Genomic DNA, 55,642 nt, shown 5'->3' with positions numbered 1-55,642 from the left:
TCTGGAAGGACACCCATGACTGACACCGAAACCCTGGAGACCATCCGCTACACCGCCGACGTGATCTGTGTCCGAGACGGCCACGTCCTGATGATCGAGCGAGGCTGGCCACCCCACCAGGGCAAGCTCGCCCTGCCCGGCGGACACGTCGACCCCGGTGAGACCTCCCGGTCCGCCGCCGCACGCGAGCTGCTGGAGGAGACCGGTGTCCAGGTCGACGCCGCCGCGCTGACCCTGGTCGGCGTCTACGACGCACCCGACCGCGACCCTCGCGGCCGGTACGTCACCGCCGCCTACATGGTCACCGTCCCCGAGGAGACCACCGCCCGCGCTGGAGACGACGCTGCCGCCGTCCACTGGGTGCCCCTCAACGACCCGGACATCGCCCTCGCGTTCGACCACAGCCAGATCGTTACCGACGCCCTCGAACAGCTCGCCGCCAACACGATCCTCCAGCCCGCCATCCGCCACAGCGCCTGACCCAGAAGGGAGCACCATCCATGAGCATCACGATCCGGAACACGTACGGCACGCCGCACAACGTCAGCGACACCAACCCGACCCACGTCACCAGCTGCGACCGCTACCGGCTTCCGCTCGTCGGCACCATCCTCCCCGGCAGTGCGGGATACGAGGACATGGTCGAGATGCTGAAGGACGACGGCCACGACACCCGCCCCGACGGCTACGGGCTGATCTTCCTGGAGTCCGAGGAGTTCAGCGCGACGTACTTCGGCTCGATCGAGCAGATCGAGCAGTACAAGCGGGACAACGCCGACGGGACCGCGACCTTCGACCCGCAGCAGGGCGTCATGTACGCGCAGTGGCCCCACGGCAAGGGATGGGACGAGTTCCTGCCCCGCGTCTTCTGGAACGTCGCCGCGCGCGGGGCGATCGCGGACGGCGTCGGCCTCGTCACCGCCTTCGCGCACACCGAGGTCCCCGGGGCCGAGGTCATCGTGTACGAGTTCGAGGGCAAGTGGCTCGCCGACAAGCCGCCGGTCCAGATGGTCACGTACCACTGCACGGCCTGCCACCAGGACACGTTCTACGACGGCGGGCACGTGCATGAGAACACCGGCCCCCAGAGCCGCCGTTGGGCCGCCCGCCAGGCCCGCCAGCACATCCTCAGCGCCCACCGGCACGGCGTCGGCAACCAGAACAGCGCCTGCCGGCCCAACGACGGCGAGATGCTGCGCGTCGTGAACGAGGTCGCCCGGCAGATGCACGGCACTACGGGCAACGTCCTGCCGGACACCGAAGACGCGTACTGCGCGACCAAGGGGCCGTGCTCGCTCATCCGCGAACTCCGCGCCGGCGTCCGCCCGCCCGTCTACCGCGCCTGAACAACCCCCCCCCACACACAGCCTGACCACGAAAGGACCCGATCCCCGTGACCACCACCCCGGCCAACGGCAACGAGCCGCACCGCCCCCACGCGGACGGCCCCCTCGCGCCCACCGCGCCGGGGACCACCCCCACCGAACAGCAGCCCCTCACCAAGGCACAGAAAATCCTCACCGGGATCGTCGTCGGAGCCGTCCTCGTCATCGCCACCCTCGGCTTCATCGGCTCCTACGCCGCCGTCACCGACCTCGCCAAGGCCAAGCACTTCGGGAAGTTCGCCCACGCGTTCCCCATCGCCGTCGACGCCGGCATCATCGCGTTCCTCGCCCTCGACCTCCTCCTCACCTGGCGCCGCATCCCCTACCCCCTCCTCCGCTACACCGCCTGGGGCCTGACCGCCGCCACCATCGCCTTCAACGCCGTCGTCTCCTGGCCCGACCCGGTCGGCACCGGCATGCACGGCGTCATCCCGATCCTGTTCGTCATCGCCGTCGAAGCCGCCCGGCACGCCATCGGCCGCATCGCCGAGATCGTCGCGGACAAGCACATCGAGGGCCCCAACCCCTCCCGCTGGCTCCTCAACCCCGTCGGCACGTTCGTGCTGTGGCGCCGTCAGCGGCTCTGGGGGATCCGCAAGTGGGACACCGTCCTCAACCTGGAGCGGGAGCGCCGGATCTACATCGGCAAGCTCCGCAAGGAGCACGGCCGGTGGGCCTGGCGCCGCAAGGCCACCGCGGACCAGGTGCTGGTGCTCTCCCTCGCCAAGGACGGCATGAGCGTCACCGACGCCATCGCCCTGCCCGCCCGCGAAGAGGAGAAGCGCCGCCAAGAAGAGGACCGGATCGCCCGCGAGAAGCAGGACGCCGCCGACAAGCGGCACCGCGAGCAGGAGGAGTACGACGAGCAGAAGCGGCGCGAGGCCGACGAGTACAAGCGCGAGCAGCAGCGCCTCGAGGACGAACGGCGCCGCGAGCAGGAGGACGAGCGCCTGGACCGTGAGCGGAAGGCCCGCGAGCAGCAGCAGGCCCAGGAGGAAGCCGACCGTCAGCGCGAGCTCGCCCAGGCCGAACACCGCGCCCAGCTCGAGGAGATCGCCCGCCAGCAGCGCGCGGCCGCCGACGAAGACGAGCGCCGCCAGCGGCAGGAGCAGCTGGAGCACGCCCGGCGGGTCGCCGCCGAGCAGGAGCGCGCCGCCGAAGCCGCCCGCCGCGTTCGTCAGAACGAGGAGGCAGCCGCCCGGGCCGCCGCGGAGAAGGAAGCTGCCAGCCGCCGCGCCGCCGAGATCGTCCAGCGCGCTGCCAGTGCCACCCCGGCACCTGCCAGTCGACCTGCCAGTGCCAGCCGCACGGTTGCCAGCCAGCCTGCCAACGCTGCTACCACCCCAGCTGCCAACGCCCCGGCCGGATCTGCCAGCGCTACCAGCACTGCCAGTGCCAACGAGGCTGCCACCAGCCCGCAGGCTGCCAATGCCAACGCCAGCCAGAGCACTGCCACCAGCACTGCCAACGGTGCCAGCGGCGTCGACATCAGCGAGGTCGTCGACGTCTACCAGCTGCTGAAGGAGAAGGACGGTAAGGCCCCCAGCGACGCCACGCTCGGCCAGGCCCTCGGCGTCTCCCGCTCCCGCGCCCAGCAGCTGCGCACCCTGGCCGTCGAGGCCGGCCACGCCGAGCTGGCAAAGCCGATGCGGCTCGCCTCGTGACTGGCACTGGCAGCTGGCAGGCCGCTGGCACCCCCGACCCCTACCCCCGACTGGCATTGGCAGAGGAAGACGGAATGGCCCTGACCGACTGGCACAAGCAGGAGCCCCGGCTGGCAGACCCGGCCGGGGTGCCAGCCCGTGTCCGTCCGCTGGCAGTTCCCCCCGTTCTGCCAGTGCCTGCCAGCCCGCAGGCGCCGAGCTGGCACCACCGGCTGCTACCTAAGTCCGTACGGGAGGCGATGGCAGGTCTGGGCTGGTGGCAGAACCCGGTCCCGCAGAAGCCGTCCCAGCACCTGGAGCAGACCCTCGCCGTCATCCGCCGGTACGGATGGTGCCAGTCCCTCGACTTCAGCCCCACCGGCCGTGTCTGCATCCGCGGCGCCCAAGGCGTCCTCGAGAAGACCGGCCACGTCACCCCCACGAGCCGCGAACGAGCCGTGGCGTACATGCAGCAGATCCTCACCGAAGACGGCGTCCACATGCAGTTCTTCGCCTTCAACGACCTCCCCGACCAGGACCTCCCCACCATCGAAAACCTGCTGGTCAAAGCCGCCTACCGCGCCCGAGCGAACGGAGAATGAAATGAACGACCACAACCACGACAACGAACACCTGGAATTCCTCGAAGGGCAATTCGCCAACCCCTACGGAACCCCGGTGCAGCCGGTAAAGCCCGGCCTCACCAAGCGCGGAAAGGTCGCCACTGCGATCGGCGTCACCGTCATCGCGTGCGGCACCCTAATCGGCTACCAGTCGTATTCCTCCAGCGCCGCCGAGAACGAGGCCAAGGCGCGGGAATTCGCCTACAAGCAGAAGGTCCTGGATCTCGAAACGATGCGGGAGATGAACCGTGCCGCCGAGGCCCAGAAGGAGCAGCAGACCAGCGACGACAAGGCGTTCCAGACGTCCGTCGGCAAGTGCATCAAGGGCAAGGAGGGGCTGGTCGGGAAGGGCTTCGGCAGCCCCTCCTACAAGGACGTCGTGGACCTGTGCCGGACCCAGTACGCGTCCCTGAACTCCGGCACCGGCACGGACATGGAGGCCGCCGGCTCGTCCACCAGCACCAGCGGCACCGGTGGCGGCGGGGGCATCAACGAAGGCGTCCTGATCGGTGGCGGCGCCCTCGCCCTGGTCCTCGCCGTCGCGGCCAGGAGGAACACGAGGAGTAGCCAAGCGTAAGTACCTCCCACGTACCTCCCAGCCGCAAAGAACACACACCGACGCCCCCCATACGCCCGCCCGTGAGGATCTTCTTCGGGCGGGCGGTACCTGGGAGGTACTGACAGAGAGTGAGGAATCTGATGTCGGCCGACACCGCCCCCGCGGCTGTCCCGGACCCCAACCAGCCGCCCACGGCCGCCCCGAACAGCGCCCACACCGGCGCCCAGGACGGCCCCCAGGCGGGCCTGTTCGCGTCCATGGCGGCCCCGGTCCAGCCCGCCCGATCGGCCGCGTTCACCCTCAACCCCACCACCGCCCAGACCGGCACCGGGGCTGAGGACGCGGCCGTCAACGGTGCCTCCAGCGACGCCTTCCAAGGCGACCACACCCCCGACAACACCAGCGGGAAGAACACCGTCGGCACCCGGCAGCAGCAGAGCGTCGTACGGACCTGGCTTTTGGCCGCCGCGAAGCGCTGGGAAAAGGGTGCGGACGCCCGCAACAAGGCGCTGGATTTGAAGAAAGCGCGAGCGCAGGCCGTTCAGGTCAAGGAATCCCGGCAGGTCACGGTGAACCGGTCCGGCGGATTCCTGGGAAATTCCCCCTCAGGTAAGGGATCTGGGGGTTCCGGTGGGGGCGGAAAGTCCCTGAACAGCAAGTCCGGATCGGGTGGCGGGTCGAAGGGGCCGAAGAGTTCCAGCGGTTCCCGCAACAACTCCGCCGACGGCTCCGGCCGCGGTACGGGTTCCGGTGGGGGAGCGGGCCGCGGTCCTTCTTCCTCCGGTGGCGGCCGCGGCGGGCACGGCCCCGGCTCGAACCGGTCCAGCGGCGGAAAGGACCACAGCAGCAGCCCGTCGAAGTCGTCCAAGGACCACGGCGGTGGTTCCGGTAAGAACTCCAAGGCCGACAGCGGCAAGAGCAGCTCGGGCGGTTCCAAGGACTCCAGCAGCGGCTCGGGGGCCTCCTCGGGCAGCGGCAAGCCCGGGGGCGGAAAGTCCAGCGGCGGGTCGTCCGGCACGTCCGGTTCGTCCGGCGCGAAGGGCTCGGCCGATGGTACGGGCAAGAACAACACCGGCCCCTCCTCCAACTCCGGCGCCAGCACGGGCAAGGAGCCGGGCAGCAAGAGCAGCGGCAGCAGCGACCAGGCCAGCCCGAAGGGCACGAGCTCAACGGGATCCGGGAACAGCGCCACCGGCAGCAAGGGCAGCCCCACCAGCACGGGCGCTGGCTGCCTCGTCACCCCGGAAGAAGCCAAGCAACTCCGCAAGAACAAGAACGCCAAGGACAGCAAGGCCGACAAGCCCAAGGACACGGACGACACCAGCCAGCCCAAGAAGACCGACCCGGCCGCCAGGCAGCCGGGCTCCGACGGCGTGCCCGTCTCGACACAGGAATCCCGGGAGGCCGGCTACCGGGACGGCGTCCGCGCCGGAACCGCCGTCGCCCACGTCCAGGCCTACAAGGACGGCGTCAAGGACGGCTACCGCGACCGCAAGGAGATCGCCGACCAGGAGAAAGCCCGCCTGGACAAGGCCCACGCCGACCACAAGCAGCAACAGCCCACCCCCAGCCCGGTCATCCCACCCAAGCCGAACCACCCCCCGAAGCCCACCAACCCGCCCACCATCCCGGACCCGCGCACCGAGGACTCCAAGAACCAGCCCAGCAACACCGAACAAACCCCCTCCCGCGACAAGCCGGCCGCAGCCCGGACAGGCACCGAGCCGAAGCAGGACCGCACCCCCACCCCGAAGGGCCAGCCCATGCCCCAGGCCAGCAGCGCCGACCACCAGCCGACAGCGCCCGGGAAGCGCACGACCTCCAACGCCACGCCGATCCAGGTCAAGAACGTCGGCGCCAGCTACGTCGAACTCGGCGCAGGAGCCGACCGTGAACGCATCAGCCAGGGCGAAGTCCGCACCCTCAAGGCGTTCGAACGCCGCTTCGCCGCCAAGGCCGACACCATGGTCCGCGCCATCGAAGCCGCACGCGCGATGAAGGCCCAGGCCGAGGACCAGATCAAGCGCGTCATCTGGTGGGTGGAGCAGGCCAAGACCGTCGAAGGCGGCGATGACCTCGTCAGCGCGCTGACCAAGCTCGAAGAAGCCGCGCAGGTACAGGTCGGCACCGCCGAGGAGATCATGCGCCGCGCCGCCCGCTCCGCCGACGCCTGCCAGGCACTCCTCGCCAACGTCGAAACCCGCTACGGCTCCATCTACAAGGCCGTCGTCGACTCCAAGAACACCGCCCCCGCTGTCGTGTCCTACTACCGGGAGATGGCCAATGCCTGAGATCACCTACCGGCAGCTCCAGAAAGCTGTCGTCGACCTCGCCAAGGACACCGCCCGGAACGCCGAAGCGATCCAGGCCGCCGGACAGCAGATCGACGAAGAGGCCCGCGACACCGCACGCGTCGCCGAGCAGATCGGCGCCATGAACGTCGACACCCCGACCATCGCGGAGACGAGGGAAGTCTCCAAGATCATGGAAGGGCTGTCCCAGGCCGTCATCCAGCACTGCGCCGCCGCCCGCAACACCTCAGCGGCCGCGGAAGCCGCCTACGACGCCAACCGGACCAGTCACGACGGCATCAACGAGGCATTCGCCCGCTCCCCGGTCGGAGCCGCCATCTACAACATCAACCGTGACTGGCTGCGCCAGGAATAGCCCCCGCGCCCAGGGGCCGGGACCAGCCCACCGTCACACGGTCCCGGCCCCGCCCGCACCCCTCCCACCCACACGCCCGACCCGCCTGAGGAGACACCCCATGACCAGCCCCACCACCACGACGACCGGCCGGCCCGCCTCCACCGAACGCACCGTCGCCCTCGCCACGACCGCCGCGCCCATCGTCACCGGGCTCGTCGCGCCCCTCCTCGACGGCAGCGCCGTCGCGCTCGCGGGCATCGGCTACGGCGCCGCAGGCACCTTCCTCGCCCTGAACTACATGGGCCGCATCCCCAAAGCCGTCCTCAACCAGCTGCCCGCCGACGACATCCTCCGAGCCCACAAGACCCCCCTGTTCGGCAGCACCCTGACCACCGGCATGGCCCTCCTCATGGGCACCGTCCAAGGCCCCAAAGGCGCCGACGCCCTCATGGCCGGCCTCCTCGACATCGCCAACCAGCCGATCCCCGGCATCGTCTCCCTTGGCTGGTGGGCGGCCGTCGGCCTCGTCCCCTACAAACTCCGCAAGGTCCTCGCCCGCCAGCGCAAGCCCAAGACCCCAACCTCCAACGCGGTCCAGCAAGCCGCCCGGGTCCCAGAGACCGCAGCCGAACAGATCGCCTACCGCTGGTACGAAGTCATCTCCAACCCGGACACCGGAACCCACAAGGGACAGCACCTCGAAGTACGCACCCTGTCCAACCTCCGCTGGCAGGGCACCATCACCGCCCCCATCGGCCAGTCCGTCACCGTCACCAAGGACACCGTCTCCTCCGCCTACCGGAAGAAGCCCGCCTGGATCGACTTCACCCCCGGCGCCCACGCCGGGGAAGTCCACATCACCGTCAACCAGGCCGCCCCACCCGACCTCGACCCCGCCACCCTGTCCGGAGCGTGGAAGAAGTACGCCGCCCGCACCGGCGGCGTCATGGCCGGCAGCCGCCTCGAAGACGTCCAGACCGACCCCAATACCGGAGGCGAAGTCGCCTACGTCGTCGCCGGAGAAGACCTCGACAAACTGCCCCTGCCCGACCGGGCCAGCCTCGCCGGCGCCCTGCGCACCAACACCCTGCTGTGCTCCTACAACCCCGTCCCAGGCAACCCCCGCCTCGGAGAGATCCGCCTGATGAAGCACAACCCGCTCCAGGACGGCGTGCCCTTCCCCGGCACACACGCCCTCAAAATCAGCGATGGAGGCTACGTTGAGATCGGTCGGCACGTCTCCGGCTTCCCCGCCCGCGTTCAGTTCACCGACCCCATCCTGGGCGCCAAGCACCTCTTCATCGCAGGCGTCACCGGCTCCGGCAAAGGCGGACTCGTCCAGATCATCGCCCTCGCCGACCACGTCAACGGCCACGCCATCATCTACGGCGACCCCAAAGGCTCATCCAACCCCGACGTCGAAACCATGGCCTGCTTCTCCGGCCTGGTCGACGACGTCATCGGCTCCCTCCGCGTCGCCTACGCCCTCATGAACTGGCGCATGGAGGAATCCGCCCGCCTGAAGATGAAGAACTTCGAGGCCACCCCCGAACGCCCGTGGGTCCGAGTCATCCTCGACGAGGCACACGTCCCCCTGTCAGAGATGGTCGAGCACAAGAAGGAAGCGGGGATCATTGTCGAGGCCCTGGCGGCCAAGGCCCGATCACAGGGCATCATCCTCACGATCGTCAACCAGGCCGTGAACGCCGAGAAGGTCGGCGGCTCCACCGCGCTGCGCATGAACGTCATCCAGGGCGGATCGCTCGTCATGCTCCGCTCCGACTCCGGGCAACAGCACCTCGTCACCACCGGATTCGAAGGCGTCGATCCCGGCGAAATCCCCGCCTCCTGGGACGTCGACCGGCCCCTCGTCTACGACGAGAAGGTGGCACTCAAGGACCCCAAGTCGACGTTCGGTCTCGGCTACACCCTTGGACCCGGCGGCGCCGCGGAGATGATGCGCACCTTCATCCTCGAGTCCGCCGCCGAATACATCGACCCCGCCCGCATCGCGCACCCGGCCGACTGGCCCGACTGGGACAACCGGCACGACATTGCCGCCACCTCGATCCTCGGAGACGACGACGGTGAAGGCGAAGGCGGAAGCGCCGGGATGCTGTTCGGCAGCCTGGACCTCGGCCCGAAGAAGCCCGCCACCGCCGAAGACAAGATCCTCAAGGTCCTCAACGACTTCGCCGACCCCGCGGGCATCGACGTCAACTACGTCCACAAGGACACCATCGGCAGCGTCGCCGGCCTCGAAGAAGCGACCCTGAAGAACACCCTCGGCAAGCTCGTGAAGGCCGGAAGGATCCACCGGCAGGCCAAGGATGACTCAGGCAAAGACGTCCGCGGCTACTACGCCCCCGGCCCCGAACCCACCCCCAGCGAAGACAGCGAGTAGGCCGCCGGGGGAAGCCACCTCAGACAAACCGTGATTCGTACGGCAGCATCAGAACTGCACGGCCCGGTGACAGGTGGTTTGAACAATCTGATCTCCTTGTTCCAGGTCCCCGCCAGAACAAGGAGCATCCGGGCCGTGCACGCAAACCGCTCGGACCGATCTCCCCCGGATGGACCGAGCACCGCGGCCTCACTCCGGCTACATCCCCCCCCGGCCGGAGTGGGGCCGCACCCCTGTTCAGCCGTAGTACTGATCCGTGTACGTCGGGCCGGTCGGCTCGTCCTCGCAACCCTCATCCCGGTCCGGCGTCCCGTGCTGGATCACGAGCGAGTAGCCCTGGGGTAACCCGCACCCCTTGCCCGCCCACTGATTCGCCAACAACGTCCACCCGATCAGGACAACCAGAACGGCCACGATCTTCTGCGTACGGGTAGGACGCCAACCCCGCTTCTCCGACTCACTCATGCCGCGCATCGTCCCCGCCAAGCCTGGCCGGGGGAACCCAAACCGCAACATCGACGATCATCTGTCACAAGGCGGGGGACGGATAATCACACACGAGCGGAGCCCCCACCGCCATGCGCCCATCAGCAGCCCTACAAGCAGAACTCGAAGAACGCCGCGCCGCCCTCATCAGACTGCGCCGCATCAAAGTCCCCTACGACGACCCGCGCATCCTCAACCTCGGCTACGGATCCCCCTCCTCCGCCCGCAAGGACTTCTACCGCGCGGTGAAGGAACGCAAGGACGCCACCCAGGCCGAAGTCGACGCCTACCGCGAGGAACAGAACGAGGTCATCGAAGCCCTCCTCGAGACGTTCCTGCCCCTGGCCGTGAACGAGAGGGACCTCAAAGCCGCAGACGTTGTCCTCAAAGCCCTCGACCAGCAGGCCGGCCTCAACGGCTGGAAGGCCGCCGTCAAGGCAGAACTGTCCGGCCCGGGCGGCACCCCCATGCAGCTCCAGCACACCACCCTGGCCAAGATGTACGACCTGATCCGCACCGCCGGAGACGCCGACGACGAAGACGACGACCTCGACGACGAGACGGACGGCGCGTACGACGAGGACTCCGATGACGACAGCGACCCTGCCCAGCCCTGACGGCCTCGACGACGCAGAACAGGACGTCGTACGCCGCGCCGAGGAATTCCTGCGCGCCTACCGGCGCCTGCCCCGCGCCGAACGCCGCAGCATCGCCCGACGGGCCACCCCCGAACAGCGCGCCGCCCTGGTCACCATCGAACGCGACATGGCGCTCAAGCGGTCCCCGGGCTCCATGTCGGCGATCCTCACCGACGGCAAGGAGAAGCAGGCCCGCCACCTCGACCTCATCGACCGCGTGTTCCGGGACATCGCCCGCGGCCACTCCCGCAAGGTCCTCATCACCATGCCCCCGCGGCACGGCAAGAGCCGCCGTGCGGCACGGTGGGCGCCGCTCTGGTACCTGTCGAGGCATCCCGACCACCGCGTGATGATCGCCTCCTACAGTGCGGACCTGGCCGACGACCACGGCCGGTGGATCCGCGACGCCATCAACGCCTACGGCCCCCAGATCGGCCTCTACCTCCACGCCGGATCAAAGGCCGCCAACCGCTTCGACCTCGCCGACGCAGACGGCAACCGGCTCGAAGGCGGACTCGTCACCGCCGGCGTCGGCGGAGGCTTGACCGGAAAGGGCGCCCACCTGGCGATCGTCGATGACCCGATCAAGGACGCCGCAGACGCCGAAAGCCCCACGATGCGGCGACGGCTGTGGGACTGGTGGACGTCCGTCCTCAACACCCGCATCGAGCCCGGCGGATCGATCATCGTCATCCAGACCCGCTGGCACGAACAGGACCTCGCCGGGAAGATCCTCGAAGGCGAAGACGCCGACGACTGGATCCGCCTGGACCTGCCCGCCATCTGCGACAGCGACGAAGACCCCCTCGGCCGCGACATCGGGCAGCCGCTGTGGCCCGTCCGCTACGGCCGCAAAGCCCTCGAGAAGATCCGCAAAGCCGTCGGGGAACGCGTCTGGTGGTCCCTGTTCCAGCAGAAGCCCCGCCCGCTCGAGGGCGGCGTCTGGAAGTGGCCGTGGATCACCGACAACCGCATCACCCCCATGGCGTTCCGCGGCATCGACCTCACCCGCACCCTGGTTGCCGTCGACCAGGCCGGCGGAGAAGGCGACACCCACGACGAGACCGGCATCTGCGGCGCCGGCCGCACCGCCGACGGACAGATGTACGTCCTCGCCGACCGGTCCGCGAACATGGGCGCCGACACCTGGGGCCACGAAGCCTGCCGCCTCGCCATCGAACTCAAGGCAGACGCGTTCGTCGTCGAGGACAACTTCGGCGGCGACCAGTCCGCGCAGATCATCCGGCAGGCGTGGCGGGACCTCGAGCGCTCCGGCGAAACCCAGGGACTGCTCATGCCGAAGATCATCCCGGTGCACGCGAAGCAGGGGAAGAAGCTCCGCGCCGAGCCGATCGCCCAGCTCGCCGCTCAGGCCCTCATCCACCACGTGGGGGAGTTCCCGCGGCTGGAAGGGCAGCTCGTCACGTGGATCCCTGGCATGGACTCCCCGGACCGCATGGACGCCTACGTCCATGCTCTGACCGAGCTCGCCGACCCGATGCAGGAGGGTCTGGGCACGCAGCACTACCAGGACAACCGGCTCCGGGGCCGCCGCTGAGCAGCACGATTTGGGGACGAATCAAATCTGATTTCCATCCCTGAAACGCAACCTGGGTGGCGATTTGAAATGTGGGATCCATGAAATCTCGGAGGAAACCAGCGACAACGCATCCGCAGATTCCCTAGAGTGGGGGCACCCGCTGACCCCATCAGTCAGCGTGAAACGAGTCCGGCGGCCGACCTGGATGGCCGACCGCCGGGTGTGACGGTAGCCGTCAGACCAGGACCGTATGGATCCACATGGTCAGATCCAGGTGCAACTGGATCAGCGCGACCATCAGGTTCCAGAGCGCCAGGTCTGGCGGCTCCTCGTTTCCGAGCATCTACGTTCCCCTTCTTCACATGATCGGAAGACCTCCCTCCGATCTAGATCCGGAAGGCGGGCGGGGCTCAGCAGAACCGTGGAAGGAACTCTAGGATCACCCGAGGACCAACTACGCCCCCACTCCGTAAAGTTGGCCTGAACTGTGGTCCGCGCCACATTCCATAAGGGTGCGAATCGTCACGTAACGACCCGTAGGGGGGCGCGCACCCAGGGGCGCGCGCCTGACGATCACCTGACGCTGCGCAAGCCCAAGGGAACCCCTTCCGCTGCTCCCCGTACCCTGATCAAAGGCGCGGGGCCTGGAACAGCGGGAAGGACAGCTGTGGGCCTCATTGCTGGCGCCAAGAAGGTCGTCGTCGACGCCTACTCGTGGCTCAACTACAAGCCCGTTTTCAGCGACACCCTCGGCATGCCCAACCGGCGCGCCTTCCCCGAAGCGCACGCCAGCTGGGTTCCCGTAGCCGACGAGCGCCGGTTGGCCGCGTACACGATGCTCACTGCCTACGACAACAACCAGGTCGCCGAGCTCACCGCGGTCCGTGACGGAGACGACGCCCGCGAACGCCGCGAGTTCGGCGACCCGGCCATGTTCGTCGACACCATCACCTCCCACGTCCTAGGCGACGAGCAGACCATCACCGTCCCCGGAGCCGAACACGCCGACGCCGACGGCGCCGCCAGCCAGGGAGCAGCCACCGCCGAGCGCGTCCAGACGCTGCTGCGGGAGTGGGCGGACGAGGAACTCCTGCCGATGCGGCTGCTCCAGACCGAACGCAAAGCCGTCAGCCTGGGGGACGGCGTTTACCTGCTGCACTGGGACGGCGACAAGCAGCGCCCCCGCATCAAGACGTTCGATCCTGGGTTCTATTTCCCCGTCCTCGACGAGGACTCCGACGGCTCCGACTTCCCCGACCGCGTGCACTTCGCGTGGGAGCTCCCCGAGGACAAGAAGCGGGGCCTGCCCGCACGGCTCCGGCGGATTACGTACGAGCTGGACTGGATCCGCCCGCAGACCGCCAACGGTGTCGACCGCACCGGCCGTGAACTCCGTGCCCCCGTCATGTCCGAGGCGACCGATGAGCAGGCAGCCCAGCCCGTCCTCGCCCGCGGCGATCTCCTCGACGGGAACGGGGCGATCACCCGCCTTTACCCGTGGAGCGAACAGCCCTCCTACAAGACGTGCTACCTCACTGACGCCACGTGGGAGCTTGGGGACCTGAAGGGCAACATCGACGTCGACTCCCTGCCCCTGGACAAGGCGCGGTTCGCGACGAACGGGCAGGGCGAGGTCCTCGACCACCTCGACCTCTACCTGGACTTCCTGCCGGTGATCCACGTGCCCAACACGGTGCCCCCGGCCGGCGAACACTGGGGCCAGTCGTCCCTGGCCAAGGTGTTGCAGGTGTTCGATGAGCTGTCCGGGTCCGACACCGACTCCTCCCGCGCCTCCGCCACCACCGGATCCCCGATCCTCGCCATCAGCGGCAAAGCCATCAACGGGCAGCAGCAGTACACGGCCGGCCCCGGCCTCGTCCTCACCCTCGGCGAAGGCGGCGCCATCACCTCCGTCGAAACCAGCGGCAACCTCGCCGAACTCCGCAACCACGTCCACGACCTGAAAGACCGCGCCTCCTCCGTGTCCCGCATCCCGGGGGTCACGCTCGGTACGATGGACGCCTCCCAGTTCACCTCCGGCTACCAACTCGAACTAGCCCTCGGCCCCCTTGACTCCCTCATCTCCGCGATGCGCCTCGCCCGAGACCACGCCGACCGGCTCCTGCCCAAGTTCGTACAGCGCCTGTTCCAGGCCGGGCAGCACCCCGACTGGGCAGGCCTGCCCGTCCTCCCGGCGAAGCTCACCCGCGGCGCGTACACGCCGACGGACAAGGCCGCCGTCCTCGAGGAAGTCTCCAAAGCCCGTGGCGCCCAGCTCATCTCCCTGGAGACCGCTATTCGCAGGCTCCAGGAGATCGGCTGGCCCATCGAGGACGCCGAGGAGGAGATCAAGCGGATCGACGCCCGCGCGTTCGAGGACGCCCGCAACCTGGCCGACGCCCTCGGCAACCCGGACGAGGTGGCCGCGTTCCTCGGCCGTGAGGCGCCCGAGGAGCCCGACCCGCCGGCCGTGCAACTCCCCGCCGTGGCAGCCCTCACAGCCGGGCAGGACCCCGCAGTGGAGGACGGTCAGACGGGGGCTGAGGGGAGCGGGGGGAACGCGTGACGAGATCTGTGCTCCACTTGGATCTAGGCGCGGGGCCTGGAACAACAAGTCTGGGAGGACTGTCCCTTATGCGTCGCCCCGCGCATCACGGTCTCGCACCGACCACCACCGGCTGGACCCAGCCGTACACCGGCCCGGCAGCCCTCGCCGTGTTCTACAACTCCGGTGCCAGCACCGACCCCAACGCCCCGGCCGCGCCCGCCCAGGTGCCCACCCCCGGCGAAGTCGCCGCCCGCGCCGGACAGCAGCCTCCCGCCACTCCGCCCACGCCCGCCTCGGAAGCGTCGACCGTTCCGCCCGGCGAGAGCGAGGTCACCTTCACCCAGCGCCGCCTGAACAAGATGATGTCCGACGAGAAGGAAGAAGGGCGCCGCGCCGCCTACCGCTCCCTCGCCGAAGCCGCAGGCATCGACCCCGACACCTTCGACCCGACCAAGTTCGGCGACGTGTTCAAGCAGGCCGAGCAGGCCCGCCAGCAGGCCCTTTCCGAGGAGCAGCGTCGCGCCGAGGAACTCGAGAAGCGTGAGCAGGCCCTGAAGGCGCGTGAGGACGCCGCCGTACAGCGGGAGAAGGAAGCCACCGACCGCGACCGGCAGACCCGCATCCGCGCCGCCTTGGTCAAGCTCGGCGCCACCGGCGACGACCTCGACGACGCCGCCGCCCTCCTCCGTGTCGCCGACGACGCCAGCGACGACGACATCACCTCCGCAGCCGAAGCCCTGAAGGAGCGCCGCGCAGAGATGTTCGGCGGCACCCCGGCACCGCAGACCCTTCCCCCCGCCCCGTCCGGCGGCCCCGCAGGCGGCAACGCACCCCGCCAGCCGTCCGGCAGCAGCAAGGACGCCGTCAGGGACGCCGCCCGCAAGCGGGCCGAAGCCATGGGCCTGCGCCGCAGCGACGCCGCATAACCGCACCACCCCAAGAGCCAGGGACCACGCCCTAACCCCCGTGGACGGCACCACCACAGGTGCCCTCACCACACACCCGCGCATAGCGTGAAAGGGGCACGGCGTGGACATCCAGCCGTACACCAGCACCGAGACGCTCGCTGTCGGCCGCCCGTGGCTCATGAGCATGCTCGGCATCGAAGCCAACGAGACCGTCACCCTCGACCTCAGCCAGTTCGACGAGAACCTCCACTGGACGGCGCCCACCGCCTACCAGTCGGACCGGAAGATGAAGTCCGGCATCCCCCTCGGGAAGATCACCGCGTCAGGCCTGTACGCGCCGTACGCGGCGGTCACCAACGAGGTCCAGACCCTGACCGTCACCGGCTCCCCGACCGGCGGCACGTTCACCATCACCTGGTCCGGGCAGACCACCGCAGCGCTCGCCTACAACGCCACCGCCGCAGCCGTGCAGACCGCCCTGGAGAACCTCTCCAACATCGCCCCGGGCGACGTCACGGTCACCGGCAACGCGGGCGGCCCGTGGACGCTGACGTGGGGCGGCACCCAGCTCGGCGAGGACGTCGCCGCACCCACCACCACCTCCTCCCTCACCGGAGGAACCACCCCCGCCGTCGCGGTCGCCACGACCACCGCAGGCGGCGCCGCCACCGCGTCCGACGGCACGGAAACCTTCAAGGGCTTCCTGTTCACCGAGATCGCGTTCGCGCCGACCTCCACCAAGGCCGCCGCCCCGCTCATGGTCCACGGGCAGATCGACCCGTCCAAGCTGCCGGTCGCGTTCGACCCCACCGACCTCCCGGCCGGCTCCAACTCCCAGTTCGTCTACAAGGCCTGATCAGGAGACCCCGACATGCCGAACGACATGCTGGAGCTCCTGCTCCGCGATTTGTCCCCCACTGAGATCCAGGCCTTCGCCCGCGAGATCCAGACCCCCGACGACTACGAGCTGACCCAGTCGGTGATGCCCGAGCGGACCATCGACTCCGTCAAGTGGGAGCACCGCGGCACCCGCCGCCGGGTCGCCGCCGCCTCCTACCGGGCGTGGGACGCCCAGACGAAGGTCGCCACGCGTGAGATCACGCAGTTCGCGACCTCCGGCAAGCTGCTGCCCCTGGGGCAGAAGTACATCGTGGGCGAGTTCGAGACCATCCTCGAGAGCCTTGACCGCGGCATGGACTCCCGTGACCTGGTCAACGCCGTCTATGACGACGTCGCCGCGCACGTGCTGTCCATCAAGAAGCGCCTCGAACTCGCCGTCGGTGACCTGCTGGTCGACGGAAAGTTCTCCCTGGTCGGCGAGAACGGGCTGACCCTGGAGGCCGACTACGCGGTGCCGTCCGCGAACATGCCGACCGCGCCCACCGCGTGGACCGACCCCACCGCGGACATCCTCGGCGACGAGATGCGCTGGATCGAGGTCCTGCGCGCCTCCGGAGCCCCCATGCCCACCCGCGCGCTCACCTCGTACAAGACGGCGGCGCTGATGATGGGCAACGACTCCTATCGGGCCGCCTACTACGGGTCCGTCAACAGCGCGTCGACCATCCCCACCGCGGTCCTCGCCCCCAACGAAGTCAACGTCGTACGAGCCCGCTACAACCTCCCGCCGATCACCACCTACGACGTGAAGATCGAGCTGGACAACGGAACCGACGTCCGCGCGCTGCCGGAGAACAGGTTCTTCCTGCTCCCCCCGAACCCGCAGCAGTGGGCGGAAACCCAGTACGGGCTCACCGCCGACGGACTCATCCTCTCCCGCGCCGGAAACCCGGCCATCGAGCGGGAGGACGCCCCCGGCATCGTCGTCACCCGCGGCTACCAGGACGACCCGCCGCAGGTGTGGACGAAGGGCTCCGCCGCCGCCCTGCCGGTGATGTACGTGCCGGACATCCACATCTCTGCGTCGGTGTGGTGAGCCATGGCCGCCCAACTGAACAGCACGGTGTACGTACAGGACCCGGACACCCGTCAGACGATCGAACTGGCGGAAGGGACGTCCCCGGAGCCGCGTCTGGCGGCGCTGGTGACGAACCCGGCCGCCTGGGTCGACGGCAAGCTGCCCCGCCTGCCCAAGGCGAAGACGGAGCAGACGGGCCAGGAGGGCGAGGGCCCTACCGGCGACGGCCAGGACGACGCCTCTGGCGCCAACTCCGAGGCATCCGACGCCGATAACGAGACCGCCACGGCGGCCAAGAAGACCGCCGCCCGCAAGTCGGCGGCCACGACCCGGTCCCGGGGCCGGAACGCCGCTGACCTGGGCGACAGCGGCGAATAGTCGGGTGCGGGCCCGCCCCAGTGGTGGGGGCGCCAACCGGCGGGCCCGCACCCGCACCCCCTCTACCGCCCCCTTGGAGGACGCCCGTGAACACCGACGTACAGGCCTGGCTGCAATCCCAACTCGGCACCCCCCTCGACCTCACCGACCTCACCGCCCGCTACACGCGGCTCGGCACCGCCCGCAAAGTCGCCCTCGAAGTCCTCAACGAACGCCTGGCCAACCTGCGCGCCCAGGTCTCCACCGTGAATGTGTCCGGCGTCGTCAGCGTCTCCTACACGGAGAACATCAAGGCCTACGAACGGCAGATCGCCGCCCTGGAAGCCGGCGGGTCCCCGGCACCCGACGAAGTCCCCGCGGGCAGTGCTGACGGCAGTGTCCTCCTCGGTACGTTCCAGCTCGTCGAACGGCGACGCCGATGAGCACCCCCGCCGCGCCCGCCACGACCCGAGACGACCGGGCCGAACTCCTCGCCCTGGTCACCGCCGCCACCGCCGAGCTCGTACGCCAGTGGCGGCGCCTGACCGCCGCCCAGGACACCCTGCTCCGCGCCCTTCAACGCCTCCGCAGCGGCCGAGGCTCCACCACCCGCATCCGGGCCCTGGTCAACGAGTTCAACCAGCAGGTCGGCGAGTTCGACCGGCTCGCCCGCGCCGTCGCCGAACGGTGGGCCGGACAAGACCTGCCCGTCGCTTACCGCGACGGTGCCCTGCGGGCGCTCCGGCAGGCCGGCGCCGACATCGCCCTGTTCCGGTGGACCAGCGACCACCAGGCCGCCCTCACCGCGCTGACCGCCACCTTCTACGTCGACCTGGTTCAGCGGATCCAGGAAGCCGTGCGCCGCGCCCAGGCGTTCGCCCGCGCAGCCCAGCAGGCCACCCGCGACGTCACCCTCGGCCGCAACCATGCGGGCCTGGACGCGGCCCGCCTGGCCGCCGACCACCCGCTCGGAACCGTCATCTACCGCAACCAGGCCCGCCACCCCGTCCCGTCGTGGGCCCGCTCCGCCCTCACCTGGCAAGGCGTCATCACCGCCAACCATGCGGCCATCAACACCGCACGCCTGGAACTGGACGCGCAGTGGATGCAGATCCGGGACGGAAGCGAGTGCGGCTGGGTCAGCCATCAGGACACCGACCACGCCGACGGCACCATCCGGTCGATCGATGACTGCGCCGCCTACCCGGCAGCTCACCACGGGTGCGTGCGCGAGCTGATCCCACGCCCCGACCTGAACAACATCCGCGGGCTCGTCTCTGGAGACCCTGTATGACCCAGCCCAAGGCCACTTCGCAGCCGGATGCCAGCACCCCCGAGGAGCCGCAAGCGCACGGCGTGCACATCGACGCCACGCCCGGCGACGCCGTCATCCGACTCGACGGCCACATCCTGCCCCGCGGCCACATCACCGGATACGTCCTCCAGCACGACATCCACGCCGCGCTACCGTCCCTGATCCTCCACACCCGGCAGCCCGCCGGCGCCGTCTTCGAAGGCCTCGCCACCGTCGCCGTCGCACAGCCACAGGACCACGGCGATCTCATCGCCCAGTTCCTCGAAGCGATCGACCCGGCCGCGCTCCAGCGCGCCGCCCTGGACCGGAAGGATCTGGACGGCGGTAAACACGGCGTCACCCAGGCAATCCTCCGGCAGCTCGCCGACTGGTCGCAGGGGAGAAACTGATGGCCGGACTTGATGCCGCCCTCGCCGGTGTAAAGGCGTGGATCAACGCGAATCTCCTGCTGGACACCGTCCGTATCGAACTCCCCGCCACCGGGGAGCCGGACCTGGACGAGGCCACCGGCAACCTCACCCGCCCCCAGCGCGAGACTCTGTACGAGGGGCCGGGTGCCGTGCAGGGCGGCACCGCACAGTCGGAGATCTCCGCCATTCCCGGGGCGCTCCAGCCGTGGACGCAGGAGACCAAGTCCCGCTACCGCCTCCTCACCCCTCTGACCGCACCGATCGCACCGAAGGACGCCATCGTCACCGTCATCCAGGTCCACGACCCCGCGAACACCGCACTCATCGACCGCTCCTGGACCTGCCAGGACCCCGGCCGGGCAGGCACTGTGGAAGCGGTCCGGATCACCCTGCTGGACCAGAACCAGCAGCGAGGCACCCCATGACCCCCGAAGAGTTGGCGGACCGCCTCGAGCGCGCCGCCACGAAAATCGGCCCGGCTGTGCAGCGGGCCGTCAAGCATACCGGTGAGCTCGGGGCTGCCCGCATCCGCGGCTACGCCTCCGGTAGGCCGGGCCCGAACGTCATCAGCGGCGACTACCGCAGTTCGTGGCAGCCCACACCCACCCGGCGTCTGCCGTACGGCGCGTCGTGCACCATCGGCACCAACGAGCCGCAGGGAAGGCGCCTGGAGTTCGGGTTCGTCGGCCCTGACAGCCTGGGCCGGGTCTACGACCAGAAACCCTTTCCGCACGTGCAGCCTGCACTGCCGTTCATCGAGACGACCCTGCTGGCGTCGATGCGGATAGCGGTGTCGGAGGTGCTGCTGTGATCAGGAGCAGAGTGTTCACCGACGCGCTCCGTACCGCCCTGGAGACCGGAGCCGAGAAGCCGGTGGGGCGCGGCCGGCGACCGGACGGTAATCCCTCGAGCTACTACATCCTGTACCGCGTCGACCGCACCACCGACGGCGCCCCCTACAGCGACCTCAACGAGGACGCCACCCTGGTCTATCAGGTCACCTCCGTGTCCGCGCCCGACCCGGGCGACCCCGACTCCGTAGGAGCGCAGAGCCAGTTGGAGTGGCTGGAGGACAAGGCCCGCGAGGTCGTCCTGGGCCGCGATCCGGCTACCCGGCGCTGGCTCCACGACATCAACGCCACCGGCATCAAGGTCATGGCCCGGCGCCCCGACGCGGAAGCGGGGGGAACACCTGACCCGACCGATGGAATCATGAGCAGTGCGATCAGGTTCGCTTTCGATCTGACCAGCACCTGACCCCCTTTTCGGGGCGGGTGATGCAAGGACCGCACCGCGGCGGGACCCCACGCGGACGCCACCACCACAGGTGGCCGCCACCCATACACCACGTGTAAGGGGCCACGTCCCAGACGGGATTGCACGGCCCCGGGAACCTAGGGGCCCACCAATGCCGGTACGCAAGTACATGCGGCGCGGCACATCGAAGTTTTACTTCGTGCCGACGATCGCCGCCGACAGCATGAACCCGAACCGCACCGAACTCGTCCTCGGGACGGAGTTCTCCGAGTACATCGCCGCCATGGACGGCTGGACGGTCTCCAACAACGAGATCGACACCCCCGACATGGCCGACACCTACGACTCCACCATCCCCGGCTCCGACAAGGCCGACAGCTCCTCGTTCACGTTCTACGAGGACGAAGAGGACGCCGACCTCGAGGCCACGTTCGCCAAGGGCACCACCGGATACGTCGTCATCCTCCGCAAGGGCGACATCCCCGGCAACAACTCGATGGACGTGTTCCCGATCCGGGTGGCGTCGCAGTCGCCGCAGTACACCGCGGACAACGAGGCCGCGAAGTTCATGGTCACCTGCTCCATCACCTCCCGCCCGCTCCAGGGCGCCCCGGTCCCGGCCACCGGCGCCAGCGAGATGCAGACCGTCACTGTGACCGGCACTCCGACGGGCGGCACGTACACGCTGACGTTCTCCGGGCAGACCACCGCCGCCATCCCCTACAACGCGACCGCCTCCCAGGTTCAGTCCGCGCTGGTCGCGCTGTCGAACATCGGTGTCGGCGACGTGCTGTGCGCGGGCGGCCCGCACCCCGGCACCCCGGTCACGGTCACCTTCCAGGGCAACCTGGCTGGCGGCGACGTCCCGCAGATGACCGCGACCGGATCGTTCACCGGCGGCACCACCCCGACCGTCACCGTCACCACGACCACGCCGGGCGGCTGACCCGCCACCGTCCCCCCTCAGCTCCTGGCCGGGCACGTCACCGCTTTCTCGGGAAGGGGCGCTGATGCGCCCGGCCAGGTCCGCCCCCCTGACGAAGGACACCCCCGATGACCACCACCCGCACCAAGCCGGAACCGCCCCCCGCCGCGGTGGCCGCCGACGCGCACTGGGCCGCCAAGATGGACCGGCTCCGTGCCCGCACCCTCGCCGAGACCACGTTCGTGATCTGCGACGACACCGAGGTCCGCACCCGCTTCCAGCGCGCCCAGCGCAACCTCGAGGTGACGCAGGCCTTCGCCAAGGACCACCCCGGCGACAGCGAAGCCGCCACCGACGCGGCAACCGCGCAGACGGCGTACGACGAAGCCAAGACCGCCTACGACCAGGTCGCCATCCCCCTGCGGTTCAGGGCGCTGCCCCGCACCGCGCTGGAGGCCCTGTACAAGCAGCACCAGCCGTCCGAGAGCGAATCGGATGAGGGCAAACAGTGGGCCGACAGCTTCCCCGCCGCCCTGATCGCGGCTGCGTCCGTGGACGGCATGAGCGAGGACGAAGCCCGCGAACTGCTGTCGTCGTGGTCCCTCGTCGAAGCCGACGCCATGTTCAACGCCGCCTACAGCGTGCAGAACACCACCCGGGCCGACCTGGGAAAAGGCTGACCGAGGATGAACGGCTGCGGGCCGAACTCGCCCTGTGTCACCAGTGGGGGATCCCTCACAGCCGGTTCCGCGGCGGGGACGGCACCTGGACCGCGGGCGACCGGGCCAAGGCCCTCGCCTACGCCCAGTACCAGCGGGGCGTGTGCCCGCAGTGCGGCACCCGCGAATCGGAGTGGGCGGACGAGCACGGCGACTACACCGACGCCTACATCGCGGTCTCGCACAAATGCCTGGGCTGCGAAGAGATCGCCATGAAGCAGCGGGAGATCCCCGAAGGCAAGGCGGGAGACGGCATGAAGGTGCTGCTGATGCCCGCCAACATCTACGCCGCCCAGCAGATCGCTGAGCAGCTCCTCAGCTAGACGACGCACGGACGGAAGGGAGGGCGAGGAACAGTGGCCAACTGGAATCTGTCGGTCGACCTCCGCGGCCACGGAAACGACCTCGCCCAAGCCCTCAAATCCTCAGCGAAACACGCCCGCACCCTCGGTACCGCGGCCCGCACCGCCAAGGCGGAGGTCCGCGAACTCGGGCAGGCCTCCCAGACCGCCAGCCGCCACATCCGCACCCTCGGCCGCGAAGCCCGCACCACCGGCCGCCGCCTGAACTCCCTCGGGGACGGGGCCCGCACCGCCGCCCGCAGGATCGGCCAGTACGGTGACGCAGCCCAGCGCGCCAACCGGCACGTCAACACCCTGGGCGACAACTCGCGCACCACCGGACGGCAACTCGCCCGCATGTCCGGGCAGATCGACACCGCCGTCCGTGACCTGCTCCGGCTCGCCCAGGCAGCGCAACGCGCCGACGCCCGCCTGGCCCGGGTCGGCGGCAGCGCCCATGGCATGCGCCGCTACGCCGACGAAACCGGCCGCGCCCGCCACCAGCTCGCCTCCATGGCCACCCTCCTGACCGGCGGCGCCTTCGCCATCGGCGGCGCCGAGCTGATGAAGATGGGCGGCGAATACCAGCAGGCCATGAACACGTTCGGCGCGGTCACCGGCGCCACCCAGTTGCAGATGCAGCGCGCCGCCGCCACCGCCGACCAGCTCGGCAACGACCTCACGCTGCCCGCGGCGACAGCGACCGAGGCCGCCGAGTCCATGGTCGAACTCGCCAAGGCCGGGTTCCGCACCGACCAGGCGATCTCCGCGACCCGCGCCTCCCTCACCCTGGCCTCCGCAGCCCAGGTGTCCGCCGCCGACTCCGCGAAGTACCTCGGCGACATGATGGACCAGTTCGGTATGGGCGCCGACCAGGCCTCCGTCGCCGCCGACACCCTCGCCGCCACCGCGAACGCCGCGTCCGGCGACATCATCGACATCTACTACGCGATGAAATACGCAGGCCCCGTCGCACACGGGCTGGGCGTCACCATGCAGGAGACCGCGGCCGCCGTCGGCATGCTCGGCAAGGCGGGCATCCTCGGCCAGACCGCCGGCACCACCCTGCGCGGCATGATGGCCAACCTCGCCGCCCCCACCCCGCAGATGATCGAAGGCCTCAAGGCCATGAACATCGAGGCGTGGGACGCCCAGGGCAACTTCAAGGGCCTGCGATATGTGATCGACGGCCTGTCCAAGGCCCAGCACAACATGACCCAGCAGGACTTCGCGGCCGCGGTGAAGAAATCCATGGGCAAGCCGGCCATGTCCGGTGCCATCGCGCTCGCCCACCAAGGCGTCGACTCCTTCGACGCACTCGTGTCCGCGGTCTCCGACACCGGCGCGGCAGCGGACATCGCCGCCGCCAAGGGCAAAGGCCTCGCCGGCGCGATGCTCCAACTGAAGACCCAGGCCAAGCAGACCGGGCTGACCATCTACCAGGGCATGGCGCCCGGCCTGGAGTTCCTGGTCCGGGGCATCACCTCCGGCCTGTCGAAGGCCACCCCCCGCATCAAGGCGTTCTTCGACTACTTCAACGACGCCGCCACCCTCCTCGGGCCGGACATCGGCGCCGCCCTGCGCCAGCAGTTCTCCGGGATCGCCGACGCCGCCGACGACATGGTCGCCCCGTTCAAGGACCTCGGCGGCGAAGCCCTGGCCGACTTCCTGCACCTGCTGCTCAGCGTCGGCCGGTCCGCGATCCAGGTCCTTCAGAACCTGGCCGACGGCGTCGAACCCGTCGTTTCCAGCCTGGCTGACCTGTCGGGCGAGTCGGGCACGGTCGCCAGCAGCCTGGACCTGGTGGTCATGGCGATCGATCTGGCCGCCTCCGCAGCCGCCGCACTGTCCGGGGTGCTGGTCCCCATCGGGCATCTGGTCGCCGGTCTCGTGTCCGCGTTCGGCGCGCTGCCCGGCCCGATCCAGCAGTTCGTCCTGGCCGCCCTCCTCGTCAACCGGATCCAGCCCCGCATGGCCGGACTGGCCAGCACCGTGTCCGGCCGGGTCACCACGGCGTTCCGGTCGCTGAACGACCAGATGAACCTCCAGCGCACCCTCGCCGGGTCGGCCGGCCAGTCCCTGTCCCGCTACGGGGCCGCGTTCGCTGTCCTTCAGTCCCGGGTGCCGGTCATCGCCCGCATGGGCGAGTCGTTCCGCACCGCGTCCACTGCTGCCACCGGCTTCACCGGGACGCTGCGCGGCATCACCGCCGCCGCCGGGACCGGGCTGCGCGGTGCGATGGGCGGCCTGATGGGCGCCATGGGCGGCCCTTGGGGTGTCGCCCTCACGGGCTTGACCGTTGGCCTGGGGCTGCTCGCTTCCTCCCAGCAGCAGGCCGCCGCCCGTGCCGCCGAGCACAAGGCGACCATCGACGGCCTCACCGCGGCCATGCGCCAGTCCAACGGTGTCATCGACGAGTCCGTCCGGCAGCAGGCCGCCCAGACCATCCAGAACACCAAGCTCTCCCACCAGAACACGACGCTGATGGGCGTCATGGGCAAGCTGGGGTACAGCCTGTCCGACGTCACCGACTCCTACCTGGGGCAGGGGGAGAGCGTCGATGACCTCGCCGACAAGCTGGAAGGCTTGTCGAAGAAGCAGGTCAAGGCGTTCAACGAGACCAGCCGCAGCGACAAGAACCGTGAATCGATCCTGCGGCAGGCCATGTCCTACGAGGCGGCCGCCAAGCAACTGCGCAGCATGTCCGGGGACGCGCAGCAGGCCGCGAAGAACGCGAAGGACTTGGATTCGGCCACGAAGGGTGCGGGTGAGGGCGCCAGCGCCTACGGCCGGCTGAAGGATGCGGTTGCCGCCCTCGCGGACAAGACCGCCGACGCCGACACCCGCACCCGCGCGCTGCGTGACGCCCTGGACCTGCTCTCCGGCGGCAGCGTGTCGTTGCAGGCGGCGCAGGCCCGGGTGAACGAGGCCATCTCCAACGCCAATGAGGCCATGGCGGAGGGCATCGACCGGGCGGACGGCTGGGGCAAGGCCCTGCTGAAAACGAACGGCACCCTGGACACCACCACCCGCAACGGCCAGCAGCTGTTCAACACCCTCAACACCGTCGCCGACGGATCTGCCTCCGCGGCCATCGCCGCCTACGACTTCGCCCAGTCCCAGGGCAAGGGCCTTCCCGAATCGCTGGCCGCCGCGCGCGGCGAGATGGAGAAGTCCCGCACGGCGGCCATCAACCTGATGTCCGAGTACGGGCTGACCGCCACCCAGGCCGGCAAGGTCGCCGACTCCCTCGGCCTGATCCCCGGGCAGGTGTCGATCCTGCTCCAGACGCAGGGCGTCGACTCCACACTGGCGGAGTTGCTGGCCGTGCAGGCGCAGTTCGAGCAGTTCCCCAACCAGAAGACCATCAAGGTCGACGCGCTCGGTGACCAGGCGAAGAAGGAACTCGAGGACCTCGGCTACAAGATCAAGCTGATTCCCGGCACCCGCGAATACAAGATCACCGCCCCGACGCAAGCCGCCCGCGAACAGCTCGACCTGCTCATCGCGAAACTGGCGTCCACGCACGGCAAGAACGTGAAGGTCGGCGCCCAGACGCAGGCCGCCATTGCCGATCTGCAAGCAGTCCAGCAGAAGGTCGCGTCCACCAAGGGCAAGACCATCACCATGCGGGCGCCCACCGCAGAAGCCCGTGCTCAGCTTGAGCAGCTCGGCTTCAAGATCCGCGACACCAAGGGCAAGAACGTCACGATCACCGTGCCCACCGGCGGGCCGATCGGCAACGTGCAGGCGATCCAGGGCGCCATCGACAGGCTCCACGGCAAGTCCGTCACCAACTACGTCACCACCGTCACCAAAGAGACGTTCTACAAGGTGCCGCTGATGAAGCGGGACGGCGGAGTGGTCGACTACTACGCCGACGGCGGCGTCCGCAACGGCACGCCCCGCCGGTTCGCGGGCGGAGCCGAGAACCACACCGCGCAGATCGCCCCGGCCGGCGCGTGGCGGATGTGGGCCGAGCCGGAGACCGGCGGCGAAGCCTACGTGCCGCTGTCCCCGTCGAAGCGCCCGCGCTCGAGGGCGATCGTCGAGGAGACCGTGCGGCGCCTGGGCGGCAATCCGGCGGCCATCGAGTGGAACGCGGACGGCAACGTCACCGACTGGCGCTACGACCCCCAGACCGGCTCCCTGTACTCCGCCTCCGACGCCGGATCAGCCGGGAACAAGACCCGCAAGGTGAAGGTCAAGGTGAAGGGGAAGTGGCAGACCAAGGAGGTCGAGTACTTCGACATCGGCGCGGTCGAGAAGAAGCTCAAGTCCGCCTCCAAGGCAACCGCCGTGTGGAACAAGAACCTGGAGACGGTCGCCGACCGGGTGGGTGGTGACGTCGCCGACGCCCTCGCCTCGATGGGCAAGGAAGGCGAGAAGCTCGCCGCGAAGATGGCGAAGGGCTCCACCAAGTACATCAACGAGATGGCGTCCGCCCTGCGCGGCCTCCAGAAGACGGCCAAGGCCTCGCTGACGGACTACACGCGCCAGTTGGACAAGGCCAACAAGCTGGACAAAGACTTCGCCGCGAACCTGGCGAAGCTGGCCGCGCAGGGCTACGGGGATCTCGCGAAGCAGCTGGCCGCACAGAACGACGAGGCGGCCATGGACCTGGCCGCGTCCGCGGTGAAAGACCCCAAGAAGGCGGGCAAGGCCAACAAGGCCGCCAAGGCCGCGAACAACGCTCTCACCGCCGATCAGGTCGAGGAACTCGTCGCGATCATCGCCGCCGTCACCTCCAACAAGACCGGCCTCCACGACGTCGCCGCATCGACCGGCCTGGGCGAGGACGAGATCATCGCCGTCGCCAACAAGGCCGCCGGGCAGATCAAAACGTCCCTCGGCGGGCGCGCGTCCCGGTTCCTCGCCGACCTGGCCAAGGCCAACAAGGGCATGGCGTACGCGGAGGGCGGGATCCGCTCCGGGATCTACGCCACCCGGGGTGGCGCCGTCACCTTCGCCGAGCCGTCCACGGGCGGGGAGGCCTACATCCCGCTCGGCGGCGGCAAACGACGCTCCGCCCTGCCGGTCCTCGCCGACGTGGCAGGCCGGTTCGGGCTCGGGCTGCGGTCTGCCAACGAAGGCCGCGTCATCATCATCCGCGAGCAGGGTCCCCTCGTCGGCACGCAGACCTTCCACGTCACCTCCGGCGGAGACGCGGTCGCCACCGCACGCAAGGTCGACGCCGACAACGCCTACCAGCTGCGGCGCCTGGCGCGCGGCGGAGTCGGAGCCCGCCGATGACCACACCGATCGAGCTTGCGGACCTTCAGCACCAGCTCGGCACCGTCCTCATCGGCGCCGGCACGCTGGTGACGATCCGCACCATCGAGGGCCTGGGGCAGCCGCCGCTGCGCACCGCAGACGTCGAACCCCCCGGCGAGGACGGGCTGTGGCTGGCCGCCGACTACTACAGCGGGCGCACCCTGCGCATTGATGCGGCCATCAAGAAGGCGGGCGATTTCACCGGGGTCCTCGACCAACTGGCCGCGCTTCAGGCGGATGCGGACACGGCGGCGGTGCGCGGGCAGGGCGGCACCACGATGAACCTCCGGCTGAAGTTCCCCGGCCGTCCCACCCGGGTGGTGCGCGGCCGGCTCCGCAAACTGGATGCGGACGTCACGCAGGGCATCCACGGCTACATCCCCCTGGACGTGGAGTTCCAGGGCCAGGACCACCTGTACTACGCCGACACCCCGGACACCACGTCCATGCCGCTGGGGTCGCTCACCGAGGGCGGCATGACGTTCCCGTTGCTCTTTCCCTTCGACATTGCGGGGGAGGCGTCCGCGATCGCCCGCCCCGGCTACCTCCAGGTCACCGGGACGGCGGCGACGTGGCCGGTGCTGCGGGTGAACGGGCCGTGCGCCAACCCGACGATCAACCACGTCACGTCCGGGCGCTCGATCACGGTGCAGACGACGCTGGCGGCGGGGGAGTGGGTGGAGATCGACACCCGGCCCGGGTGGCGCACCGTGCTCCGCGAGAACGGCGGCGGCGCCCCCCTCGCCCCCACCAGCCGTATCGACCAGTTCCAGCTCACCCCCGGATTGAACGAGATCCGCTGGAACGCGACCGATCCCACGCTCACGTCCACGCTGGCCGTCACCTGGTGGCCCGCCTACAAGGCGCTCTGAAGGAAGGCCCCCAATGGCTTTGCAACCCACCCCGATCGCGGTCACCGGCGGCGAGCACACCGCGCAAATGTTCCGCATGATGATCAAAGACTTGGCGCGCGGAAACCAGGGCATCACCGAGTCCTCCGACCTGAAGGTGACGGCGCTGTCCACGCCGGGCGCCGGGGTGCAGATCGCCGACGGATCCGGGGTCATCGCCGGGAAAGTGTCCACGGTCCAGGGTCACTACAGCGTCTACAACATCGGCACCGACACCGTGGACGTCGGCTCCACCGGCGGCACCGGACGATCCGACATGATCGTGCTGAGGGTGGAGGACCCCGAGTACGAGGGCACCCGCGACCCGTCAGACTGCGCCTATTTCCAGGTCATCACCAACGTCAGCTCATCGGCAACGTCCGCCCCGTCCGGCTACTCGGCGATCCCGCTCGCGCGTATCGACATCCCGTCATCGACAGCGACCATCACGAACTCGATGATCGTGGACCTGCGGAAGGTCGCCAACCCCCGCCGGGAACGCACCCTGTACCCGTACTACGCCGCCGACCCCCTGGTGGAGATCTCCGGCACCTCGGAGACGTGGCAAACGTTCCCCAGCCCGACCCTGGCCAGCATCCCCATCCCCGTGTGGGCGGCATCCGCGAAGGTCGTCTACACGATCAGCGGACTCCGGTACGCCGACGGCAACGTGTGGGCGAACTTCCGATTCCTCCTCGGCTCGTACGAGGCCGCGCAGTGGGTGGGCATCGACGACAACCAGGGCACCTCCGCCCGGCGCGGCACCGTGCAGATGGTCGAGACGATCGACCTGACCACCACCACCGGCGCCGCGATGCGCGGCACCACCCAGTCCTTCAAGTCCCGCATGCGCACCCGCTCCGCCAACGCCGGGAAAGTCGGTGTCGACGCGACGACCACCTTCAACGTGGACATCGAGTTCACCGAGGGCGCTCTGTAGTGGGCAGGTGGCGGTACTTCACCCAGGACGCCCTTACCGGCGAGGTGCTGCACCCTGCCCTGCCCCTGTCCGACGTGGAGTTCGGCAACGAACTCAACGGCCCCGGCTCGTTCTCCGCCACTCTGGTGCCGAGGTGGGCGGCCGCGAACGCGTCCGTCCTCCAGCCCGCCAAGGCCCTCATCTACGCAGAAGCCGACGGCTACCTCCGGTGGGGCGGCCTCATCTGGTCGTGTGAGCCTGAGGACGGCGAGTTCCGGCTGGAGGCGGCCGGGTGGTCGTCGTATCTGACGAAACGGCATGACACCCACGGCGAGCTCGGCGGCCGCGGCCCGTACGTGTTCCAGGATCCGTGCGTCATCATCCGCGCCATCTGGGCCTACGCCCAGGAGCAGCCCGACGGCGACCTGGACGTGGTCGTGGACGCCACCACCTCCAGCGCGAAGGCGGGCACACCGGCGGAGCCGTGGCACTCCTACTGGTACGAGACCCCCGTCCTCGGTGAACTGATGGACGATCTGGTGTCGGAGGACGGCGCCCCCCAGTACACGAACCTGTCCTCGTTCCAGGCGAACGGCAGCATCCTGCGGCGCCTCGCCCTCGGCTACCCCAGGCTCGGTACCCGCCGTACCGACATCTCCTTCTCGACGGGCGTGAACATCGTCGAAGCGCCCGCGGTGACGTACTCCGGCGACGACTTCGCCAACACCGTGATCGGCACCGGCTCCGGTGAGGGCACCGCCACCCGGTATGCCGTCGACCCGCACCGCGACGGACGCCTCCGCATGGAGACCGTCCTCGCCCTCCCCGACGTCAACGGAACCGACGTCCTCGGCCGCCGCGCCACCGCCGAACGCCGCCGCCTTCAGGTCCTCGGGGACGTGCAGTCCATCACCATCCGCGACCACCCCAACGCCCCAATCTCTTCGTGGCAGATCGGCGACGACGTCCGCGTCACCGTCAACAACCAGTGGGTGTCCTGGTCCGGCTGGTCCCGGATCACCGCCGACTCCTACCGGCCCGAACACCCCGACCAGGCCGTCCTCACCCTGCGGCGTGCCGACAGCTTCCACTACGGCTCCCCGGAGGACTGACCCGTGCCCAACGTTCCCGAGGAAATCGCCCGCCTGAGCCGGGAGCTCGCCAAGATGCGGCGCGGCCAGCGCTACGCGCACGGCGGCAGCATCGAAAACGCGGCGATCGAGGTCCGTGACGATGCCGGGTCGCTGCGGGGCATTGTCGGTCAGCAGGGCGACGGCACCACCGCCGTGAACATCGTCAACGGGCCGCCGCCGCCCGCCCCCTCCGATCCGATCGTCGCCTCCGTGCTCGGCGGGATCACCGTGTCCTGGGACGGCCTGTTCGCCGCCGGTGCGGTCATCCCGCTGGACTGGCAGCGCGTGGAGGTCCACGCCAGCATCGTGGCCGGCTTCACCCCGAGCGCGGCCACGCTGGCCACCACGATCGAGACCGCGCAGGGCTCCACCGTCGTCGTGTCCGTCGACACCACCGTGTACGTGCGGCTGGTGGCCCGCAACACCTCCGGCACCGCCTCCACCCCGTCCACGCAGGTCGGCCCGTACGGGCCCGCCCCCGTGGTTGCGGACGAGATCCTCGACGGGATCGTCACCGCCACGAAAATCGCCAACGGCGCCGTCCTGCTCAACACGCTCGGCGGGCCGCTCGCCGACCTCGCCACGCAGCGGTACGCCGACTACATGACCGACGGCGGCGCCTGGGGCCAGCTGTCCGCGTCCGCCGGCGCCACCTGGGTCGTGGACCCGAACGCCACCGGCACCCCCTCCGGCGGCGGGAAGATGACCGTCACCGGCGCCGTTCAGCTCGCCGGGACCACGTTCATCCCGCAGGACACCGACACCCTCTACCGGGTCATGGTCCGTGTCCGCGCCACCGCCGAAGACCCCTCCGGACCGGCCACCGTCTACCTCGGCCTGGTCGGCATGGCCGACGACAAGACCACGTTCGTCAACCGGTCCGGCGCCAACTCCACCAGCAGCCACTTCTACTGCGCGTCCAACGGCGGCACCCTCACCGTCGCGGACGGCTGGAAGACGTACATCGGCTACATCCAGGGCCACTCCGCATCCGGTGTGACGGCACCGGCCGGCCCGAACACGGACCCGCGGGTGCCCGGGACCAGCCACTTCGACGTCCGCTATCTGCGGCCGACGATGTGGCTGAACTTCGGGAAGAACAACGCCGCGGTGATGGAGGTGGAGGCGTTCACCGTGGAGGCGCTGCGCACGGGCACGGTCGGCGCCACCAACCTCATCACCGGATCCGTCACCGCGGCCGCGATCGCGACGGACGCGGTCACCGCGGGCAAGGTGGCCGCCGATGCGATCACCGCGCGGGAACTCACCGCAGGCTCGGTGACCACCGCCAAACTCGACGCGCTCGCCGTGACCTCCGACAAGGTGGCGGCGAACGCCATCATCGCCGGGAAGATAGCGGCCGGTGCGGTCTCCGCTAACAGCCTGACGGTGGGGGTCGGGCAGTCGATCTCCGCGAAGATCACCGACGCCATGGGGGATGCCACCCTGTGGGCGCAGACCTTCGACTCCGGCACCTCCAGCTGGCTCACCGGCGTCACCGACGCCGCCGCCGGCGGCACCCTCGCCCAAGCCTCAGGCCCGGTCACCCTGGAGCGGGTCACGAACACGCCGTACGACCCGGACACCCTGTACAAGGTGACCGTCCGCGTCCGCACCACCGTGGCGCCCACCGCGGGCACGGCGACCGTGTACATGGGGCTGGTCGGTGTCGCGGCCGACGGCACCACCCGCGTCAGCTCGACGGGCGCGAACAATTTCGTCACCGGCCAGCACTTCATCACGGCGAACAACGTCACCATCGCCGTCGGTACGACGTGGACGACGCTCACCGGCTACGTGCAGGGCAACGCCGCGACCGGCACCACCACCGCCTGCCCCGACCCCAAAGCACCCGGAAAGCTCCACACCAACGCCCGATACGTGCGGCCCATCGTCCGCCTCCTGATGGGCGCCACCGGCGGCACCATGCAGGTCGACCAGGTCACCCTCGAGACCGTCCCGACCGGCGTCGTGAACGCGGTGAACATCGCCAACGGAGCCGTCACCGCGAGCACCCTGGCCGCAGACGCCATCACCGGCAAGACCATCACCGGCGGTGTCCTCCAGACCGCCACCACCGGCCAGCGCGTCACCATCAACGAAGCCGCCGGAAACAAGATCCTCGTCTACGACTCCACCGGCCGCGCCGTCGCGGAACTCTCCGGAGACGGAATGGCCCTGGAAGGCACCAACGGGGCCCAGCTCATCATGGACCCCGACAGCGCCTTCCCTAACTTCAGGTTGACCAACAACAACCAGAGCGCCGAAGCCGTCATCAACGTCTCCGAGAACACCGCCGGAGCCGCCGACCTGGGCCTGAACTCCGGCCAGTTCGCCTCGCACGGCTTCACGGACATGAAATGGCGGACGTTCTTCGGGAACGATTTCTGGGTCGCCGAGAAAATCCGCGACTCCGACTACAACACGTACATCGGCGGCCGCGTCTACCTCGCCGACACGTACGCCAAGATCGGCTACGTCAACACGGCCCTCACACCCGACCTGGTGGCCACCCTGTCGCTGGACTCCAACCAGCAGGCCGTCTTCGACCAGACCCGGCTCATCATCCAGCCGCCCGTCTCCTCCAGCAGCGTCATCTACGTGGAGGCACCCACCGGCTACACCGGGACCCTGCTGCGGCTGCGGCAGAACGGCCTGGACAAGTTCTACGTCGACAAGGACGGCAACACCTACATCGACGGCGTTCTGACCGGCAAGGCCATGGCCACCGGCAGCGTCTCCATCACCCCCGTCGCGAACACCCCCACCTCGGTCACGGTGTCCGGCCTGAACCTCTCCGGCACCGTTCACCGGGCGTTCGTCACCGCCCAGTCGGCTGCGCCCGGCACGGTCGTCGAGTGCAGCGCCACCAGCGTCACCAATACCGGTCTGACGATCTGGGTCAACCGCACCAACACCACGAACACCAACATCTGGTACCTCGTCATCGCCTCCTAGGAAGGGAATCCACCATGTCCACGCCCATCGAGCCCGGCACCTACTACGACGTCACTGTCCGCTGCAACACACGGACACTGCCCAACCAGCAGGGGCAGGGAGACCCGCAGCCCTGCCCGAACTACGAACGCGTGTGGGACGTGACGGAGGTGTACTCCAACGCCGGGCAGCTCCGCGTCCAGTGCGGGCTCTGCCAGAAGGACACCGAGATCCTCACGGCGACGAAGATGGACCCTCAGCCCGAAGTCTCCTGAAACGCCTTGGACTCGGGCTGGGGGAACACGCGTCCCTTCAGCCCGTAGCCTGACCGAAAGGGCGACCCTCCGCCCGAGGCGCCAGTCCGCGCCAGCCCCCGAGGGACGGCCACACCACAGTGGCCCGCGACCATCCGCTTTCCCGGGGCGTGCGAAAGGACTGACACCCCGATGGCCCGAGCATCCCGCACCACCGACACCGACGAGCCTCAGCCCAGCGCAGAGGCTCCGTCCGAGGGCGCAGCCGACAGCAGCCCCGAACCGCAGGACCTCCCCGTACACGAGGGAGACACGCCCCCCGAGGACCAGGTGAGCGGTATGGCCGCCCCGGACGACCTCGCCGAGACCGCCGAGCAGCGGGAAGAGGAGGCGTCCTGATGGCCAGAATGTCCGGCGCCACCTGGCGCCCCGTCCCCAACCGCACCCTGAACGGGCAGAGCGAAGTCCGCGGTGTGGTCGTGCACATCATGGCCGGAACCCTGGCCGGCACCGACGCCTGGTTCCGTAACCCGGCCGCCCAGGCGTCCTCCCACTTCGGCACCGGCCGGTCCGGCGCCCTCTACCAGTGGGTCAGCACTAGCGACAGGGCGTGGGCCCAGTCCGCCGGAAACCGCAGCTGGCTCTCGGTCGAGAACGAGGGCAAGGGCGGCGACAAGCTCACCGAGTCCCAACTCGACCGCAACGCCCAGGTCCTGGCGTGGGCGCACGAACAGTACGACGTCCCCCTCAAGCTCGCGTCCGGCCCGTCGGACCGCGGCCTCGGCTATCACGCCATGGGCGGCAGCGCCTGGGGCGGGCACACGCAGTGCCCGGGCTCGAAGATCGTGGCGCAGCTTCCGGAGATCGTGAAGCGCGCCAAGGCCCTCGTCGGCGAGCCCACGGCCAGCGACGGCGCCTCCACCAGCGGCACGTCCACGTACACGGTGAAGCAGGGCGACACCCTCTCGGCCATCGCCAAGGCGCACGCCACGACCGTCGCCAAGCTGGTCTCCCTGAACACCCTGAAGGACCCGGACGGCCTGGCCGTCGGGCAGAAGCTGAAGCTTCCCGCGAAGAAGCCGGCCGCGCCCCTGTACGAGCCGTTCCCCGGGGCCGCGTTCTTCCACGGCGGCCGCACCTCCCCGATCATCACCGCCATGGGACGGCGTCTCGTCCAGGAAGGCTGCGCCGTCTACCAGAACGGGCCGGGCCCGAACTGGACCAACGCCGACAAGGAGTCTTACCGGCGCTGGCAGAAGCGTCTCGGCTACACCGGCGACGCTGCCGACGGTATCCCCGGCCCTTCCTCGTGGGCGAAGCTCCGCGTCCCCAACGTCTGACCCACCCCGCTCCACTTCCCTTCTCAGCAAGGAGACCACCGTGTCCCCGGTAAGAATCCTCGGCCGTGAACCGGCCGCGTGGCTGGCGCTGTTCGCCGTCGCCGTGAAGCTCTTCTCCGCGTTCGTCATGGACGTCGACCAGAACACCCAGGCCTGGGTCAACGCCGTCGCGGCCGCCGCGATGGGCCTGCTCGTCGCCTGGATCGCGAACGACGGCGTCGTCGCCGCGATCCTCGGCCTCGTCCAGGCCGTCATCGCTCTCGCGGTCGGCCTTGGCTTGCACTGGGACGTGGCCACGCAGGCCGTCGTGCTGTCGTTCGTGTCCATGGCGCTCGGCGCCTACGACCGCACCCAGGTGACCGCTCCCGTCCCGGCTATTCCGCCCAAGCCGACAGTGGTCTGAGCGATGAGCCGCCGGCACGTCAGTAACCAACTGGCAGTGGCACTGACGTGCCCCACCCCCCACACCACCAAGGAGCAGCGGTGAACGAGTTGCTGGGCGTGAACGTCGCACAAGGCGGCGCCGCGGCCCTCGTCACCCTCGTCGTGCTGCTCATCCTGCTCGGCAAGCTCGTTCCCCGATCCGTCCTCGAGGACGTACGCGCCGACCGTGACGCCCGCATAGCCGAAGTCCTGGCTGAACGGGACACGTGGCGGGACGCGCACCGGGAGAGCGAAGCCGCACGCGTCGAAGCACAGTCACAGGTCGGTGAGCTGCTGGAGTTGTCCCGCACCGCCGATCACGTGCTGCGCTCACTACGGGGGGAGGTGCCCGGGGATGCGATGGATCAGACGGTTGCTGCGCCGCCGTCCTAAGCCCGCCCCGAGCCGTACGGAGACACCGGGACAGAGGGCCGCCGACAAGGCACTGTCCCGGGCCCGTGCCGCCCGGCAGGAGGCAGAAGACCGCCGGCCGGACGTTTCCAAAGTCGCCGCTCGTCTCGCGAGCGAGCGAGAGCGAAACCACTTCGCGGAGATCTTCCGCGCCGCTTTGGAGGGAGGCCGTCACTGATGGACTGGGCGCAGCTCGCCAACACAGCAGCATCGGGCCTGGTCGCCCTGTGCTGTGTCACGTTCGCAGTCGTCTATCACCGGCACGCGCCGTGGCGGTCCACTGCGGTGGGCCGCCACGTCATGCTCTTCACGATCGCCATAGGGGCCCTGGCCCTGTACACGGTGCTGGTCACGTTCTGGCCGGAAGGGCCGGCGACAGCGGTGCTCCGGTCGGCGCGCACCCTGCTTCTGCTGGTGATTGCTGGTCTGGTCGTCCAGCGCACTCACATGGTCCTCACCGCCCAGCATCGTGGTGCTACCGCGATGGGTGAGGGCGACGACCCCAAGCAAGACCGCCTGCACTGAACTGGAGTCCGGCCTCATGACCACGGTGAACGGGAAGCTGATCGGGACCTCCAACCCGCAGCGCGTGGAGGTCACAGCCACGCTCATCGACGTGACTGGGAAACCCGCGGTCGGCTACGTGGCCGGGCAGCAGGGCGAGATCGTGCAGCCCCGCCGGATCACCCCAGACACGGACGGGGACTGGACGGTGGACTTGGTGCCGAACGCCGGCATCGAGTCGCCCGCGGGGGACACGCTGTGGGCGGTGATGGAAGGCCGCGCCCTCGACGGCACCCCGAACATGACATACGTATCAGTACCGGACACCGGTGGCCCGTACTGGTTGGGTGACCTCCGCGCGGACCTGTCCGGCACGCTGACCGGGCAGTCCACCGTCGTGTACCTGGCCGGGCAGACTGGCCCCCAGGGGCCCGCCGGCGCCACGGGTCCGACGGGCCCGCAAGGTGACCCCGGTCCGGCGGGCGCGACCGGCCCGACGGGACCGCAGGGCGACCCGGGACCAGCAGGTCCGGCGGGCGCCGCCGGGGCGACCGGCCCGAAGGGCGACACGGGCGACGTGGGACCTCAAGGCCCGACCGGCCCGCAGCCACCACTCGGGGCCGCCGGTGCCGGGGACACGATCGCCCTGAAGTCCACCGACCCGACCACCACCAACTCCCGCACCCCCACCACGCACGCGGCCAGCCACGCCTCCGGCGGCACCGACCCGATCAGCCCGGGCAGCATCGGCGCCGACCCGACAGGTACCGCCACCACCGCCGTCACCACCCACACGGAGGCGACCGACCCGCACGGCGACCGGTCATGGGCTGACGGGAAGTTCGCCCTGACCTCGGGGCTCACGGCACTCGACGGCACGGTCAACAACCTGACCAGCACGGTCACTTCGATCGACGGCTTCCTCAACGACTGCCTCAACAGGGTCGCAGCGATCGAGCAGGGAACCGCCTACCTGTCCGGCGGCCACTACACCGCCCCCGTCGAACTCGTCGACAGCACGGCCCCTGCCAGCAACCCGGCCGCGGGCGTGTACGCCTACGCGGAGGGAGGCGTCCTCAAGACCCGGGGAACGTCCGGCGGTATCGCTGCCCTGCTCCCAGTAGGCACGGCCGCGGGTACGGTGGCCGCAGGTGACGACGCGCGGATCACCGGGGCCCTACCGTCCACGGGTGGCACCGTCAGCGGCAACCTGGCCGTCAGCGGCAGCGCGCTGGGCATGGACACTCCGGCCATCCACGGATCGGCCGCCTGGTGCTACGACCCGGCACTGGCCGTCAACTCGACCCAGTTGACCGCTGGCACGCTGTACCTGACCCGGGTCGACATCGCCGCGAACATCACCGTCACCAAGCTCTACTGGTGGGTGGCGAGCACCGGCTCCGGGGCCACAACGAACCAGAACTGGGCGGGCTTGTACAACTCCAGCGGCACGCTGCTGGCGTCGGCGAACGTGGACGCATCGTTCTCCTCGGCCACGCTGAAACCGACCACGATCTCGGCCACGGCCTTGTCGGCGGGGCAGTTCTACTGGGTGGGGTTGTTGTTCAACGCGTCGGTGACGCCGACGTTGACCCGCGCGTCTGGGTGGACGGGCGTGGACACGGCGGCGAACCTGGGGCTGTCTGCGTCGGCGTACCGGTTCGCGAAGAACGGCACCGGTCGGACGTCGCTGCCGTCGCCGCTGACTCCGGCGTCGAACACGGGGTCGGATATTGCCGGGCCGTGGGTGGCGGTGGGCGCGTGACCGGTCCGGGGCGGGCTCGCGCGTATGTACGATGTGGGCATGCTCGCCGCCGATAGACCCAAGCCGCCTGCCCCGACGTGCCCGCCCACGCACCGGTACGGGTCCGGCGGCTGCCCTCTCTGTTCGCTCTGCCTCGCCCCTGTACGGGCCGCGCAGAACAAGTAGGGTGCGGACACAGCGGCGCCCCGGCTGCTTTCCTCAGCCGGGGCGCCGTCGTGTGGGTGGTCAGGCGGTGTTCACCTCAACGAGGTGAGCGAACCGCTCGTCAGGGCCAGGCCCAATGTGGGTGCCCTGCGGATACTCCATCTCCGAGGTGGCGTGGCACGTCGTTGTGTGATCGTCGCCGTCCAGTCGCACCTCAACGTACTGGCCAGCAAAGCCCACGATCACTCCGGGGCGCCCTTCGTGCTTGATGCCCAGCCCCACCCTCAGGTCGAGGCCGTAGTAGTTCCGGATGTGTTCGCGGCTGGACTCAATGCGGGTCTTGATGCTGGCGGCGCCCTCGCGAAGTTCCTCGATCCGGTCCTCGGCGCGCATGCGCTCGTCCCAGGTCGTGCAGTGGTGCAGGACGGCGAGCATTTCACGGGCTTGGAGCTCCATGGCCTCGGCCTCGGAAAGAATGGCAGCACTCATGGTCGGTGTCCTCACTTCTCGCCTATACGGTGATGCTCGGGTCGAACTGGGCGTAGGCCGTTCCCTGCCAGATCTCCCAGTCGGTGCTGACGTGGCCGGTGCTCGCCGCCTTCCCACTGGCAACCCAGAAGGGGCGCAGGACCAGCACGCGGGACTCCGGCCTCGGGCATCCGTCTGCGTGCGTGTCGGGGTAGGCGGTGTGGTCGAAGCTGCCGGGGCCGTACAGATGACCGCAGCAGTGCACACGCCAGTCGATGGCCCGGTGGGATGCGGGGACCCGGCGGCGGTCCATGGCGTCCTGGTAGTGGGCGTGGATGATGTGCGCCCCGTGGTCCTTGGCCGCTTCGAGGGTGGTGTAGACGCACAGCGTCTGATCGAACCTCTGCACGTTCCAGAGGTCGGTTCCAACGTCGGCCATGGTCGGTGTCCTCACTTCTCGGTGGCGCGGTCGGCAAGGTGCGGGTGGCGGGCCTTCAACGCGGCCAGCCGCGCCTTCTCCCGCCGGTAGCCCCGGCGTGCGAGCAGCAGCGTGGTGACGCTGATCGCGATGGCCAGGACACTGAGCGTGTTTGCCAGCATGGGCGGTCAGTCCCCGTCCCAGTAGCGGATGGCGAGCACGCCCGCGCCGGTGACGGCCCAGAACGCCAGGGTGGCGATCAGAAAGCGAACCCAGCTCAAGTCTTGGGTGCCGTCGGTCAGGACGATCGCGGCAAACGCGCCCAGACCGAGGGCAACGGGTCCGGCTGTCCTGGCGATGTCGGATTCCATGGTCGTGCTCCTCACTTCTCGGTGGTCTCGTCGCCAGTCACAGGGACCAGCTTGGCGATGGGCTTGCCATGCCTGGTGATCAGGATCTGTTCGCCCTTGAATCCGACCCGGTTGAGCAGGTCCGCGAACTGTCGGCGAGCTTCTTCCGCTGTCATCTGTTCCATACGGCGACTCTATCAGTCTGTTAGAATCTAGAGAACCTTACAGAACTGGAGGAGTCAATTGCAGGAAGCGCTGACACCGGAACTGGCGAGACGCTGCGGGTACGAAGAGTGCGAGGTGGATCTGGCTGCCGTACCGGGCCTCAAGGAAACGGAGCGGTACTGCTCCAAGCGATGTCGAGGTCGGCAGCACCGGCTCAACCGTCAGCGGGCCGCAGAGGGGCTGACCAGCAAACTGTGCGGGGGGTGCCGGGAGGTGCTGCCAATCGAGAAGTTCACCCAGCCGTCGCGGTACTTCTGCGCCTCGTGCGCCAAGGTGGCGGGAAGGGAACACTACGCGAAGAGGAACGGGGCTGACCGTTCCTACGCGCAGTGCCTGAAGCGGAACTACGGCATGACGTTCGAAGAGTACGAGGCGCGCCTTCAGGCGCAGGGCGGGCGATGCGCAATCTGCCGTGACGAACCCACCAAGAAGCGACTGCACGTAGACCACAACCATCAGACCGGCGCCATAAGGGACTTGCTGTGCGAGTGGTGCAACCACGCCATCGGTAAGGCACGGGAAGATCCGGCTCGTCTGCGCGCCATGGCAGAGTATGTAGAACGCCACCAGCAGGCGGCCGAGTAGTCCGTCCGTTTGCCAGATCGGGGCCGCACCCATCCGAACTGGGTGCGGCCCCGACGCGTGCAGCCTACGTGGACCGCCATGAGGCCGCGAACTCGGATCAGCCGAGATACGAGGTCCACCGCAGAATCGTTCTGAGCGAAGAATCGAACAGATCGAACGGAGTCCGTGACGCTTCGGCGCGGCAGGGGGAACTGCGCTGCTGGCTCGTTTTAATGTTCCATCGGTCGACCCAGGAACGCCTGTGGTGACCGACCCGGTGGCGCCCTCGTTGGCCAAGCGTGTTCTCCCGTGCAGAGGCTGAGCGCCGACTCGGTCCCAACGCTGTTGCTGCCGTCCGCCGCCACGTCGCCGCAGCGCCGCCGCTGAAGCCGGAACAGCGGGAAGCCCTGCGCGCCCTGTTCCGCTCCGCTCGTGAGGACCGCTGGACTTAAGAGGCCAGAGCGGAAAAACCCGCCCCCGGGTCGCGCCGAGGGCGGGGGATCCACCCGGCACGCGCGACCGCGTCGGGCTTCTCTTGTTGCACCGACGCCTAGGACGGTCGGCCAACTCTGCGTGAGAGCGTACCAGCGTGGCAGAGGGATCTTCGAGTGATCACCCCCGTATAATTTCCCTTATGCGCGCCTGCTTACCCTGAGCGGGCCTGAGAGGGGATCAGCGTGAGCGACCTGTACGAGCTCCTCGGCGGAAGCACGCCCGAGAACAACCTAGCCGAGGAGTACGCCGGAGCCATCGACCTCTTCGGACGACTGGCCGGAGCCATCGAGGACGGCAACATCCGCTACGCCTGGGAGAAGGCCGCCGAAGTGCGCCGGTACCTAGAGCGGTTCGAGCGCCGCATGCAGGAGACCGAGGAAGCCACCGATGGCGGGGAACCATTCCTCCGCTTCACCGGAACTGACCTGGACGGCCAGAAGGTCGCCACCGCCGCTGTTGCGTTCTCCCAGTCATACCGGGCGGGCAAGTTGCTTCACCCGATCGACCGGATCAAGGACGAGGCAGTGAAGGCCGAGGTGCAGGCCCGCCAGGACCGAGCCCGTGCATTCCGCGATGAACTCGGAGTTTGATGCCGACGGGGAGGTGGTCGACGCCGAGCTGGTGGATGACGAGCACCTCCCCGCGCTCGCCCAACCGGCTGCGCCAGCGCGCCCGGCCGTCGACCGGCACACCATCCTCCGCCCCGGCGAACTCCCCGCCACCGAACGGCCGCAGTACACCGAGCGCGACTTCTATGTCTCCGAGGACACCGCGCGCCGCATGGACGAGGCTGCGGCGCCAAAGAACACCGACCGCAACTACCGTTCCCAACGCGGCATGTTCGAGCGCTGGTGCGCGGAGATGGGTCGCGTCGCCCGGCCCTGCACCACCGCCACGTACGTCGAGTACATCGCCTCCCTGATCGCACGCGGCTACGCCCCGAACACCATCCGGACCCACAAGGCCACGATCCGCTCCTGGCAGCCCGAGGACGCCAAGCCCGGCACGAAGGTCGTCAACGGCCTCATCAACGAGTACGCCAAGGAGTGGGGCCGCCGGAACCGGGTGAAGAAGGCCCCGGCCATCACCGACGCCATGTTCCGCGCCATGGTCGCCTCCTGCGACCTCCGGCACCCCATCGGCATCCGCGACCGCGCCGCCCTCCTCCTCGGCCGGGGAGCCCTGAACCGGCGCATCGAACTCGCCGATCTGCTCTGTGCGGACGTCGACGTCGACGACGACTTCGTGACGCTGGACATCCGCTTCGACAAGACCCACCAGGACGGAGACGGAGAGCCCACCCACATCCCCGCCGACCCTGCCGAACCCCTCCTGTGCCCGGTCGACGCGACCCGGGCCTGGTTCGGCATGCTGCACCGCCTCGGCGTCCGCGACGGCGCGTTCTTCCGCGCCCTCACCTCCGCCGGGACCCTCCAGAACCGGGCCACCGCCCGCGTGCGCGGCGACCACGTCTCCGGCGACGCCATCAACGACTGGGTCCGCAGCCGCGCCTACGCCGCCGGTCTGGCCAACTGGCAGGAGGTCACCGCGCACGGGCTGCGCCGCGGCGGGGCTCAGGCCATCGCGGACGCCGGCGGCGACCCGACCAAGCAGGGCCGGTGGGCGGTGGGCTCCGCGGTGGTGAAGCGGGAGTACCTGGACCGGGCGCAGTCCCGGGCGGAGAACCCGTGGCTGAAGGTCCAGGAGCGCCGCAGGGCCGCCGACTAGCCACCCTGGGGTGCGGGGTGGTCCCACAGGCCGGTGTGGGCGACGGCGTCCGCGGTGATAGGCATCTCCCGTTCTTCCGGGGGCAGCGTGGGGTCGCGGTCGACCAGCATCGGGTGGGTGGCGGCGATCTGCCCGATGAGTTTGTTGGGCCAGCGTGAGAACGTCGCGGTGCGGCGGCTGGAGAGGATCAGCGCGTGCTCGTCCGGGTCCACCGGTTCGGGTCGTACGGCCAGGTATGCCTTGAGGGCGGCGCCGGTGAGCGGGTCGAGGGTGAACTTGTGGCCGAGGCTTTCGTGTTCGTCGGGGGCGCGGACGTCGAAGGATCCGTCGGGCTGGGGGTAGAGGTGGCGGCGGTCGATGCGGACGACCTGGGCCGGGCGGAGGCCTTCCAGGAGGAGGAAGACGCATAGCTGGTCGCGTTGCCAGTGTTTGGAGCGGGTGGGGCCCCAGGCGCCGGTGCAGGCGAGGAGGACGGCGCGTTCGCGGGGGGTGAGCCGGTTTTTCGCCCCGGCTGGTCTGGGCACCCCGGAGCGCAGGATTTTCAGGTCCGGGGGGAGGGTGATCAGGCGGCGGGTGACGGCGGCGTCGTAGTAGCCGGTGAGGGCGGTGACGCGGCGGTCGTGGGAGCGGGCCACCTCGGGGTAGTGGTGGGCGAGGTGGGCGAGTGCGTCCGGGCCGTTGAAGGCCATCTCGCCGAGGTGGTGGTGGAGGTGGGTGTCGTAGGACCAGGCGGCGATGTCGGCCGGGCGTGCGGTGATGGGGTCGACGGGCCGGCGGGGCCGGCCGGTTTGGGGGTTCTGCTCGAGGGCGCACCAGTCCAGGAAGCTGGTGACTTCGCGGTGGTATTCGGCGCGCGTGGAAGGACGCAGCGCGCTCGTCGCGAGCCAGTCGTTGAGCAGGTCCACGGGGTCCATGCCCTCTATCCTGCCCGAAAACCCGCGTGTGATCGATTCCAAAACTTCGGAGCTGCCTCGGCCCGGGTGCTGTCGGTGGTGCAAGTCCGGGGAACGCGAGGGGTGGGGTCGCGCGGGTGCGGGTTGGAGGGTGGGCTGCCGAAGTTTTGGAATTGTGCAGGTGGGAGGGGGCGGGGGTGGCTGTTCCGGGGGTGCCGGAGCCTGTACCAGAACGCTACGACGGAATGCGGCAGCGCGCTGGGGAGGCTTCCCCCGGGCGCGTCAGTCGACGATGATCCCCGGATAGCAGGCGCTGTGATCCCACAGGCCGCTGTCGTCCTGGAACGGATAACCGCAGTGACAGACAGTCGGCCGGGCTGGCAGCCCCTCGGACCGGTACTTGAGGGCGACGAGCAGCGGGGCCTGCGCCAGCCACGCGGCGGGGCTCTCCACGCTAAGGAAGTCGTCGAAGGCCCGGTCGAAGTCGATGCCGGCCTGCTCGCCGAGGTGCTCGGTGCCAGCCAGCGCCCGCATCCCGATCAGCTCGTAGATCTCCTCTGCCTGCCGCATGCAGAACGCGTACACGCGACCGCAGTATCCGGGGTCCATATCGTCCAGGCGCAGAATCTCGCCCTCGGCGTTGCACCACACCTCGTCGTGGTTGAGCAGGTCGGACCAGTGCCTGACCCAGCTCCAGTCACGGGTGGCGTTCACGCTGCTCCTCTACTTCCAGGCCGGGTATGGCGTCCTGGTCGACGTGGTGGTCGGGGTCGGGGGTGCGGTAGTCGGGATCGCAGGTCGGCCCGAATCCGCGGCGTCTTGATTCTGCGGTGTACAGCTGGTGGTGGCAGCCGACTCCCCGGCACCACACTCGCCGGCGCAGGCCCGGAGGGGCGTCGGTGAGGGCTTCCTGCTGGTGACGGGCCATACGTTGAGTGTGCTCCCGAATGGGGCTGGTGTGCTGACCGGATCGCGCGTTAGGATGCGGCTACGCGATCAGTATGAACGGCCACCAACCCCGGTGTGGGGCGGTGGCCTTCTTCGTGTCCGGGGTCAGTTGGCAGGGTCGTCCTCCGGCTGTGGCGGCGCAGGTCGGATTGTCACAGCCGAGTTGCCAAACTTGAGCGCGGCGAAGCCCTCGGTCTCGCACATGGCCACGGCCTGGCCGATGAGGCCTCGGATCGCCACGAGGTCGTTCTCGGTGGTGGCGGCCTTCTCGGTGCTCAGGACTTCGTAGACGGCGTCCTCGATGTCCTGGGCGTTGCCGATACGACGCTCGGGCTGCTGGCCCTTACGAACGATGGCGATGCGGTGCATGTGGGCTCCCTAGGCGGCGAGGCGGTGGGCGGCCTGCTCGAAGCGGGCGGCGGCGGTGAGGTCCTTGGGGCGGTACACCAGGAGGCGGGCGGTGAACGTGGTCGCACTGTAGAGCTTGACCGGGACGGCCTTCCGAGTGCGGCCCTTGAGCTTGATCGTCGCTTCGGTGGTGACGTCGGCGGTGGCGCCGCGGGAGAAGGCTCCGGCGTAGCGCTTGGCGGTGGTGTCGTCGAGGCCGGCGGCTACGAGGTGGGTGCGGGCGGTCTGCGGGGTGCCGGTGGCGATGGCCTTGTGCGCGTGGCGCAGGGTGCGCTGTTCGCGGGTGCGGTTGCGGAGTGCGCGCTGCTTGGCGTTCATCGGGGCCCCCTCGGTGTGGTGCGGTGGTTCCACTGTAGACCAGAAAGCATTGCAAGACAATGCCCAAAGCTGTACTGTCGTTCTTGCCGGGACACCGTTCCGGCCGCCACAGCCACCCGGCATGGCGAGGCAATGCTGATTGGAGGACACTGGTGGGCAACGCCCCCACGCGCCCGCCTGGCCGGCCCCGGTCCGAACGGCGCCCGCCGAAAGGACCCCGCGTGTCTCGCACTCGCCGGACCGAGCTGGAACTGGCCTCTTCGCTGCTGCGCAAGGTCGCCGACGGGAAGGAACTCAGCCCCGGTGACAGCGTGAAGGCCGTCATCGCCGTTGCGGCGGTGGACTCGATCCTTCAGCCGGGCGGCTGGACCCAGCTCCGGGAGGACGAGGGCGCGTTCACGACGAACCTGCCGCTGACGACCCGGGCCAGTGAGCGCGATGCGCTGACGAAGGCTGCGGACATGAAGCGGCGCACGCTGTCCAGCCTGGTGACGGAGGGCTTCCGGAAGGTGCTGGCGGGCGAGTGGATGCCGCCGAAGACGACCCGGGCCGGCCGTCACGACCCGAGCGATGCCCGTGTGGTGCTGAACGTGACCGTGGAGGACGCGGTCCGGCAGCAGTTGCGCGACAACTTCTCGCGGCTTGCGGAGGGGCTGGGCTACCGGGTGACGGAGGGCGGTACCGCGCTGGCGTTTCTGCGGTACGAGCTGAGGAACGAGCTGGCCGCGATCCAGAAGGCGAAGAAGCCGGCCGCCGACTAGGCACCTCGGGTAGCGGGCGCCTGGCCCTGGACACCGACAACCGGGCCAGGCCGCCGCACCCTTTCGTACAACCCCATTGGAGACCTCATGCCTCAGGGCACCGAGGCCCCCGCCAGCAGCACGGCGGAGGGTCTGACCTCGCACACCCAAAACCAGGCCGACCGCCCGGCGAACACCTTCGGGTACACGCGGGCCGAGCAGATCGAGGCCCTGCACAAGCTGCGGGAGCCGTTCAAGCCGGAGGAGATCCGGTACCTGCCGCGCGTGTGGTGCCGTGCGTGCAAGAGCGCCGGCTGGAACGGCTGCCAGCAGCACCCGACCAGCAAGTGCGGGAAGTGCAAGCAGAAGATGCCGAACGGCGGCCACATCGACCTGGCGTACGTCGGGCACGCGGAGGCCACGAACCGACTGTTGAACGTGGACCCGTTCTGGGGCTACGAGCCGCTGTCGCTGGATGAGCGGGGCCTGCCGCAGGCCGACGGCTACAAGGGGCTGTGGATCCGGCTGACGGTGTGCGGGATGACGCGGCTCGGGTACGGGCACGCCGGTGACAAGACGGGCGGGGACGCCATCAAGGAGACGATCGGCGACGCGATCCGTAACGCGGGTATGCGGTTCGGGATGGCGCTGGATCTGTGGACCAGCTCGGACCTGGAGATCGTCGAATCGGGTGGGGCGTCGCTGGAGCAGGGCGGCCGGGACGACGAGGCCAAGCAGACTGCACCGCCTGGGCGCGCCGACCAGGGCGGTGCGCAGGCGGCCGATCTGGACGCCTTCCAGGAGCGGGTGCGCAACGGCTGGAACCACGTTGGGGCCACGGAGATGGCGCTGGCTGAGGCGAAGCAGAAGGGCATCAACCCGGTTGTGCCGTTCGAGGGGGATCACCTGCACATCCAGGATGTGTTGGAGATTCGGATCAAGCAGTTGAAGGAGCGGGCCGCGCAGGGCGGCGACACGGAGAGGAACGCCGCGTGACGGCCTCCCTGACCCCGGCAGTCGACTGCGACGGCCCGGGGTGCTACGCCGCGACCCACTCCCCGGCCGCCCGCACGGTTACTGACGTCCGTCGGATTCGCCGCCCGGACGGCTGGCACGTCCGGCCCGGTGGCCGTGACATCTGCCCCGACTGCTGGAAGGCAGGCCACCGGTGAGCTACTCAGTGACGTGGTCCGATCACTTCTCTGGTGGCGGCGGTGCCGCGGACGGCGTGAAGAAGGTTCCCGGCAGTGTGATCGTGACGGCCGGGAACCACGCCCAGCACGCGGTCGCCACCTACCGGGCCAACCACCCCAACGTCGACGTGCGGTGCGCGGATCTGTCCCAGACTGTGCCGGCCGACTGGCCGCGTACGCACGCGTTGTGGTCGTCGCCGGAGTGCACGTATCAGACGGTGGCGCAGGGCAAGGTTCGCGGGCACGGCGAGTTCGTCGATGGTCTGTTCTCCACGACGGGACAGGACGAGACGGCTATCCGGTCCCGGGCCACGATGCACTGTGTACCGCGGTTCGCCGAGCACCACCAGTATCTGGCGATCGTGGTGGAGAACGTACCGGAGGCCCGCTGGTGGGGTCCGAAGCACAACCGTGGGGCCGCGTTCGACGTGTGGCTGGCGCAGATGCAGGTGTGGGGCTACAAGCACCGCATCCTGTATCTGAACTCTGCTCACCTGGCCGCATACGGGCCTGCGGCGGCGACGTTCCGGGATCGGATGTACGTGGTGTTCTGGCATGAGGTGCTGGGCCGGGATCCGAACTTCGACAAGTGGACGCGTCCGCTGGTGCGGTGTGAGCGGCACGGCGTGGTGCAGGCGATGCAGGCGTTCAAGTGGACGGATACGTGCTCGCCGCACAAGCCGTGGGGCAAGCATGGCGCCCAGTACGTGTGGCGTTGCCCGGACCACCGGTGCGCGGCGATGCCGCTGCTTCCGATCGGACTGCGTCCGGGATCGTCGGTCATCGACCACACTCAGCGGGGCCGGCTGATAGGTGACCGGTTCCAGCCGAACACGCGCCGCAAGGTGGAGGACGGGCACCGCGTCTACAGCGGGGCGCCGTTCATCGCAGAGCTGCGCGGTGGCGGGTCCACGCACCGGGCGCTGACGGAACCGTTGTCGACGATCACCGCGGGCGGCAACCACCACCTGTGGGTGCATGGGGACGCCGGGGACGTCCGGGATCGGTATGCCCGGATGCTGTCGGTCGAGGAGCGGAAGGTCGCCATGGCCTTCCCGAAGGAGTACAAGCTGATCGCGACCGCTGAGGACTGGCGGGAGCAGCAGAAGCAGCTGGCGTCCCTGGTCGGTATGGCCGTGACCCCGAACGCTTCTCGCGACCTGGGCGCCATGGTCGCCGAATTGATCACAGGCGAGGACCTCGAGCCGTACACGCTCGCCGCCTGACCTTCGCCCGCCCATCGGGCTTCCTGTTCCACACCCTTTCCGGCTCGAGCCGAACGGAGCTTCAGCATGCTCGCTTCCCTGTCTGACTGGATCATCGCGGTGGCCGCCGGGCTCGTCATGTACGCCGCCGCCTTCTACGCGTTGTGCTTGCACATCAAGTCTGTGCGGCGGCGCCGTCACGGCTCTCGGCCGGCCGAGATGAACCCGGTGTATCAGCGTCGTCTGGAGTTGGAGGCCCGCCTGGTGCGGGAGCAGCACGTGGCCCGGCATGCGGAGCGGATTGTGGCCGCGGAGCTGGGGCGGGTGGGCGGCTTGTACGAGGAGCCGACCCGGGGCCACGCCAACCACTGACCGAACCAACCGTTGTCCGCCCTTCCCGTATGGAGGTGAAGGCCGTGCCTGTACGTCTACGTCCGATAGCCACCGCCGCGGTCTTCACCGCGGCTGTTCTGACCGCCGGCGCGATCGCGCACCGGCACCGCACTGTGCGGCGCGCTCTCACCAGGGAGCGCGCCGCGTCTCGTCTCACGGCCGCTTGCTTGCACCGTGACCTGGCGGCGTTCCAGACCCGTATCGACGGGCTGCTGGCCGAGGACCGGCAGCGACGCCATGTGTTGGCGCAAGCCGACCTGGTTCTGGACTACGCCCTCGCTACTCACTCGACCGACATTGACCCGGATGTTGACCCGCAGACGGAAGGGGGGCCCGCGTGACCGGGACCGATCTGAAGACCGCGTACAGGAATCTCACCGAGCACCGTTTCTACCGCTACCGGGGCTGTGCTCCCGACCCCGATGACCCGACTCGCATGGCGGGGAATCCGGAGTTGTCGTTGGACGCGCACCACGGCCCGGACATGGACGGTCAGGAGCCGCAGGCGGAGCGTTTGGCGCGTGAGGCTGCGGCGGAGGAAGTGTGCCTGAACTGTCCGGTGATGGTGCTGTGTGACGCGTACGCGACCTCGGTGACGTCGGAGGGGAAGTTGGCGGAGCCGGAGGGGTTCCATGGCGGGCGGAAGGGGCTTGCGCGGCATCGGGTGTTCATCAGTGAGCGGCACAAGGTGGTGGCGGAGGAGGAGGACCGGAAGCTTCGGACGAAGCAGAAGCTGGCGGTGCTGGCTGGTCTGGCGGCGCACACGGATCCGTATGAGGTTGCGGCGGCTGCTGGTGTGGATGTGCGGACGGCGAACTGGCAGCGGTCGACGCTGGTGACCGGGTTGTGCCTGCCGCGTACGGCGTCCCGGGGCGAGTTGCTGGCTGCTGCCGCCGAGCGGGGCCTGGTCGACGGCGACACGGTGGTGCCGGATGACGGGACTGTGCCCGCGATTCCGCCTGAGTGCAAGGCCGAGCCTCGCGAGGAGTTCCAGGACAGCCTGGACGACCACGCCCAGGCTGAGGCGCATCTCGAGCCCGCCGGTGGCCCGCTGCGCCTTCAGTCGCCGCGCCGTGACCGGTTCACCGATGTCGCCGGCCAGTTGGCCCTCTGGGAAGCCGAACTGTCCGATCTGGCCGACGTGCACGACCTGTTCCCCAACCCTGCTAGCGCCATGGAGGCAGCGGCATGACCACCCGTTCCACCCCTCACACCCCCCACACCCCCGTCAACGGCTCCACGCCCGCCCCGGCGTTCGATGAGGCGGTGCATGCTGCGGATATGTCGGGGGCGGTGATGGCCGCGTCGTCCGGGGACTTCATCGCGGGCCTGATTGCCTACGGACAGTTGGCGTCGGTGGGGTCGCCGCGGGCCCTGGTGGCTGGCCTGTTGCCGGAGATGGATCCGGAGATGCGTCAGGAGCTGATCGACCGGCTGTTGGCGATCGGGTTTCATGCGGGCCGTTTGTCGGTGCGGCCGCAGTTTCATGGTGAGGATTTGGCGCGGGTGCAGGACAAGTTGGCGCGGGCGGGGTTCAACGCGATGGCGGGGCAGGTGGGCCGGTCGCTGCGGACGGTGGCGCCGACGCGTGCCGGGCGCGGCGAGGTTGACGGCGGGTCAGGGCGTGAGGGGTGAGGTTGGGCGTGTGGTTTATCCGACTTGAGACGCATGGGGAAGGGCGCGGGACAATGCGGTGCACAACCGGTAGGCTTCGCCTAGCGCCAGACGCACCCTCAGGGATGGGGGTCGGAGGGCGCGGGCCTGAAAAGTTGGAAGGCCCCGCTGCCACCCTCAGGGGTGGCGGGCCTGGTGCTGGTAACACCAAGGCGCGGGACCTGCCGACACCCAACCGCTTGCGACGATATGAAGGTGCCGACATGGCAGAGAGTACCCGGAGTTCCGGGCTATCAGACAGGCAAACCCCAGCCACCGCCGTGAAGATCACACCGGCGCGCGAGCGGGGACCTGTCACCACTACCCCAGCAGTCGCATGACCCGGCGGCCGCCCTCCATCGAGGTGGGCGCCTACCACGACGAGATCCGCCTGCACCAGCAGACGCGCCCTGCCGACTACCACCCCGCCACCGCAAATGAGCCTCGCCGCGTCCTGACGCTGAACGGGGATGCCCTCGCGGGGTCGAACAACGGCGAGGGCCGATCCGACTGGAGCTACCGCCCCAACGTGGTCGTCCACACCGCCGTCACGGGGTCGGGCTACGCGTACGGCGCGTCCGTCGCCGCCTGCAACGGAGACCTTGAGCTCAGCTACCAGGCAGATGCGTCAGCGCTGGTAAAGGTCCGCGATGTCGACGAGCAACTGCTGTGCCGTCGACCAGGATGCCGCGCAACGCGCACTCACACTTCTGCGCCTGGTCCGGCGCAGACCGCACCCAGAGAGCGAGATCGGATGATGTAGCGCTTCCCGGCGGGAGGTCCTGAGCCCCTTGGCGGGGGCTTCTCCTCTACCGCCTGGCCGCTGGTGTTGGCGCACCGTGCGCGGCCTCGTACCACGGCTCGAAGTTGGCGCTTCGAGCTAAGGCTCCGGAACCCGGAGCGAGTTCTGGTTCGACGAGAACCCATTCACCACCGAGCGGGCTTTTTCATGTCCGCAGGACGGCAGGTACATAGTGCAGCACCGCACCCCTTCTTGTCAGCTTGGCGCTTCCACGCCGGGCGATTCATCACGTATCTCCCCCAAAAACGGCGGCACCCAGTGCCCCACGACACGTCTCTGCGTGCCGTCCGCGCACCAGTGGCTGACCGGCACCACCGGCCGCATCGCCACCTGCGCCCACTCCTGGCTCACCGCCGTCCACTGGATCCACGACCTCGCCGCCAAAGGCCTCTACACGCCCACCCAGGCCCACGGACCCAAGTGGGGAGGGACGACCCTCGCCATCGCGCAGGAGATCGCCCGCCTGAAGGTGTGCCGGCCCGGCATCGCCTACCTCATGCGGAAACTCAAGCTGTCGGAGCGGACCATCCAGTACCACCTGACGATGCTCCGCGAAACCGGCCTGCTCGTGTACCGCAGCAAGGGCACCCGCAAGCGCGGAGAGGCCAACCAGGCGTCCGTGTACGAGCGCACCATCCCCGCCGCGTTCGACACCGAGCACGGCATCCGGACCGTCGGCGAAGGGGTGCAACGGCGCCCCGTCGGTGTCGCCGAGACCGCCCGGGAGGCCATCGGGAAGCTCGCGAAGAAGGCCGCCCAGAAGACCCGCCGCCCCCGCCGTCGCACCTCTGTTTCGGGCCAGGGGCGTTGCACCCCAATGCAGGGGGGTACCTCAAGCTCTTCCACTACAGCTCTCTCTCGCTTTCCCTCTGAGAGCAAGCTCGCAAGCGGGGACAGCCAGTCAGCCCCCAAGAAGAACCCCAACCGCGGGCCGCGAACCCTGAACAAGGTCGGCCGCCGCTACCAGGTAGCCCGCCAGCTCGTCTCCCAGACACCGTGGCTGCACGGCGCGTCGGTGCCACGCATCGCGTGGATCATCCGGCACTGCGCAGACGCCGGATGGACCGCCCTAGAGATCCGGGCCGCCGCCGAGCAGATGCCCGTGGCCTCCGATGACGCCCGCCGCCCCTCCGGGCTGCTCGCTTACCGGCTCGCCTGCTGCCAGCTGCTGTACACCACCCCGGAGCGCCGCAAGACCCTGGTCCTGGCCTGGCAGGAGTCCCGCGCCAACGAGCAGGCCCGCCACACCGGCTTCGACGGCTTCGGCGGCGCCCCCAAGAGCCTCGCTACGCGCCGCGCCGTGGACGAGGCGTTCACCGCCATCCGCGATCGCCTGGCCGCCGACTACGAGCCCGTCGACTCCAGCCCGCTGGCCCTCGAGGACCTGACCCGTCAGGAGGTTGTCGCCATGCGGGCGGACGCGATGACCGACCCGGGCCTGATCTTCGCCGCGATCGAGCTCCTCGGCGAACGCGACGCACGCCGCCTGTACACGAACCGGCTCGTCGACCAAGCCCTCGCCCTCGAGAACATCGCCAACCGGCGCGACACCCTCACCCCTACCTTCTGATTGGAGCTGGACCTTGCCTGCTGTGCGAAGCATGGAAACCGCGAAGAAGCTTGTCCAGGGAAACCCTGGCGAGTGCTGGAGGCTGCCTGCCGAAGTCACTATCCCCAACGGCAACGGATACGTCCGCATCTACGTCGAACGGAAGCGATGGTTCGCGCACCGCCTGGCCTACGTGATGTTCGTAGGGCCCATCCCCGAAGGACTAGTGATCGACCACGTCTGCCACAACCAGGACACAAGCTGCCCGGGGGGACACGCCTGCCTCCACCGGCAATGCGTAAATCCTGCCCACCTGGAAGCGATCACCCGAGGAGAGAACGTACTCCGGGGGCTCTCGCCGACCGCTTTCAACGCACGTAAAGAGACGTGCCCTGAAGGGCATCCCCTGGTCGACAGCAAGGAGCGCCGCCCTGGACGGCGCTGCCCCATTTGCCGCATGAAGAAGCGCATAGCTAGAGGCGAGACCAGCGGAAACACTCACTGGAAGGACCGTGTCGAGTGCGTCAACGGGCACCCATTCGATGCGGAAAACACGTACTACAAGACGACTGTGGAGGGGAAAGTCTGGCGCAGGTGCAGGGCATGCCAGCGGGAAAGGGACCGCAAGCGGGCGCTTCGGAAACGTCAGGAACGCATGGCGGCGGAGGCCAGCCAGTGACTGACACCCCCACCGCGTCTGGCGCCGACCTCGCCCGGCAGGCCCTCGCCGCCTACAAGGCCACCGCCCGCAACCAGCCCACCCAAGCCCCGAAGAAGCCCCGCCGCAGCAGCCGCCCGGCCCGCGGCGAAGGACGCGACCCCCAAGGCCTCGGCCACATCCTCGGGCGCCTCACCGCCGAACAAGGCTGGGACAACGCAGTCGCCGGCGGCAGCGTCCTCGACCGCTGGACTGAACTCTGCCCCCAGTACGCCGGATGCGTCGAACCCGCCGCCTACGACGAACAACGCGGCCGCCTCGACCTCCGGCCCGCCAGCCACGCCTACGCCTCCCAGCTCCGACTCCTCGGCGGCCAACTCGCCAAGCAGATCAACGACAAGATGGGCCGCCCCGTCGTCCGTACGATCCGCGTCCTCCCGCCCGGCAACCTCACCAGCACGCCCCGCACGGCCGCACCCACCCAGCCCGAGCCTGAGGCTTCGGTGCGCACCCGCGAGACCGCCTCCGACGGCTACCGGCAGACGATCGCCCTGGCCCTCGACAACCGGCCCGCCCCACGACCCACGGACCCGTACGTCGCCGAAGCCATAGCCCGCCAAGAAGCAGCCCTCCGCGCCGGACGGCAACACGACGACGAACACCAGGAAGCCGTCGCAGAGCAGGAACGCCTCGAGCGGTCCGCCGGACCCAGGCCAGGCAGCGTCGAAGCCTCCATCTCCGCCGCCATCGCCTACAAGCGGCGCGAAGCCGCCGGCCTCAACGTCCCCCGCCGAGCATTCGACGTGGCGTGAATGGAGAACCCCATGGCCAAGCCGAATCCCGAACCACCCTGCCCGAACGTCGACCGGCACACGCCCGCACCCCGCGCCTATGTTGCCTGGCACTTGTGGGCCGAACAGATGGGCCGCACCCACGACCAGAAGCGCTGCCCCGACTGCGGACTGTTCCAGATCTGGGTGCGCCGCCTCGACGCCCCCGACCTCCCCCTCATCGAATACCGCCTGCTCCACAAAGAATGCCTGTGCTGCGACGGCGAAACCCGCGGCTGCAACTGCCGCTGGTGCAAGCACAACCTGCGGATCATCGCCAACATGAGCAAGCCCAAGGAGGCGTGACCATGGACCCCTTCGCCCCACTCGGCCGCTTCGTCGACGACCAGCAGCGACTCTGCAACTACTCCCCGGGTGACACTCCAAGCGCCGACTGTGGAACCGAGGCCACATGGCACGTCATGTGGAACGTTGCCGCAGAAGTCAGCTTTGCCTGCGACCCGCACATGGACCGAGCCCGAAGCCGTTTCGTATTCGTCGACTCCCACCCCGTTGGCCCCGACTGCGGTATGCCCGGGGCGCTCTGGGACCTCGAGCACCAGCGGTGCGTCTACCCCGACGAGGCGGCCGAGCGGGGGCAATACCGCGCGGAATCCGACGCACTCTGTACGTGATCACCCCGCACGAACGGAGGCCTCACGTTGGCCACACCCCTCGCACCCCCGCAGGCCGCCATGCCCACACCCCACACCCACGCCATGTGCCTCCTCCACGCCGACTACCACTCCATGCGCACCGACTGCTGGGCCACCACCCTCGACTGGTTCCTCGCCCACCACCACCTGCCCGACCCGGAAGCCCGCGACGAATACCAGCTCGAGGTCGAGCGGGCGATGCTGAACCAGCACATCCACGAGCACCTCGGCCCCACCGGAGACCCGCGATGACCACCGCCACCCCCGTCCGCCCCCAGCGGCAGCCCGCCTGGCCGGCCTCCCCGCCACCGGTGTGGGAACACCACCGCATCTTCTGCGAGCCCGTGTACCGGGTGGAGTGGCGGCCGCTCGAGGACGACGGCGACGACGACTGACCCCGTGCTGTTTACCGCGGTAAACAGCACCCCACCCCGCGCAGCCCCGTAAGGGCGAAACGCCCGCCGCCACCACCAGACTTCAGCCACCGGTCTGGAATGATGCTCCCTGCCCGCAGTACCGGAACCCACGG

64 protein-coding genes are annotated in these 55,642 nt (G+C 69.2%); 53 read left to right on the top strand and 11 right to left on the bottom strand.

The window, feature by feature from the left end:
- Window positions 1-15 precede the first annotated feature (15 nt).
- From AB0959_RS40130 to AB0959_RS40095, 8 genes are all read left to right on the top strand, one after another.
- A complete protein-coding gene (locus AB0959_RS40130) occupies window positions 16-480 on the top strand; it encodes an NUDIX hydrolase (RefSeq protein WP_366831740.1) in 465 nt (154 codons plus the stop codon).
- A 20-nt stretch (window positions 481-500) separates the two neighbouring features.
- Window positions 501-1,346, top strand: a complete 846-nt coding sequence (locus tag AB0959_RS40125; protein ID WP_366831739.1) for a hypothetical protein — start codon at window positions 501-503, stop codon at window positions 1,344-1,346.
- A gap of 47 nt (window positions 1,347-1,393) precedes the next feature.
- A complete protein-coding gene (locus tag AB0959_RS40120) occupies window positions 1,394-3,049 on the top strand; it encodes a DUF2637 domain-containing protein (protein WP_366831738.1) in 1,656 nt (551 codons plus the stop codon).
- Window positions 3,050-3,222: 173 nt separating this feature from the next.
- Window positions 3,223-3,630, top strand: coding sequence for a hypothetical protein (locus tag AB0959_RS40115; protein WP_366831737.1), 408 nt, complete (start codon window positions 3,223-3,225; stop codon window positions 3,628-3,630).
- 1 nt (window position 3,631) lies between these two features.
- A complete protein-coding gene (locus AB0959_RS40110; protein WP_366831736.1) occupies window positions 3,632-4,228 on the top strand; it encodes a hypothetical protein in 597 nt (198 codons plus the stop codon).
- Window positions 4,229-4,350: 122 nt separating this feature from the next.
- Window positions 4,351-6,501: a hypothetical protein gene (locus AB0959_RS40105; protein WP_366831735.1), complete on the top strand. Its 2,151-nt coding sequence runs from the start codon at window positions 4,351-4,353 to the stop codon at window positions 6,499-6,501.
- Window positions 6,494-6,877, top strand: coding sequence for a hypothetical protein (locus tag AB0959_RS40100; RefSeq protein WP_366831734.1), 384 nt, complete (start codon window positions 6,494-6,496; stop codon window positions 6,875-6,877). The genes AB0959_RS40105 and AB0959_RS40100 overlap by 8 nt, the downstream gene beginning before the upstream one ends.
- Window positions 6,878-6,977: 100 nt before the next feature.
- On the top strand, window positions 6,978-9,263 hold the full coding sequence (locus AB0959_RS40095) for a hypothetical protein (protein ID WP_366831733.1): 2,286 nt from the start codon (window positions 6,978-6,980) through the stop codon (window positions 9,261-9,263).
- Between the two features lie 237 nt (window positions 9,264-9,500).
- Here AB0959_RS40095 and AB0959_RS40090 read toward each other — a convergent pair whose 3' ends face one another.
- Window positions 9,501-9,728 (bottom strand): hypothetical protein, encoded by a 228-nt coding sequence (locus AB0959_RS40090; protein WP_366831732.1) that lies wholly within the window; start codon window positions 9,726-9,728, stop codon window positions 9,501-9,503.
- 113 nt (window positions 9,729-9,841) lie between these two features.
- On the opposite strand from AB0959_RS40090, the gene AB0959_RS40085 reads away from it, so the two are divergent.
- The 28 genes from AB0959_RS40085 to AB0959_RS39950 all read left to right on the top strand — a co-directional run bounded on the left by AB0959_RS40085 (window position 9,842) and on the right by AB0959_RS39950 (window position 38,475).
- Entirely contained in the window at window positions 9,842-10,366 is a 525-nt protein-coding gene (locus tag AB0959_RS40085; RefSeq protein WP_366831731.1) for a hypothetical protein, read from the top strand.
- On the top strand, window positions 10,338-11,945 hold the full coding sequence (locus tag AB0959_RS40080) for a terminase family protein (RefSeq protein ID WP_366831730.1): 1,608 nt from the start codon (window positions 10,338-10,340) through the stop codon (window positions 11,943-11,945). Before AB0959_RS40085 ends, AB0959_RS40080 begins: the two co-directional genes overlap by 29 nt.
- Before the next feature lie 649 nt (window positions 11,946-12,594).
- A complete protein-coding gene (locus AB0959_RS40075) occupies window positions 12,595-14,493 on the top strand; it encodes a hypothetical protein (RefSeq protein WP_366831729.1) in 1,899 nt (632 codons plus the stop codon).
- Between the two features lie 68 nt (window positions 14,494-14,561).
- On the top strand, window positions 14,562-15,401 hold the full coding sequence (locus AB0959_RS40070; RefSeq protein WP_366831728.1) for a hypothetical protein: 840 nt from the start codon (window positions 14,562-14,564) through the stop codon (window positions 15,399-15,401).
- A 103-nt stretch (window positions 15,402-15,504) separates the two neighbouring features.
- Entirely contained in the window at window positions 15,505-16,239 is a 735-nt protein-coding gene (locus tag AB0959_RS40065; protein ID WP_366831727.1) for a hypothetical protein, read from the top strand.
- A 15-nt stretch (window positions 16,240-16,254) separates the two neighbouring features.
- Window positions 16,255-17,319: a major capsid protein gene (locus tag AB0959_RS40060; protein WP_366831726.1), complete on the top strand. Its 1,065-nt coding sequence runs from the start codon at window positions 16,255-16,257 to the stop codon at window positions 17,317-17,319.
- Window positions 17,320-17,322: 3 nt separating this feature from the next.
- Window positions 17,323-17,679, top strand: coding sequence for a hypothetical protein (locus AB0959_RS40055; protein ID WP_366831725.1), 357 nt, complete (start codon window positions 17,323-17,325; stop codon window positions 17,677-17,679).
- Window positions 17,680-17,765: 86 nt separating this feature from the next.
- Window positions 17,766-18,101, top strand: coding sequence for a hypothetical protein (locus AB0959_RS40050; RefSeq protein ID WP_366831724.1), 336 nt, complete (start codon window positions 17,766-17,768; stop codon window positions 18,099-18,101).
- Window positions 18,098-18,952, top strand: coding sequence for a hypothetical protein (locus tag AB0959_RS40045; protein WP_366831723.1), 855 nt, complete (start codon window positions 18,098-18,100; stop codon window positions 18,950-18,952). Before AB0959_RS40050 ends, AB0959_RS40045 begins: the two co-directional genes overlap by 4 nt.
- A complete protein-coding gene (locus AB0959_RS40040; protein WP_366831722.1) occupies window positions 18,949-19,362 on the top strand; it encodes a hypothetical protein in 414 nt (137 codons plus the stop codon). The genes AB0959_RS40045 and AB0959_RS40040 overlap by 4 nt, the downstream gene beginning before the upstream one ends.
- Window positions 19,362-19,808 (top strand): DUF6093 family protein, encoded by a 447-nt coding sequence (locus tag AB0959_RS40035; protein WP_366831721.1) that lies wholly within the window; start codon window positions 19,362-19,364, stop codon window positions 19,806-19,808. The genes AB0959_RS40040 and AB0959_RS40035 overlap by 1 nt, the downstream gene beginning before the upstream one ends.
- Window positions 19,805-20,194, top strand: coding sequence for an HK97 gp10 family phage protein (locus tag AB0959_RS40030; RefSeq protein WP_366831720.1), 390 nt, complete (start codon window positions 19,805-19,807; stop codon window positions 20,192-20,194). Before AB0959_RS40035 ends, AB0959_RS40030 begins: the two co-directional genes overlap by 4 nt.
- Entirely contained in the window at window positions 20,191-20,640 is a 450-nt protein-coding gene (locus tag AB0959_RS40025; protein WP_366831719.1) for a hypothetical protein, read from the top strand. The genes AB0959_RS40030 and AB0959_RS40025 overlap by 4 nt, the downstream gene beginning before the upstream one ends.
- Window positions 20,641-20,791: 151 nt before the next feature.
- On the top strand, window positions 20,792-21,586 hold the full coding sequence (locus AB0959_RS40020; protein WP_366831718.1) for a hypothetical protein: 795 nt from the start codon (window positions 20,792-20,794) through the stop codon (window positions 21,584-21,586).
- Window positions 21,587-21,693: 107 nt separating this feature from the next.
- Complete coding sequence (locus tag AB0959_RS40015; protein WP_366831717.1) at window positions 21,694-22,245, top strand: hypothetical protein; 552 nt, start codon at window positions 21,694-21,696, stop codon at window positions 22,243-22,245.
- Window positions 22,246-22,385: 140 nt separating this feature from the next.
- Window positions 22,386-22,607, top strand: a complete 222-nt coding sequence (locus AB0959_RS40010; RefSeq protein ID WP_366831716.1) for a hypothetical protein — start codon at window positions 22,386-22,388, stop codon at window positions 22,605-22,607.
- A gap of 33 nt (window positions 22,608-22,640) precedes the next feature.
- On the top strand, window positions 22,641-27,878 hold the full coding sequence (locus AB0959_RS40005; RefSeq protein ID WP_366831715.1) for a phage tail tape measure protein: 5,238 nt from the start codon (window positions 22,641-22,643) through the stop codon (window positions 27,876-27,878).
- Window positions 27,875-28,771 (top strand): hypothetical protein, encoded by an 897-nt coding sequence (locus tag AB0959_RS40000; protein ID WP_366831714.1) that lies wholly within the window; start codon window positions 27,875-27,877, stop codon window positions 28,769-28,771. Before AB0959_RS40005 ends, AB0959_RS40000 begins: the two co-directional genes overlap by 4 nt.
- A gap of 13 nt (window positions 28,772-28,784) precedes the next feature.
- Window positions 28,785-29,729, top strand: coding sequence for a hypothetical protein (locus AB0959_RS39995; RefSeq protein ID WP_366831713.1), 945 nt, complete (start codon window positions 28,785-28,787; stop codon window positions 29,727-29,729).
- Window positions 29,729-30,820, top strand: coding sequence for a hypothetical protein (locus tag AB0959_RS39990; protein WP_366831712.1), 1,092 nt, complete (start codon window positions 29,729-29,731; stop codon window positions 30,818-30,820). Before AB0959_RS39995 ends, AB0959_RS39990 begins: the two co-directional genes overlap by 1 nt.
- A gap of 3 nt (window positions 30,821-30,823) precedes the next feature.
- Window positions 30,824-33,799 (top strand): hypothetical protein, encoded by a 2,976-nt coding sequence (locus tag AB0959_RS39985; RefSeq protein ID WP_366831711.1) that lies wholly within the window; start codon window positions 30,824-30,826, stop codon window positions 33,797-33,799.
- Window positions 33,800-33,813: 14 nt separating this feature from the next.
- The gene (locus AB0959_RS39980; protein ID WP_366831710.1) at window positions 33,814-34,053 is read left to right on the top strand and encodes a hypothetical protein; all 240 of its coding nucleotides are present in this window, start codon (window positions 33,814-33,816) and stop codon (window positions 34,051-34,053) included.
- 171 nt (window positions 34,054-34,224) lie between these two features.
- Window positions 34,225-34,431 carry a hypothetical protein gene (locus AB0959_RS39975; RefSeq protein ID WP_366831709.1) on the top strand — a complete coding sequence of 69 codons (207 nt, stop codon included), beginning with the start codon at window positions 34,225-34,227 and terminating at the stop codon, window positions 34,429-34,431.
- Window positions 34,431-35,372 carry a peptidoglycan-binding protein gene (locus tag AB0959_RS39970; RefSeq protein ID WP_366831708.1) on the top strand — a complete coding sequence of 314 codons (942 nt, stop codon included), beginning with the start codon at window positions 34,431-34,433 and terminating at the stop codon, window positions 35,370-35,372. The genes AB0959_RS39975 and AB0959_RS39970 overlap by 1 nt, the downstream gene beginning before the upstream one ends.
- Before the next feature lie 40 nt (window positions 35,373-35,412).
- The gene (locus AB0959_RS39965) at window positions 35,413-35,775 is read left to right on the top strand and encodes a hypothetical protein (RefSeq protein WP_366831707.1); all 363 of its coding nucleotides are present in this window, start codon (window positions 35,413-35,415) and stop codon (window positions 35,773-35,775) included.
- Window positions 35,776-35,855: 80 nt separating this feature from the next.
- Complete coding sequence (locus AB0959_RS39960) at window positions 35,856-36,188, top strand: hypothetical protein (RefSeq protein ID WP_366831706.1); 333 nt, start codon at window positions 35,856-35,858, stop codon at window positions 36,186-36,188.
- Window positions 36,189-36,383: 195 nt separating this feature from the next.
- Complete coding sequence (locus AB0959_RS39955) at window positions 36,384-36,731, top strand: hypothetical protein (RefSeq protein ID WP_366831705.1); 348 nt, start codon at window positions 36,384-36,386, stop codon at window positions 36,729-36,731.
- Between the two features lie 16 nt (window positions 36,732-36,747).
- Window positions 36,748-38,475 (top strand): hypothetical protein, encoded by a 1,728-nt coding sequence (locus tag AB0959_RS39950; RefSeq protein WP_366831704.1) that lies wholly within the window; start codon window positions 36,748-36,750, stop codon window positions 38,473-38,475.
- A 225-nt stretch (window positions 38,476-38,700) separates the two neighbouring features.
- Here AB0959_RS39950 and AB0959_RS39945 read toward each other — a convergent pair whose 3' ends face one another.
- From AB0959_RS39945 to AB0959_RS39925, 5 genes are read right to left on the bottom strand one after another with little or no spacing between them, the layout of a single operon-like run.
- The gene (locus AB0959_RS39945; RefSeq protein WP_366831703.1) at window positions 38,701-39,108 is read right to left on the bottom strand and encodes a hypothetical protein; all 408 of its coding nucleotides are present in this window, start codon (window positions 39,106-39,108) and stop codon (window positions 38,701-38,703) included.
- Window positions 39,109-39,130: 22 nt separating this feature from the next.
- On the bottom strand, window positions 39,131-39,526 hold the full coding sequence (locus AB0959_RS39940; protein WP_366831702.1) for a hypothetical protein: 396 nt from the start codon (window positions 39,524-39,526) through the stop codon (window positions 39,131-39,133).
- Window positions 39,527-39,537: 11 nt separating this feature from the next.
- A complete protein-coding gene (locus tag AB0959_RS39935) occupies window positions 39,538-39,687 on the bottom strand; it encodes a hypothetical protein (protein ID WP_366831701.1) in 150 nt (49 codons plus the stop codon).
- A 6-nt stretch (window positions 39,688-39,693) separates the two neighbouring features.
- Window positions 39,694-39,876, bottom strand: a complete 183-nt coding sequence (locus tag AB0959_RS39930) for a hypothetical protein (RefSeq protein ID WP_366831700.1) — start codon at window positions 39,874-39,876, stop codon at window positions 39,694-39,696.
- A gap of 11 nt (window positions 39,877-39,887) precedes the next feature.
- Entirely contained in the window at window positions 39,888-40,040 is a 153-nt protein-coding gene (locus AB0959_RS39925) for a type II toxin-antitoxin system prevent-host-death family antitoxin (RefSeq protein WP_366831699.1), read from the bottom strand.
- Window positions 40,041-40,098: 58 nt separating this feature from the next.
- Between AB0959_RS39925 and AB0959_RS39920 the strand changes: the two genes are divergently transcribed.
- The 3 genes from AB0959_RS39920 to AB0959_RS39910 all read left to right on the top strand — a co-directional run bounded on the left by AB0959_RS39920 (window position 40,099) and on the right by AB0959_RS39910 (window position 42,867).
- On the top strand, window positions 40,099-40,665 hold the full coding sequence (locus AB0959_RS39920) for an endonuclease VII domain-containing protein (RefSeq protein WP_366831698.1): 567 nt from the start codon (window positions 40,099-40,101) through the stop codon (window positions 40,663-40,665).
- A 656-nt stretch (window positions 40,666-41,321) separates the two neighbouring features.
- Window positions 41,322-41,729 carry a hypothetical protein gene (locus tag AB0959_RS39915; RefSeq protein WP_366831697.1) on the top strand — a complete coding sequence of 136 codons (408 nt, stop codon included), beginning with the start codon at window positions 41,322-41,324 and terminating at the stop codon, window positions 41,727-41,729.
- The gene (locus tag AB0959_RS39910) at window positions 41,713-42,867 is read left to right on the top strand and encodes an integrase (RefSeq protein ID WP_366831696.1); all 1,155 of its coding nucleotides are present in this window, start codon (window positions 41,713-41,715) and stop codon (window positions 42,865-42,867) included. The genes AB0959_RS39915 and AB0959_RS39910 overlap by 17 nt, the downstream gene beginning before the upstream one ends.
- Here the strand turns inward: AB0959_RS39910 and AB0959_RS39905 are convergent.
- From AB0959_RS39905 to AB0959_RS39885, 5 genes are all read right to left on the bottom strand, one after another.
- Window positions 42,864-43,781: a hypothetical protein gene (locus AB0959_RS39905; RefSeq protein ID WP_366831695.1), complete on the bottom strand. Its 918-nt coding sequence runs from the start codon at window positions 43,779-43,781 to the stop codon at window positions 42,864-42,866. The two genes, AB0959_RS39910 and AB0959_RS39905, sit on opposite strands and share 4 nt — an antisense overlap.
- A gap of 261 nt (window positions 43,782-44,042) precedes the next feature.
- Complete coding sequence (locus tag AB0959_RS39900) at window positions 44,043-44,474, bottom strand: hypothetical protein (protein WP_366831694.1); 432 nt, start codon at window positions 44,472-44,474, stop codon at window positions 44,043-44,045.
- Window positions 44,458-44,688 (bottom strand): DUF6011 domain-containing protein, encoded by a 231-nt coding sequence (locus AB0959_RS39895; protein ID WP_366831693.1) that lies wholly within the window; start codon window positions 44,686-44,688, stop codon window positions 44,458-44,460. The genes AB0959_RS39900 and AB0959_RS39895 overlap by 17 nt, the downstream gene beginning before the upstream one ends.
- Before the next feature lie 125 nt (window positions 44,689-44,813).
- A complete protein-coding gene (locus AB0959_RS39890) occupies window positions 44,814-45,077 on the bottom strand; it encodes a hypothetical protein (RefSeq protein WP_366831692.1) in 264 nt (87 codons plus the stop codon).
- A gap of 9 nt (window positions 45,078-45,086) precedes the next feature.
- Complete coding sequence (locus tag AB0959_RS39885; protein ID WP_366831691.1) at window positions 45,087-45,434, bottom strand: hypothetical protein; 348 nt, start codon at window positions 45,432-45,434, stop codon at window positions 45,087-45,089.
- 221 nt (window positions 45,435-45,655) lie between these two features.
- On the opposite strand from AB0959_RS39885, the gene AB0959_RS39880 reads away from it, so the two are divergent.
- The 14 genes from AB0959_RS39880 to AB0959_RS39815 all read left to right on the top strand — a co-directional run bounded on the left by AB0959_RS39880 (window position 45,656) and on the right by AB0959_RS39815 (window position 55,508).
- A complete protein-coding gene (locus AB0959_RS39880; RefSeq protein ID WP_366831690.1) occupies window positions 45,656-46,195 on the top strand; it encodes a hypothetical protein in 540 nt (179 codons plus the stop codon).
- A gap of 87 nt (window positions 46,196-46,282) precedes the next feature.
- Window positions 46,283-47,170, top strand: a complete 888-nt coding sequence (locus AB0959_RS39875; RefSeq protein ID WP_366831689.1) for a hypothetical protein — start codon at window positions 46,283-46,285, stop codon at window positions 47,168-47,170.
- A gap of 184 nt (window positions 47,171-47,354) precedes the next feature.
- On the top strand, window positions 47,355-48,593 hold the full coding sequence (locus tag AB0959_RS39870) for a DNA cytosine methyltransferase (protein WP_366831688.1): 1,239 nt from the start codon (window positions 47,355-47,357) through the stop codon (window positions 48,591-48,593).
- 66 nt (window positions 48,594-48,659) lie between these two features.
- Window positions 48,660-48,944, top strand: coding sequence for a hypothetical protein (locus AB0959_RS39865; RefSeq protein WP_366831687.1), 285 nt, complete (start codon window positions 48,660-48,662; stop codon window positions 48,942-48,944).
- 29 nt (window positions 48,945-48,973) lie between these two features.
- Window positions 48,974-49,306 (top strand): hypothetical protein, encoded by a 333-nt coding sequence (locus AB0959_RS39860; protein ID WP_366831686.1) that lies wholly within the window; start codon window positions 48,974-48,976, stop codon window positions 49,304-49,306.
- Complete coding sequence (locus tag AB0959_RS39855) at window positions 49,303-50,157, top strand: hypothetical protein (protein WP_366831685.1); 855 nt, start codon at window positions 49,303-49,305, stop codon at window positions 50,155-50,157. Before AB0959_RS39860 ends, AB0959_RS39855 begins: the two co-directional genes overlap by 4 nt.
- Window positions 50,154-50,600 carry a hypothetical protein gene (locus AB0959_RS39850; RefSeq protein ID WP_366831684.1) on the top strand — a complete coding sequence of 149 codons (447 nt, stop codon included), beginning with the start codon at window positions 50,154-50,156 and terminating at the stop codon, window positions 50,598-50,600. The genes AB0959_RS39855 and AB0959_RS39850 overlap by 4 nt, the downstream gene beginning before the upstream one ends.
- Before the next feature lie 1,100 nt (window positions 50,601-51,700).
- Complete coding sequence (locus tag AB0959_RS39845) at window positions 51,701-52,990, top strand: transcriptional regulator (RefSeq protein ID WP_366831683.1); 1,290 nt, start codon at window positions 51,701-51,703, stop codon at window positions 52,988-52,990.
- A 31-nt stretch (window positions 52,991-53,021) separates the two neighbouring features.
- Window positions 53,022-53,648: an HNH endonuclease signature motif containing protein gene (locus tag AB0959_RS39840; RefSeq protein ID WP_366831682.1), complete on the top strand. Its 627-nt coding sequence runs from the start codon at window positions 53,022-53,024 to the stop codon at window positions 53,646-53,648.
- On the top strand, window positions 53,645-54,439 hold the full coding sequence (locus AB0959_RS39835) for a DciA family protein (protein WP_366831681.1): 795 nt from the start codon (window positions 53,645-53,647) through the stop codon (window positions 54,437-54,439). Before AB0959_RS39840 ends, AB0959_RS39835 begins: the two co-directional genes overlap by 4 nt.
- A gap of 12 nt (window positions 54,440-54,451) precedes the next feature.
- The gene (locus tag AB0959_RS39830; protein WP_366831680.1) at window positions 54,452-54,763 is read left to right on the top strand and encodes a hypothetical protein; all 312 of its coding nucleotides are present in this window, start codon (window positions 54,452-54,454) and stop codon (window positions 54,761-54,763) included.
- On the top strand, window positions 54,760-55,092 hold the full coding sequence (locus tag AB0959_RS39825) for a hypothetical protein (RefSeq protein WP_366831679.1): 333 nt from the start codon (window positions 54,760-54,762) through the stop codon (window positions 55,090-55,092). The genes AB0959_RS39830 and AB0959_RS39825 overlap by 4 nt, the downstream gene beginning before the upstream one ends.
- Window positions 55,093-55,119: 27 nt before the next feature.
- Window positions 55,120-55,365: a hypothetical protein gene (locus AB0959_RS39820; RefSeq protein WP_366831678.1), complete on the top strand. Its 246-nt coding sequence runs from the start codon at window positions 55,120-55,122 to the stop codon at window positions 55,363-55,365.
- Entirely contained in the window at window positions 55,362-55,508 is a 147-nt protein-coding gene (locus tag AB0959_RS39815; RefSeq protein ID WP_366831677.1) for a hypothetical protein, read from the top strand. Before AB0959_RS39820 ends, AB0959_RS39815 begins: the two co-directional genes overlap by 4 nt.
- The last annotated feature ends 134 nt before the right edge of the window (window positions 55,509-55,642 follow it).

It is taken from the genome of Streptomyces sp. NPDC046862 (genome assembly GCF_040704615.1).
Taxonomy (GTDB): Bacteria; Actinomycetota; Actinomycetes; order Streptomycetales; family Streptomycetaceae; genus Streptomyces.
Note: the sequence above shows the minus strand (reverse complement) of the source record. Positions and strands in the feature narration are given on the sequence as shown.

What these genes read in the sequence shown, in the direction of transcription:
- AB0959_RS39865 (WP_366831687.1), top strand. Translation starts at nt 48,660, where the DNA reads ATGCTCGCTTCCCTGTCTGACTGGATCATCGCGGTGGCCGCCGGGCTC.
- AB0959_RS39945 (WP_366831703.1), bottom strand. Translation starts at nt 39,108, where the DNA reads ATGAGTGCTGCCATTCTTTCCGAGGCCGAGGCCATGGAGCTCCAAGCC.
- AB0959_RS40110 (WP_366831736.1), top strand. Translation starts at nt 3,632, where the DNA reads ATGAACGACCACAACCACGACAACGAACACCTGGAATTCCTCGAAGGG.
- AB0959_RS39955 (WP_366831705.1), top strand. Translation starts at nt 36,384, where the DNA reads ATGGACTGGGCGCAGCTCGCCAACACAGCAGCATCGGGCCTGGTCGCC.
- AB0959_RS40130 (WP_366831740.1), top strand. Translation starts at nt 16, where the DNA reads ATGACTGACACCGAAACCCTGGAGACCATCCGCTACACCGCCGACGTG.
- AB0959_RS39840 (WP_366831682.1), top strand. Translation starts at nt 53,022, where the DNA reads ATGGAAACCGCGAAGAAGCTTGTCCAGGGAAACCCTGGCGAGTGCTGG.
- AB0959_RS40125 (WP_366831739.1), top strand. Translation starts at nt 501, where the DNA reads ATGAGCATCACGATCCGGAACACGTACGGCACGCCGCACAACGTCAGC.
- AB0959_RS40055 (WP_366831725.1), top strand. Translation starts at nt 17,323, where the DNA reads ATGGCCGCCCAACTGAACAGCACGGTGTACGTACAGGACCCGGACACC.
- AB0959_RS39950 (WP_366831704.1), top strand. Translation starts at nt 36,748, where the DNA reads ATGACCACGGTGAACGGGAAGCTGATCGGGACCTCCAACCCGCAGCGC.
- AB0959_RS40080 (WP_366831730.1), top strand. Translation starts at nt 10,338, where the DNA reads ATGACGACAGCGACCCTGCCCAGCCCTGACGGCCTCGACGACGCAGAA.
- AB0959_RS40070 (WP_366831728.1), top strand. Translation starts at nt 14,562, where the DNA reads ATGCGTCGCCCCGCGCATCACGGTCTCGCACCGACCACCACCGGCTGG.
- AB0959_RS40060 (WP_366831726.1), top strand. Translation starts at nt 16,255, where the DNA reads ATGCCGAACGACATGCTGGAGCTCCTGCTCCGCGATTTGTCCCCCACT.
- AB0959_RS39935 (WP_366831701.1), bottom strand. Translation starts at nt 39,687, where the DNA reads ATGCTGGCAAACACGCTCAGTGTCCTGGCCATCGCGATCAGCGTCACC.
- AB0959_RS39975 (WP_366831709.1), top strand. Translation starts at nt 34,225, where the DNA reads ATGGCCCGAGCATCCCGCACCACCGACACCGACGAGCCTCAGCCCAGC.
- AB0959_RS39905 (WP_366831695.1), bottom strand. Translation starts at nt 43,781, where the DNA reads ATGGACCCCGTGGACCTGCTCAACGACTGGCTCGCGACGAGCGCGCTG.
- AB0959_RS40035 (WP_366831721.1), top strand. Translation starts at nt 19,362, where the DNA reads ATGGCCGGACTTGATGCCGCCCTCGCCGGTGTAAAGGCGTGGATCAAC.
- AB0959_RS40020 (WP_366831718.1), top strand. Translation starts at nt 20,792, where the DNA reads ATGCCGGTACGCAAGTACATGCGGCGCGGCACATCGAAGTTTTACTTC.
- AB0959_RS39890 (WP_366831692.1), bottom strand. Translation starts at nt 45,077, where the DNA reads ATGCACCGCATCGCCATCGTTCGTAAGGGCCAGCAGCCCGAGCGTCGT.
- AB0959_RS39850 (WP_366831684.1), top strand. Translation starts at nt 50,154, where the DNA reads ATGACCACCCGTTCCACCCCTCACACCCCCCACACCCCCGTCAACGGC.
- AB0959_RS40015 (WP_366831717.1), top strand. Translation starts at nt 21,694, where the DNA reads ATGACCACCACCCGCACCAAGCCGGAACCGCCCCCCGCCGCGGTGGCC.
- AB0959_RS40045 (WP_366831723.1), top strand. Translation starts at nt 18,098, where the DNA reads ATGAGCACCCCCGCCGCGCCCGCCACGACCCGAGACGACCGGGCCGAA.
- AB0959_RS39910 (WP_366831696.1), top strand. Translation starts at nt 41,713, where the DNA reads ATGAACTCGGAGTTTGATGCCGACGGGGAGGTGGTCGACGCCGAGCTG.
- AB0959_RS39860 (WP_366831686.1), top strand. Translation starts at nt 48,974, where the DNA reads ATGGAGGTGAAGGCCGTGCCTGTACGTCTACGTCCGATAGCCACCGCC.
- AB0959_RS39995 (WP_366831713.1), top strand. Translation starts at nt 28,785, where the DNA reads ATGGCTTTGCAACCCACCCCGATCGCGGTCACCGGCGGCGAGCACACC.
- AB0959_RS39830 (WP_366831680.1), top strand. Translation starts at nt 54,452, where the DNA reads ATGGCCAAGCCGAATCCCGAACCACCCTGCCCGAACGTCGACCGGCAC.
- AB0959_RS39885 (WP_366831691.1), bottom strand. Translation starts at nt 45,434, where the DNA reads ATGAACGCCAAGCAGCGCGCACTCCGCAACCGCACCCGCGAACAGCGC.
- AB0959_RS40030 (WP_366831720.1), top strand. Translation starts at nt 19,805, where the DNA reads ATGACCCCCGAAGAGTTGGCGGACCGCCTCGAGCGCGCCGCCACGAAA.
- AB0959_RS39925 (WP_366831699.1), bottom strand. Translation starts at nt 40,040, where the DNA reads ATGGAACAGATGACAGCGGAAGAAGCTCGCCGACAGTTCGCGGACCTG.
- AB0959_RS40000 (WP_366831714.1), top strand. Translation starts at nt 27,875, where the DNA reads ATGACCACACCGATCGAGCTTGCGGACCTTCAGCACCAGCTCGGCACC.
- AB0959_RS40105 (WP_366831735.1), top strand. Translation starts at nt 4,351, where the DNA reads ATGTCGGCCGACACCGCCCCCGCGGCTGTCCCGGACCCCAACCAGCCG.
- AB0959_RS40100 (WP_366831734.1), top strand. Translation starts at nt 6,494, where the DNA reads ATGCCTGAGATCACCTACCGGCAGCTCCAGAAAGCTGTCGTCGACCTC.
- AB0959_RS39980 (WP_366831710.1), top strand. Translation starts at nt 33,814, where the DNA reads ATGTCCACGCCCATCGAGCCCGGCACCTACTACGACGTCACTGTCCGC.
- AB0959_RS39815 (WP_366831677.1), top strand. Translation starts at nt 55,362, where the DNA reads ATGACCACCGCCACCCCCGTCCGCCCCCAGCGGCAGCCCGCCTGGCCG.
- AB0959_RS40090 (WP_366831732.1), bottom strand. Translation starts at nt 9,728, where the DNA reads ATGAGTGAGTCGGAGAAGCGGGGTTGGCGTCCTACCCGTACGCAGAAG.
- AB0959_RS39895 (WP_366831693.1), bottom strand. Translation starts at nt 44,688, where the DNA reads ATGGCCCGTCACCAGCAGGAAGCCCTCACCGACGCCCCTCCGGGCCTG.
- AB0959_RS40040 (WP_366831722.1), top strand. Translation starts at nt 18,949, where the DNA reads ATGACCCAGCCCAAGGCCACTTCGCAGCCGGATGCCAGCACCCCCGAG.
- AB0959_RS39940 (WP_366831702.1), bottom strand. Translation starts at nt 39,526, where the DNA reads ATGGCCGACGTTGGAACCGACCTCTGGAACGTGCAGAGGTTCGATCAG.
- AB0959_RS40085 (WP_366831731.1), top strand. Translation starts at nt 9,842, where the DNA reads ATGCGCCCATCAGCAGCCCTACAAGCAGAACTCGAAGAACGCCGCGCC.
- AB0959_RS39875 (WP_366831689.1), top strand. Translation starts at nt 46,283, where the DNA reads ATGCCTCAGGGCACCGAGGCCCCCGCCAGCAGCACGGCGGAGGGTCTG.
- AB0959_RS39970 (WP_366831708.1), top strand. Translation starts at nt 34,431, where the DNA reads ATGGCCAGAATGTCCGGCGCCACCTGGCGCCCCGTCCCCAACCGCACC.
- AB0959_RS40095 (WP_366831733.1), top strand. Translation starts at nt 6,978, where the DNA reads ATGACCAGCCCCACCACCACGACGACCGGCCGGCCCGCCTCCACCGAA.
- AB0959_RS39930 (WP_366831700.1), bottom strand. Translation starts at nt 39,876, where the DNA reads ATGGAATCCGACATCGCCAGGACAGCCGGACCCGTTGCCCTCGGTCTG.